This is a genomic window from Bacillus solitudinis (assembly GCF_002797395.1).
GTDB classification, from domain to species: Bacteria; Bacillota; Bacilli; order Bacillales; family Bacillaceae_D; genus Halalkalibacter_A; species Halalkalibacter_A solitudinis.
This window is the reverse complement of sequence record NZ_KZ454943.1, coordinates 2709542-2767212: the sequence shown is the minus strand read 5'-3', so window position 1 is coordinate 2767212 and position 57671 is coordinate 2709542. Positions and strand designations below refer to the sequence as shown.

Annotated in this window: 42 protein-coding genes (2 of these 42 running past the window's edge); 7 read left to right on the top strand and 35 right to left on the bottom strand. The window is 37.5% G+C overall.

Annotated features, from left to right (window positions below; all coding sequences use genetic code 11):
- Positions 1-1233: the 3' portion of an alanine/glycine:cation symporter family protein gene (locus tag CEF19_RS13385; RefSeq protein ID WP_100406505.1), read on the top strand. The gene continues 141 nt to the left of window position 1, outside the view; the window shows 1233 of its 1374 coding nt (coding positions 142-1374); its start codon lies beyond the left edge, outside the window; it ends in the stop codon at positions 1231-1233.
- 80 nt (positions 1234-1313) lie between these two features.
- Here CEF19_RS13385 and CEF19_RS13380 read toward each other — a convergent pair whose 3' ends face one another.
- The 3 genes from CEF19_RS13380 to nfsA form a co-directional block, all read right to left on the bottom strand.
- Positions 1314-1934, bottom strand: a complete 621-nt coding sequence (locus CEF19_RS13380; RefSeq protein ID WP_100406504.1) for a fumarylacetoacetate hydrolase family protein — start codon at positions 1932-1934, stop codon at positions 1314-1316.
- 43 nt (positions 1935-1977) lie between these two features.
- Positions 1978-3150 (bottom strand): pyridoxal phosphate-dependent aminotransferase, encoded by a 1173-nt coding sequence (locus tag CEF19_RS13375; RefSeq protein ID WP_100406503.1) that lies wholly within the window; start codon positions 3148-3150, stop codon positions 1978-1980.
- A 171-nt stretch (positions 3151-3321) separates the two neighbouring features.
- Positions 3322-4059, bottom strand: a complete 738-nt coding sequence (nfsA, locus tag CEF19_RS13370) for an oxygen-insensitive NADPH nitroreductase (protein ID WP_319830076.1) — start codon at positions 4057-4059, stop codon at positions 3322-3324.
- A 177-nt stretch (positions 4060-4236) separates the two neighbouring features.
- On the opposite strand from nfsA, the gene CEF19_RS13365 reads away from it, so the two are divergent.
- The gene (locus tag CEF19_RS13365; protein WP_100406502.1) at positions 4237-5421 is read left to right on the top strand and encodes a DUF418 domain-containing protein; all 1185 of its coding nucleotides are present in this window, start codon (positions 4237-4239) and stop codon (positions 5419-5421) included.
- A 69-nt stretch (positions 5422-5490) separates the two neighbouring features.
- Here CEF19_RS13365 and CEF19_RS13360 read toward each other — a convergent pair whose 3' ends face one another.
- Positions 5491-6417 carry an exopolyphosphatase gene (locus CEF19_RS13360; protein ID WP_227521985.1) on the bottom strand — a complete coding sequence of 309 codons (927 nt, stop codon included), beginning with the start codon at positions 6415-6417 and terminating at the stop codon, positions 5491-5493.
- A gap of 768 nt (positions 6418-7185) precedes the next feature.
- Between CEF19_RS13360 and CEF19_RS13355 the strand changes: the two genes are divergently transcribed.
- Positions 7186-8688, top strand: a complete 1503-nt coding sequence (locus tag CEF19_RS13355) for a NarK family nitrate/nitrite MFS transporter (protein ID WP_100406501.1) — start codon at positions 7186-7188, stop codon at positions 8686-8688.
- A gap of 20 nt (positions 8689-8708) precedes the next feature.
- Here CEF19_RS13355 and CEF19_RS13350 read toward each other — a convergent pair whose 3' ends face one another.
- The 18 genes from CEF19_RS13350 to CEF19_RS13265 all read right to left on the bottom strand — a co-directional run bounded on the left by CEF19_RS13350 (position 8709) and on the right by CEF19_RS13265 (position 37514).
- The gene (locus CEF19_RS13350; protein ID WP_100406500.1) at positions 8709-10964 is read right to left on the bottom strand and encodes an MASE3 domain-containing protein; all 2256 of its coding nucleotides are present in this window, start codon (positions 10962-10964) and stop codon (positions 8709-8711) included.
- A gap of 294 nt (positions 10965-11258) precedes the next feature.
- The gene (gene rocF, locus CEF19_RS13345; RefSeq protein WP_100406499.1) at positions 11259-12164 is read right to left on the bottom strand and encodes an arginase; all 906 of its coding nucleotides are present in this window, start codon (positions 12162-12164) and stop codon (positions 11259-11261) included.
- Positions 12165-12414: 250 nt separating this feature from the next.
- Positions 12415-14466 carry a glycoside hydrolase family 65 gene (locus tag CEF19_RS13340; protein ID WP_100406498.1) on the bottom strand — a complete coding sequence of 684 codons (2052 nt, stop codon included), beginning with the start codon at positions 14464-14466 and terminating at the stop codon, positions 12415-12417.
- Between the two features lie 26 nt (positions 14467-14492).
- The gene (locus CEF19_RS13335; RefSeq protein WP_100406497.1) at positions 14493-15881 is read right to left on the bottom strand and encodes a family 4 glycosyl hydrolase; all 1389 of its coding nucleotides are present in this window, start codon (positions 15879-15881) and stop codon (positions 14493-14495) included.
- A 37-nt stretch (positions 15882-15918) separates the two neighbouring features.
- Positions 15919-16812 (bottom strand): glycoside hydrolase family 43 protein, encoded by an 894-nt coding sequence (locus tag CEF19_RS13330; RefSeq protein ID WP_406565358.1) that lies wholly within the window; start codon positions 16810-16812, stop codon positions 15919-15921.
- Positions 16813-16845: 33 nt separating this feature from the next.
- A complete protein-coding gene (locus tag CEF19_RS13325) occupies positions 16846-18462 on the bottom strand; it encodes a response regulator (RefSeq protein ID WP_100406496.1) in 1617 nt (538 codons plus the stop codon).
- Between the two features lie 2 nt (positions 18463-18464).
- The gene (locus tag CEF19_RS13320; protein ID WP_100406495.1) at positions 18465-20288 is read right to left on the bottom strand and encodes a sensor histidine kinase; all 1824 of its coding nucleotides are present in this window, start codon (positions 20286-20288) and stop codon (positions 18465-18467) included.
- A 53-nt stretch (positions 20289-20341) separates the two neighbouring features.
- Positions 20342-21184, bottom strand: coding sequence for a carbohydrate ABC transporter permease (locus tag CEF19_RS13315; protein WP_100406494.1), 843 nt, complete (start codon positions 21182-21184; stop codon positions 20342-20344).
- On the bottom strand, positions 21185-22108 hold the full coding sequence (locus CEF19_RS13310) for a carbohydrate ABC transporter permease (RefSeq protein WP_227522097.1): 924 nt from the start codon (positions 22106-22108) through the stop codon (positions 21185-21187).
- Between the two features lie 109 nt (positions 22109-22217).
- On the bottom strand, positions 22218-23531 hold the full coding sequence (locus tag CEF19_RS13305) for an ABC transporter substrate-binding protein (protein ID WP_100406493.1): 1314 nt from the start codon (positions 23529-23531) through the stop codon (positions 22218-22220).
- Between the two features lie 362 nt (positions 23532-23893).
- On the bottom strand, positions 23894-24268 hold the full coding sequence (locus CEF19_RS13300; RefSeq protein WP_100406492.1) for a PH domain-containing protein: 375 nt from the start codon (positions 24266-24268) through the stop codon (positions 23894-23896).
- Positions 24269-24639: 371 nt separating this feature from the next.
- Positions 24640-26094 (bottom strand): family 43 glycosylhydrolase, encoded by a 1455-nt coding sequence (locus CEF19_RS13295; protein ID WP_100406491.1) that lies wholly within the window; start codon positions 26092-26094, stop codon positions 24640-24642.
- A gap of 176 nt (positions 26095-26270) precedes the next feature.
- The gene (locus tag CEF19_RS13290; RefSeq protein WP_100406490.1) at positions 26271-28694 is read right to left on the bottom strand and encodes a beta-glucosidase family protein; all 2424 of its coding nucleotides are present in this window, start codon (positions 28692-28694) and stop codon (positions 26271-26273) included.
- A gap of 578 nt (positions 28695-29272) precedes the next feature.
- On the bottom strand, positions 29273-30289 hold the full coding sequence (locus tag CEF19_RS13285; protein WP_100406489.1) for a glycosyltransferase family 2 protein: 1017 nt from the start codon (positions 30287-30289) through the stop codon (positions 29273-29275).
- 16 nt (positions 30290-30305) lie between these two features.
- Positions 30306-30938 (bottom strand): hypothetical protein, encoded by a 633-nt coding sequence (locus CEF19_RS13280; protein WP_100406488.1) that lies wholly within the window; start codon positions 30936-30938, stop codon positions 30306-30308.
- A gap of 30 nt (positions 30939-30968) precedes the next feature.
- On the bottom strand, positions 30969-33392 hold the full coding sequence (locus CEF19_RS13275; protein WP_100406487.1) for a beta-glucosidase: 2424 nt from the start codon (positions 33390-33392) through the stop codon (positions 30969-30971).
- Positions 33393-33501: 109 nt separating this feature from the next.
- Entirely contained in the window at positions 33502-36372 is a 2871-nt protein-coding gene (locus tag CEF19_RS13270) for a glycoside hydrolase family 3 N-terminal domain-containing protein (RefSeq protein ID WP_100406486.1), read from the bottom strand.
- A 260-nt stretch (positions 36373-36632) separates the two neighbouring features.
- Positions 36633-37514 (bottom strand): LysR family transcriptional regulator, encoded by an 882-nt coding sequence (locus CEF19_RS13265; protein WP_100406485.1) that lies wholly within the window; start codon positions 37512-37514, stop codon positions 36633-36635.
- 243 nt (positions 37515-37757) lie between these two features.
- On the opposite strand from CEF19_RS13265, the gene glf reads away from it, so the two are divergent.
- Positions 37758-38864, top strand: coding sequence for a UDP-galactopyranose mutase (gene glf, locus CEF19_RS13260; protein WP_100406484.1), 1107 nt, complete (start codon positions 37758-37760; stop codon positions 38862-38864).
- Positions 38865-39141: 277 nt separating this feature from the next.
- Here the strand turns inward: glf and yhbH are convergent, their stop codons facing one another.
- From yhbH to CEF19_RS13245, 3 genes are all read right to left on the bottom strand, one after another.
- Positions 39142-40317: a sporulation protein YhbH gene (gene yhbH, locus CEF19_RS13255; RefSeq protein ID WP_100406483.1), complete on the bottom strand. Its 1176-nt coding sequence runs from the start codon at positions 40315-40317 to the stop codon at positions 39142-39144.
- A 371-nt stretch (positions 40318-40688) separates the two neighbouring features.
- Complete coding sequence (gene lepB / locus CEF19_RS13250) at positions 40689-41231, bottom strand: signal peptidase I (RefSeq protein ID WP_157800961.1); 543 nt, start codon at positions 41229-41231, stop codon at positions 40689-40691.
- Positions 41232-41340: 109 nt separating this feature from the next.
- Positions 41341-43236, bottom strand: a complete 1896-nt coding sequence (locus CEF19_RS13245; protein WP_100406481.1) for a PrkA family serine protein kinase — start codon at positions 43234-43236, stop codon at positions 41341-41343.
- A gap of 189 nt (positions 43237-43425) precedes the next feature.
- On the opposite strand from CEF19_RS13245, the gene CEF19_RS13240 reads away from it, so the two are divergent.
- The gene (locus tag CEF19_RS13240; RefSeq protein WP_227521984.1) at positions 43426-45312 is read left to right on the top strand and encodes a transglycosylase domain-containing protein; all 1887 of its coding nucleotides are present in this window, start codon (positions 43426-43428) and stop codon (positions 45310-45312) included.
- 90 nt (positions 45313-45402) lie between these two features.
- On the opposite strand, the gene CEF19_RS13235 is transcribed toward CEF19_RS13240, so the two are convergent.
- From CEF19_RS13235 to queG, 6 genes are all read right to left on the bottom strand, one after another.
- The gene (locus CEF19_RS13235) at positions 45403-45963 is read right to left on the bottom strand and encodes a DUF5366 family protein (protein WP_319830075.1); all 561 of its coding nucleotides are present in this window, start codon (positions 45961-45963) and stop codon (positions 45403-45405) included.
- Between the two features lie 175 nt (positions 45964-46138).
- Entirely contained in the window at positions 46139-46459 is a 321-nt protein-coding gene (locus tag CEF19_RS13230; protein WP_100406478.1) for an antibiotic biosynthesis monooxygenase family protein, read from the bottom strand.
- A 321-nt stretch (positions 46460-46780) separates the two neighbouring features.
- Positions 46781-47254 carry a tRNA (uridine(34)/cytosine(34)/5-carboxymethylaminomethyluridine(34)-2'-O)-methyltransferase TrmL gene (trmL, locus tag CEF19_RS13225; RefSeq protein ID WP_100406477.1) on the bottom strand — a complete coding sequence of 158 codons (474 nt, stop codon included), beginning with the start codon at positions 47252-47254 and terminating at the stop codon, positions 46781-46783.
- A gap of 295 nt (positions 47255-47549) precedes the next feature.
- On the bottom strand, positions 47550-48461 hold the full coding sequence (locus CEF19_RS13220) for an amidase domain-containing protein (protein ID WP_100406476.1): 912 nt from the start codon (positions 48459-48461) through the stop codon (positions 47550-47552).
- Between the two features lie 169 nt (positions 48462-48630).
- On the bottom strand, positions 48631-49161 hold the full coding sequence (locus CEF19_RS13215; protein ID WP_100406475.1) for a methylated-DNA--[protein]-cysteine S-methyltransferase: 531 nt from the start codon (positions 49159-49161) through the stop codon (positions 48631-48633).
- Between the two features lie 70 nt (positions 49162-49231).
- The gene (queG, locus tag CEF19_RS13210) at positions 49232-50371 is read right to left on the bottom strand and encodes a tRNA epoxyqueuosine(34) reductase QueG (RefSeq protein WP_100406474.1); all 1140 of its coding nucleotides are present in this window, start codon (positions 50369-50371) and stop codon (positions 49232-49234) included.
- A 79-nt stretch (positions 50372-50450) separates the two neighbouring features.
- Here queG and CEF19_RS13205 point away from each other — a divergent pair, with 79 nt between their 5' ends.
- On the top strand, positions 50451-51122 hold the full coding sequence (locus CEF19_RS13205) for a B3/B4 domain-containing protein (protein WP_227521983.1): 672 nt from the start codon (positions 50451-50453) through the stop codon (positions 51120-51122).
- Positions 51123-51192: 70 nt separating this feature from the next.
- Positions 51193-52992, top strand: a complete 1800-nt coding sequence (locus CEF19_RS13200; protein WP_100406473.1) for a beta/alpha barrel domain-containing protein — start codon at positions 51193-51195, stop codon at positions 52990-52992.
- Between the two features lie 35 nt (positions 52993-53027).
- Here CEF19_RS13200 and CEF19_RS13195 read toward each other — a convergent pair whose 3' ends face one another.
- The 4 genes from CEF19_RS13195 to CEF19_RS13180 all read right to left on the bottom strand — a co-directional run.
- Complete coding sequence (locus tag CEF19_RS13195) at positions 53028-54431, bottom strand: NAD-dependent succinate-semialdehyde dehydrogenase (protein WP_157801080.1); 1404 nt, start codon at positions 54429-54431, stop codon at positions 53028-53030.
- 356 nt (positions 54432-54787) lie between these two features.
- Positions 54788-55222, bottom strand: coding sequence for a Dps family protein (locus tag CEF19_RS13190; RefSeq protein WP_100406471.1), 435 nt, complete (start codon positions 55220-55222; stop codon positions 54788-54790).
- A 103-nt stretch (positions 55223-55325) separates the two neighbouring features.
- The gene (locus CEF19_RS13185) at positions 55326-56873 is read right to left on the bottom strand and encodes a catalase (protein ID WP_227522096.1); all 1548 of its coding nucleotides are present in this window, start codon (positions 56871-56873) and stop codon (positions 55326-55328) included.
- 208 nt (positions 56874-57081) lie between these two features.
- A protein-coding gene (locus tag CEF19_RS13180; RefSeq protein ID WP_100406469.1) for a YesL family protein crosses the window boundary here: on the bottom strand, positions 57082-57671 show its 3' portion. It continues 43 nt past the right edge of the window; only the last 590 of its 633 coding nucleotides appear in the window; its start codon lies off the right edge, out of view; its stop codon occupies positions 57082-57084.

The following is a 57671-nucleotide window of genomic DNA, read 5'->3' as shown; positions in this document are numbered from 1 at the left end:
TATGCGTTAAAGCTTGCATTCAGTCGGACACAGGATAAAAAGTCTGAAGGTGATATATCCCATTTTCAATCATTAATGACAGCACTTGCCGCGACGGTTGGGACTGGAAATATCGCCGGGGTCGCGACAGCTGTTGTAATTGGTGGGCCAGGTGCTGTTTTTTGGATGTGGCTGTCCGCCCTATTTGGAATGGCTACTAAATATGCAGAAGCTATTTTAGCAGTTAAGTATCGTGAAAAAGGGGAAAATGGTGAGATGGCTGGCGGACCAATGTATTATCTTGAAAAAGGATTAGGTCAGAAATGGTTAGGAATCGCCTTTGCAGCTTTCGCAGCCATAGCTGCATTCGGAATCGGAAATACCGTTCAATCAAATTCAGTTGCAGATGTTATCGAAAGTAATTGGGGAATTAATCCTTGGGTTACCGGAGGATTATTAGCTCTATTTACAGGGATTGTTATTTTAGGAGGAATTCGTAGCATTGGACGTGCAGTAGCATTCATTGTTCCAGTCATGGCTTTATTTTATGTCATAGCAGGACTTATTTTAATTATTAGTAATATTTCTCTTGTCCCTAGTGCTGTTAGTCTTATTTTCTCTGATGCCTTTACAGGGCAAGCGGTAGCAGGTGGGGCACTCGGTGTCGTTATCCAATACGGCGTTGCTAGAGGTGTCTTTTCTAATGAGGCTGGTTTAGGATCAGCTCCAATAGCCGCAGCAGCTGCAAGAACAGACTATCCAGGGCGACAAGCTCTTGTATCTATGACTCAAGTATTTATTGATACCATTATTATTTGTTCGATTACGGGAATTGCTCTCGTGATGGGAAATCTTTATATCGGCGACCTCAAAGGGGCAGCTTTAACATCGGCAACATTTGAATTCTTCCTCGGGCCCATCGGTTCGATAATTGTCGCCCTTGGTATGATTTTCTTTGCTTACTCCACAATCTTAGGTTGGTCTTATTATGGGGAAAAATGTATCGGCTATTTATTTAAATCACCTTCAGCAATTTTCATTTACCGAATTGCTTATGTTTTAGCCGTTGTCCTTGGTGCAGGGGCAAGTTTAAACTTAGTCTGGGGATTAGCTGATATAATGAATGGTTTGATGGCCATTCCAAACTTAATAGGTTTACTCGGCCTTTCTGGTGTTGTTGTGGCTGAAACACATCGGTTCAAAAAACAAATGCGGGCAGAAAAAGCAACAAATTCTCCTTATCATAGTGAGTAACATTTAGAAATTCAGCTTCCTAATAAAAAGTAAGGGGATGTGGCATAAGGTCAAAGACTGCTTATGACACATCCCTTATTTTAATTTATAGAAACTTGAAATTGACCCTTTTCCTCTTCTCCCCAATACATCTTAAAAACATCACCGTCTGAAATTGGTCCTACCCCTTCTGGTGTACCTGTAAAGATGATATCTCCAGTCCCTAAACCAAAGACGTCTTCACACTCATCGATAATTGACTGAAAATCAAAAATCATGTCTTGAACATTTCCTTCTTGAATTACTCTTCCATTATTGACCAGGTAAAAATTTTCGCATTGTTCGACTCCTGAAAACTTCCAAAAATCAGTAATAATCGCAGAATTTTTAAATCCTTTAGCTCTAAGCCAAGGTTGCCCCTTTTTCTTTAAATCAGACTGAATATCTCGCAGTGTTAAGTCTACTCCTAATGCCATCTTTGAAACAACATCTTCAAGCTTGTCTCCCTTTTTCACCGGACGATCTATAAGTAAAACAATTTCAAGTTCATGGTGGATCTCCCCTTTTCCCTTTTGGAATGTTAAGGTATGACCGCTTGCACTAGCTAGAGCATGAGTAGGCTTTGAAAATAAAATAGGGGAATCTGGAATTTCATTCCCAAGCTCCGTCGCATGTTTGGCATAGTTTCTTCCAATGCAAAAAATATTGTTTATCCCACTCATATGTATCGACCTCTTTTCAACATATCGTTGTTATTATTTCTGCTCAAAAAAGATTAAGTTCTTTTATCCTTTTCATTGCTTCACGCAAGTCTTCCTCATTACTTAGCAACCCAATTCTTACATACCCTTCGCCATATGTCCCAAACCCAATACCCGGAGCTACGACAACTCTCGCTTGCTCGAGTAACCGCTCTGCAAATTGTTCCGAGCTATAACCTCCAGGAACCGGAAACCAAGCGAAGAATGACCCTTTTGGTGCTTGCACATTCCACCCAATTTCTTTGGCGGCGCTGACTAATGCATTCCTTCTACCTTCATACATTTTAATTAAATCCTGCACACAGGATTGATCCGCCTGCAATGCATGAGCTGCCGCCTCCTGTATACCACCAAATAAACTACAATAATAATGTTCCTGAATTAGTTCAATCGCTTCAATCACCCTCGGATTTCCGATAACAAAACCGACTCTCCACCCGGCCATATTATAAGTCTTGGAAAGAGTTAGCATTTCAACACCAACCTCCTTCGAACCCGGAATTTCTAAAAAACTCATCGGTCTTTCACCCTCATAGCCTATTGCTCCGTAAGCAAAATCATGAACGACACATATATCATGCTCTTTACCAATCGAAATAGCATTTTCAAATAATTCTGGTGTTGCAGTTGCTCCAGTTGGATTATTGGGGTAGTTTAAAAACATTAATTTAGCAGATCGTAGAACAGTCTCTTTAATTGAAGAAAAATCAGGATGAAAGTCATTTTCAATTATTAATGGCATCGGGTGTATCACCCCACCTGATAAAGCGATGCCAGACCAATAATCTGGATAGCCAGGGTCTGGAACAAGTGCAACATCACCTGGATTTAAAAAACATTGACTAATTTCTACAAGTCCTGTTTTTGTTCCAGACAATACAGCGACTTCTTTTGTTGGATCAATCTCTACATTAAATTCTCTCTTATAATAATCGGCAACGGCTTGTTTTAAAAAAGGAAAGCCATCAAATGGTGAATATTTATGATAGATTGGATTTTCAGATGCTTCTTTTAATTTTTCTACAATGTGAGTCGGAGTAGGCTGGTCTGGGTTTCCTTGACCTAAATTTATGACATCATTATGCTTCTTTTTTAACTCCACTACTTTATTTACTAAATTTGAAAAGAATTGCTTTGGCAAACGTTGTAATGCATCAGATTGTTTAAACGTATTCATTTGACTTTTCTCCTTAAGATAGAACTGTATCCATATTAAAAAGCCTCTTCTCATGTATAAAAAGAGGCTTTTTGTACAATCAATGACAAATTAAGTTAATTGAGTTCCTAGTTTTTCAAGCAACATTATGGTGAGATTTTATAGAAAAACAATTGTGTTGTCAAGGAAATTTCAATCTGATAAAAATCCTTGCTTTTTCAAAAAATCGCCAATATGCGCTCTTTTTGGTGTAGAAAAATGCTTTGCCATTTGCTTAGTCCAAGTATCCATACGTTTTCCTTCCGTACGCTTTAAATAGTATGCTTCCATTACTTCATCATAATCTTCTAATGCATCTACTGCTTCATCATACCTTTCATGATGAACGACACTTCCTATAGGTAAACGTGGTTTTTGTTCAGGATTTTGATTTGGTACACCAACACATAATCCCATCACAGGAAACACATATTTCGGTAAGTTCAGGAGGGAAGTAACCTCTTCCGGTTGATTTCTAATCCCACCAATCATAACGCCACCAAGTCCAAATGCTCTTGCGGCAATAAGCATATTTTGAGCCACTAATGCAGCATCAACAGCGCCAACTAACAATTGCTCTGCCCCCCCAGCTTCAAAAGGTTCATTATGCTTTTCACTCGCACATTTTAACCGCTGAAAATCTGCACAGATAACAAAGAAGACCGGACACTCTGCCACATATTGTTGATTTCCTACTAATTTAGCAAGCTTACGTTTCGTTTCCTCACCTTCAATAACGATAATGCTATACGCTTGAACATGGTGCGAAGAAGGCGCCCATCTCCCCACTTCAACAATTTCCTTAATGGATGCCTTGGATACTGGATCTTTTGTGAATTTCCTAATTGAACGATGACTCTTAATAAGGTCAATTACTTTAGATTGAATCATTCTAATCTCCTTTCTTTTTAATAAGTATTAAGTAATAGTTTACATGAGCCGCTCTCATTCTGTAAGAAATCCGCTCAGAATCGATTATGTTTTAAATAGAACTACATACAATCTGCATATTGTAGAACGGAATACAATAATTTACAATGACTATATAACGAGAGAAGGAGAAATCCAATGAAAAATCGACCTACATCAATTCAAGAATCGGATCGCATTTTCTCACTCGATATTATGAGAGGTTTTGCGCTTTTAGGAATATTACTAGCAAACAGTATGCATTTTCAGTTTGGACTTTTTCTGATTCCTAACTTGCACGACTATTATCCACTTGGGCTTCTTGACCGCGTGACTGAAGTTGTTATTATCATTTTTGCACAAGCAAGCTTTTATACGTTATTTTCCTTTCTTTTTGGGTATGGCATGGCTTTCTTAAAAGAACGTCTTCAACAGAAGTCACTTCGATTTACTCCGTTATATTGGAGACGAATGATTATTTTACTTGCTCTTGGGTACATCCACGGTCTTTTAATTTGGGATGGAGACATTTTATTTATGTATGCGTTAGCCTCTTTTCTTCTATTCTTTTTCTTGAAATTATCTGAAAAAGGGTTACTTATTTGGGCTCTTATCTTGCTACTGCTTATGGCTCTTTCTATCGCCTCTCCTGAAGATGATGGTTCAATGACAGCTTTTAATGAATCATTAACTTCGTACTCTATTAACGAAAAAGAAATTCTCACATCGGGCTCCTATCATGAAGTCGTTTCCTTCCGTCTTCATGCAGACCCCCTAGGAATGGGGTGGATAGGTGATATCGTTATTTTAGGAAGTGGTATAGTATCTGTACTTGGAATGTTTTTACTCGGAGCTTACGTCGCTCGAAAAAATTGGTTACTAGAAGCTCGAAAACACCATGTTTTGATGAAAAAAATATGGTGGGCCACCTTGCTTATAGGTTTTCCTAGTAAAATTGCTTATACCATTAATGATTCTGAGCAATTTGAAATGCTTCATTCTATGGTCGGAGGGCCACTTGTGGCAATGTTCTATGCGACCAGTATTGTTCTAGTCATCTCTAATGAAAAAAGAATACAATTACTAAAGCCTCTTGCTTATGTTGGACGACTTTCGTTAACAAACTACCTGCTTCAGTCTGTAGTATTCACTAGTCTCTTTTATGGATATGGATTGGGACTATTTGGTCAAATTGGCTATTTTGCAGGAGTCATCATTGTTTTTTTCTTTTTCTATCTACAAATTCTCTTTAGTAAATGGTGGATTACTCATTGTTATATAGGTCCGGTTGAATGGCTTTGGCGAGCTGGGACCTACTTATACCTCCCTAAGCTTAAACGATAAAAAAGCCTTTAAAAAGGGTGTTCAAAAGGTTTTTACCTTTTGAACACCCTTTTTTCCTACGTTTTAAAATTAACCATTCTCTATCAATTTATGGACTAGGGTAGCAATAACATCATCCGACCCTTCATAAGCAACCTGACACATTCCAGCCGCCTTTTGCCCACCACCACCGTACTCCCCCATTATCTGACCAACATGAATAGTGGACGTTTTATTAATAACGCTGTGACCACAAGCAATTGTACATACCTTATTATTAGATCCATCAACAATCGATATAGATATATTTTGTTCAGGGTAAAGCGCATACACAAGGAACTGGTTGCTTGGCAAGCTCTCTTCCACACCACGTAAATCAGTAACAATAACATTCTCATAGATTGTTGAATACTTCTTTAACATCGATTGAAACTCTTCATTTAATTCAAAATAACGCTTCACTCTTTCCTGTACATCAGGATCCTCAAGGATTTCAATAGCATTCTTTTCTGCACATAATTTAACAAGCTTCTCCATTAATTGGTAGGGGCTTATCGTGTAATTTTGAAAACTACTTATACCTGTTTGTGCACCTGCATCCATAATGAAAGATACTAAGACCCATCCTTTAGGATACAGGATATCTTTTTTAATGAAATTAGCAGCAGCGGCTTTATCAACACCACTCATAATATCATCAAGCTTCGTACCAAACTTTTTTTTACCACCAAAATAATCATAAACTATGCGAGTTGTACTATTTGCAGGACGCACGTCTCCTTTAAAAGTAAAATTTTCAGCCTTCACTCGTCTTAGCTCACTCGCATGATGGTCAAACCACATTCCGCAACCTTCAACATACGGAACATTCGTTAATATATCATTTGCAGTAATCTCAACTTTTCCATCTTGCACGTCTTTTGGATGGACAAACACCATTTCATCAATTAGATTTAATTGATTTAGTAGCATTGCAGTAACAAGACCATCAAAATTTGAACGAGTGACTAATCTCACAAGCTTCCCTCCTAAACTTTACCTTGACTACGAATATTCTATCATTCAAATCATTGAGATGACAACACTCTCATTCATTGAAAAAAGAGAACGCTTTAATGTGGTTCATTTATGGCGTTCTCTTACTAACAGATACCATATAATCCTTAACTTAAAAAGGTATGTGTTTTAAGCATTTAACCAGACAGTAAAGATGTTTTGTAATGTTCCTGAAATCCCTACCCCTTTTAACTACAAATATTATTTTAATTTATTGGTTCTAATTAACTTATTAACTTTCAAACTCTTATTCAATCAGGACGTGAGAAATTCTAACATTAGAAAGTCCCAAAATGACTATTTTAAAGATAAATTCATTTATACCCCGAGATTAGAGTTTAAAAGGGCCTTTAATAAACATTCCTCCGCACTTCCGTTTCTGTTTAAATGGTGAGAAATCGGCCCTATTCGGCAAACGCTTAGGATAAATAGTTTAGATTTAACTTTAAACGCTCAATTTTATTGGAAAACGTTTTCAATGTAAAATTATCTCTCAATTTTTAAGACAGAATGAAAAAGCCGTGTAAAAATAACAACATCAAAACATGTATTTCACAGGGAGGTTAATATGATATACGTTCTTATTGCTCAACAAAGTATCATCAAAAGGAAGGTGAATCCCAGGTTATCGAAACACTGTTAACCTATCTGACCAAAGTTCAGACAAGTCGAAATATTCATGTAAAAATAAAAAGAAAATCAAACATGTATTTAAGAGGAGGGTTTTAAATGACAGTTACTGATTTATTTAAATTTAAAAACGAACGGATTAAAATGTTACATTTTGCTTGGTTTGCATTTTTTGTTTCTTTCTTCGCATGGTACAGCATGGCCCCTCTAGCAACAACAATAATGGCGGATATGAATTGGTTAACACCTCAACACATCGCTGCATTAGGAATCTGTAATGTTGTTCTAACAATCCCTGCACGAATTATCATTGGTTCATTATTAGATAAATATGGACCAAGAGTTGTATATTCAGGTTTACTAATTTTAATGTCAATACCAGCAATTACCTTTGCTTTTGGTGATACATGGGCACAATTAATGGTATCACGCCTTATTCTTGGTAGCATCGGTGCCAGCTTCGTTGTCGGAATTAGAATGGTAGCCGAGTGGTTCCCTCCTAAGAGTGTAGGTTTTGCTGAGGGTATTTACGGGGGATGGGGTAACTTTGGTTCAGCTGCGGCTGCCATGTTATTACCATGGTTTGCACTAACTATCCTTGGTGGAGACAATGGTTGGAGGTATGCCCTAGCCTTTACGGGTGTTGTCTGTTTTGTTTACGGGATAATCTTCTATATTTTCGTAAGAGATACTCCAAAAGGAAAAGCTTTAATTAAGCCGAAAAGAGCCTCTGCTCTTGAAATTAGTAGTTGGGGTGACCTTATCCAATTAATCGCATGGACATTACCTCTAGGTGGTGCGCTTGCTGTTAGTGCTTGGAGACTTGAGGGACTTGGTTTCATTTCAGAAGAAGCACTATATATTATATGGACTGTTATTACACTTGTGGTTATTTATCAAGTTTTTAATATTTTAAAAGTTAATGTACCTCGCCTTAAAGCTGGGGTGCCAGAAGAAGACAAATATAAATTTAAAAACGTAGGAGCTTTAAATAGTACGTATTTTGCAAACTTTGGTGCAGAACTAGCCATCGTTTCAATGCTTCCAATGTTTTTCCAATTAACTTTCTCGTTAACACCAGCAACTGCTGGACTAATTGCTTCTTCTTTTGCCTTTGTTAACTTAGTTGCTCGCCCGCTGGGGGGGGTTCTCTCCGACAGAATGGGAAGTCGGCGTAAAGTTATGCTTGTCTATATGTTAGGAATTTCAATAGGCCTCATCTTAATGGGTTTAATGGATTCTAGTTGGCCTTTAGTCTTAGCCGTTGCTGTTACAGTATTAACGTCAATGTTTATCCAAGGGGCGGAGGGTGCGACCTTTGCAGTAATTCCAATGATTAAAAAACGTGTTACTGGACAAATTGCTGGGATGTCAGGTGCTTACGGTAACGTTGGTGCAACGATTTATCTTACATTGTTTACCTTTGTTTCACCGCAGCAATTTTTCTTTATCCTAGCATCAGGGGCGTTTGTTAGCTTTATCGTCTGTTATTTCACTCTTGAAGAGCCCAAAAACTCATTCAGTGAAGAATACTATCTTACCGATGCTGAGTTAAAACAACAAGCAGATGCCGATGAAGCATTGCAAAAGCAAGCCCTCTAAAAAAAGTATCAACTCAGTTCCTAATAACTGGGTTGATACTTTTTGTCTTCATCTATCGCTAAAGGTATGTTAAGGGTCATCGTCGTTCCTACATTTACTTTACTAGTTATTTCAAGTGTACCTTGATGCGCTTCTATAATTTTTTTACTCACCATTAGTCCAAGGCCGGTTCCTTTCTCTTTTAGGGTATAAAATGGCTCCCCTAATCGATCAATAATTTCTTCTGGAATGCCTATCCCTTCATCCGTAATAGCTATCGAAACTTCACTCCCTACTAATAAGACCCTTGTGATTATTACCCCTCCTTCAGGCATCGCTTCCATTGCATTTTTATAAAGATTAATGAACACCTGACGTAATTGATTTTTATCAATAAAAATATGTATTGGATACTCTGGTTTTTCAATATACATTTCAACATCCTTTAATAAGGCTTGCGGATGTAAGAAATTGCTCACTGTAGCTAGTACTTCTCCTAAATCTTCTTTTTGAAACTGTATTGCTTGAGGTTTAGCAACAACCATGAATTCATTTGTAATCATTTCTAAATGTTCAATCTCTTGAAGCATAATACTCAAGTAAGACTTATTTTTAATTTCAGCGGTTGTTTCTAGCAGCTGAAGAAATCCCTTTATGGTCGTTAACGGATTTCTAATTTCATGAGCAAAACCGGCCGCTAATTCACCAACAACTGAAAGCTTTTCCGATTTCCTGAGTAGTTCTTCTGTTTTAATTAATGTTGTAATGTCAATAAATGACCCGATAAGTTCAACGGTTTTTCCATTTTCGATTTTAGGATTGAGAGAGATAAGAATGGTAATATCAGAGAGTAAATCAGATTGAAACGTTAGCTGATTTCCCTGCCATGCTTGCTCATATTTTTCTTCAAGCTTAACTGCCTTTTCCATTGGGAACAATTCACCTGGAGTTTTCCCAACTACGTCAGTTGGAACAAAATAATACTTTCTAAGCATTTGACCATCCACAAGAGTATAGACAAAGCTTCCATTAACCTTTTTCACTTTAAATATTGCTCCCTGGTGTTGCTCAATGGCTTCCTGTAACTCCCTACGCACATTTTGAATGGCACTCTCAGCCTGCTTCTTCTCCGTCTCATCACGAATAATTGCTGCATAAAAGCGGTTATTCTTTTCACTATCTACTGCTTTTATCGGTGAGATAGTTACACTTACAGGAATTAACTTTCCGTCTTTACATTGCAACTGAGTATGATAATTGGTATATGAACGTCCAGGTTTCAATGCTTCTAGTTTTGTTTTAATATCCCCTGCTGTTTTCGGAATTATGGTCTCTAAATAAAGACTGTGATTCCGCTTAAAGCCAAACATCTTCCTAAAAGACGGATTACTTCTCAAAATTAGTTGACTTTCACGATCAAAAATCACAATGGCGTCAGGGGTATATTTAAAAAGCGACTCAAGTTCATTTTCAACATGTAGGAGCTTTTGTTCCGTTTCCTCTTTATCGGCAATGGATTTCTGTATATGCCAATAATAGAACGCTTTCATAATAAAGAAATACCCAATCACTTTAAATGCTTGCGCTGTAATGGCTATTTCATAAATAGTTCGAAATGTTAAAACCGTTAATGAACCATAAATCATAAAGCAACATGCTAATAATAAATCAAGGTAGATAATATTTTTCTTTTCACTATATCGATTAAAAAAATAAAGGAGAAACCCTAAATACATACACACACTAGTAATTTCAATTATATTCTTGAGGAAAGTTGGCTTTAATTCCTCCGTCACTAGAAAAGGAAGAGTATTACTAGATTGGACAATGAAAACTGATAGAATAATCGTCCAAATTACGGTAATAGCAACCCAAATATATTTCATAGACGGGGCTTGAACACTTTCTATTTTTTTCAAAAAATAAATTCCAATTGTAAGAACGAGCAATTCAGTCAAACAAACTAGAGCCCCTAGCCAAACAGTTGTTTGAAATCCCTCATCAAATGAGACCCCCTTGTAAGATAACGTATGAATAACCTCGAAAATCGCTACAGCTAAAAACCCATTCGTGATTAGAAACGGTACAGTTTCATTTGTATGCCGCAGTGTCAACCATCCATATACAAAAATGGCAAGTGCAATGGATATAGTAAATAAATCCAAAACCTTATGAATATATAAATAATCGGTAGATATATATTCCATAAAAGCGTTTTGAAAGAATAATGAATAAACGAATACCAAAAAACCAATGATTATCAGTATTAGTACTCTTCGTTCTATAAAAGTAATCAAGTAAATATCCACCTCTATGTATATTTGAGATACTCTAATCAATTTAAAAGTCTCTTAACTTTATTGTATAAGGAATTGATAGGAATTGATACAATTAATCGACTCTTCAGACAGTTAAAAAAAAGTCCATAAGAGATCACATACACCTTTTGAATTCTATTTTTATTTTGTCACATTACTATTTTAAGAAATTTAGAGCAATGGCTTACATACTACTCATCTTACTCTAATAAAACATTTACACTAAGGCTTTAAAACTTGTAGTAGCTTCGCTTAAAAAGTCCCCTTTTTAAACTATAATAACTTTTTTCCAAGTAGCGATGTGATTAACGCTACGGCAACATCTGCCGTCTGATTTTTATGGTCTAAGATTGGATTTACTTCAACAAACTCCGTAGAAGTAATAATTTCAGCTTCAGCGAGAATTTCAAGTGCAAGATGGCTCTCCCGATAAGTAATACCTCCAAGAACTGGCGTCCCTACCCCCGGAGCATCAATAGGGTCAATCCCATCTAGATCTAGACTTAAATGAACTCCATCCGTTCGCTCTGATAAATATTCAATGGTCTCTTGAATTACATATGTCATTCCAAGACGATCAATTTCATGCATGGTATACACTTTAATTCCCAATTCCTTAATTAGTTCACGCTCCCCCTCATCAATTGAACGTGCACCAATAATTACGATATGTTCCGGTTTGACTTTAGGAGAGTATCCACCTATATTTGTTAGTAACGGATGACCAATTCCTAAATTTATAGCAAGTGGCATTCCATGTATATTTCCAGAAGGGGAGGTTTCTGCCGTATTCAAATCAACATGAGCATCAAACCAAATAACACCAAGGTTGTTATACTTTTCACTTAATCCTGCAATAGAACCGATACTTATACTATGGTCTCCTCCAAGAATCAGCGGAAAACTATCTTCTTCCTGAATCTCCACCACCAATGCACGTAACTCCTCATTCGCATGAATGACTTCATGCAAATTTTCGAGGTTTTCTTCTTTGGCATCACGTTTTACGGAACGGTTAATTGAGATATTTCCATAATCTCGCAGTGTGAAACCTAAATCTTGTAGCTCTTCAATTAAACCACCATATCTCATCGCGCTGGGACCCATATCCACACCTCTGCGTTTTTGACCAAGATCCATCGGGACTCCGATAATAGAAAGTTTATCAGTTTTCTTCATTTTTCTAATCCCCTCTCCGGTTATGAGCAATTTCATAGATTACCACATTAAATGCAAACTTCGATGTACATAATTGTAATTATATGTTCCATTATACATTATGGATTAGAGATTAAAGAACCACCCTATTCATAACAGGGCGGCTTACCTTCTATACAATTTAAAACTTTATTTACTGCACCCCTTACTTACAGTCTATACTGTAGGTAAGAGGCTTTTATTTGTATATGTGACATAAATGAACTTTATACTATAGTATGGACTTGAGTCCTTCCCATTTCACGTTCCAATTCCCATCCTCCGGAAACAAAGGTGAATCTAGTTCTGAGTCGTGCCAACCAGAAGTCATCATAGCAACCGCTGTTAACAACCCACCGTTACCCGGTAAATAGGCTGAAAGACCAGGTCGTTGATAATTATGACCATTCGCTAAGTAAGTATTTTTCTTTGCATCCAAGAGTAAAAATTCAACAGCTAATTCACGTTCTTCTAACCGTGCTGCTGTCATTGCACACATGGGGAAATCCCAGCCCCAAGCGGAATCCCAATCCCACTCCCGCTTTACTTTCAATAGGGTTCGCTTCATAATCGCCTTATCAATTAATGTTCCTGGTAACATCCCTAATGCACCAACCATCGAGGGGTGATCGTGATTATAACGAGTATATGTATGAGGACATTGCTCATGTGCCAAATACACGCCATCCGCATGTGGAGGCTTTGCTAAAGCTTGTGAGACATTAAGCCATTTAGACGATATTGGCTCTTGAAGTCGTTCCGCCCATTTTATCGCAATGTCTAATCCAAATTTCCAATACTCTAATTCATAAGGAGGATTAATACTCTCCTCGGGTTTGTGATTTTCCTGAGCAGGGATTAGAGGAGGGCCAAGGACGTATTCCTCCCTAGCTTCATCCCAAACTGCAAAGGAAGCCATAAAATCCGCAGATGTATAAACAATTTCTTTATATCGTAAAAGAATCTCCTTAGTTGGGTTGGCCCGGTAGCTATACTCTGCTAGAGTCATCGGATGAGGTTGCTGCCAGATTAACACGGTAGCAATTGTCGAAGGACTTTGCTTCCCTTCTGGTCCCACCATTTTCGGCCACCGCGCACCCTCATAACCTTGAGAAGCCGCCAATTGCTTCGCTAATGGTAAAATTGTTCGATACCACTCTAGGCTCTTCTCTAAAATCTGAGTTCTCCCCCACAGTGGAAAGTGCGCCGCATGCCACCAATGCATTTCTAAATGAAATTTCCCAAACCAACTATTATACATTAATCCCGTTTCTTGTGGAGGAAGGGAGCCTCCACTATGTATCGCTGTTAAAAATTGAGATAGAACGACTCTTCTTTCCAGTTCATGCGCTCTAGGATCATGACTATCAGAAAAGTCAATCGCAGCTCCATTCAACCAAAAAGCTTCCCAGTGCTCCTTACTTTGATACACAATGTCTTCAAATTCACTTACTGAAGGTGAATTTGTAGCAAAGGATATGGAAAAAGTGAGTTCTGCAATGTCTCCAGACTCCAGAATATATTCATGCTCTGATATCTCCTTTAGAACCCCCTCACTCCATTCCCAAGCTACTTCATATCCATCTAAATCTAACTGACGTTTGAATCTAACACTATGATTTGATTGACTTAAAATAGTCGTACTATGACGTCCGCTATTCTCCCACTTTAACTGAGTGGCTTCTTCCCATTCATCAGAACAAACATCCGGATCAGGGAACTTGACCATAACTTGGAGTCTCCCTTTTCTTAATAGAGACGATTGTATACTTACCCCTAGTCGATCCGCGTCTGGATCGCAAACCGTTTTCACAAAAACAGATTCTCCTTGAACCTTAAATTCACTGTCCAAAGAACCTTCCCATAAATTTAAGATTTGGTTAATAGCTTCTAGGTCCCCGAGATGAGCAAGTTCTCCGTTTTCCTTATATAGAAGTAAAGATAACTGTCCCAGTTGGAGCCGGTGAGGATTTTGTCTTAGCCAATGATAAGCCTCTGGTTTCGTTCCTGGATAAATCGGATAATCTACTTTCCTTCCATAGGTTTCTAATGATTGAAAGTCAATATCAGCAAGTGTATATTGATTGGGTTGGTTTGTAGAGTGCCAACCCCAGTTTGATTGTGTACCTAAAGGAACCTCATAACTATCTGGAAACGTTTGCAAACCGGTGATATCCGCAGTAAAGGCAAACTCACCATTCCCCACACTTAAAGGCGACAATGGTTCCACCTTTGAAACTTTAGGACAGTGTCTTTTAATAAGGTTTTTCCGATCAATTTTCATAACTTTTACTCACCTCTATCACCAATTTATAACTCCCAGCCAGGTAAATACTCCTTTGTATTGACAAGCATTTGATTAAATAATTCACTTGAAGATTTAACATCAATCATAACTAGGGGATCATTTAAAAAAGCACTAAATGCTAACTTCTTATCTTTTTCAAGTGCAGCCTTTAAAATGGTTTCTTGATTATAACTGTGAGCTACGACCATCTTATTTATTGAAGGTGGCAGTGTTCCTGCTAAAACAGGCCTAACCGAGTCAGCACTAAAATAAGCATTCGTTTCTACTACTGCCCCTTCTTTAATTCCACCCATTTGGCCTCTGTTTGGCATATTAACATTAGTAATTAAGTCTTCAAGACCGAGTAGTGCTTTCATCATTCCAATAGATTCCTCACCTGTTGACTTTAATTCAACAGATTCTTCTCCACTAACAAGTTTTTTTGAAGTTTCTATTAACTTATCTCTGTTTTCGAGTCTCCATTCGACTGTTGTAAGACCAAACTTCCAAGACTTAACCGTTTCAGGATTTTTCAAGTACCAATGAAGAGGCATAAATTCTGCTAAATGACGGTCACCAGCTGCTGCAATTAACCCAAATTTAAGGAACAAGTCAAAATGAATGCGATGTGCTGATGCAAATGTGCTATTCATCCAATGTCCAGCACTTGATAACTCATATCCTTCCTTATAGTATTTATTTGCGAAATCATCATAAAGAGGCATTAAATCAGTGCCTTGATAAGTGGCTTTATCAATCCAAGTAAAATGATTAATTCCAAGTACGTTTACCTTTATTTCTGCACGGTGTACTTGTTTATCGCCTTGCAACTCCTCTACCATACGTGCTAATAGTTTTTGAGTCCCAAATACTTCATGACAGCAACCAATTGCTTTTATCTTTGGAAATACTTCATAGAGCGTTCTTACACAAAGTGTCATTGGATTTGTGAAATTAATGACCCATGCATCTGGACAGTACTCTTTAATCGCTTCAGCAAACTCAACATACATTGGAATGGTTCGCAACGCCCGAATGAGTCCACCAGGTCCGACGGTGTCGCCAACTGATTGATAAATGCCATATTGTTCAGGTAAATGAACATCTGATCGCATTTGATGGAATGTTCCTGGGAGAATTGAAATTATAACAAAATCTGCCCCTTCTAAAGCTTCAGCAAGAGTTTGCACCGCTTCATACGTCCATTTTCCCACAACGTCTTTTCGTTCAGATAATCGATTACCAATCTTCTCGTTACTTTGAGCAGCTTCTAGGTTAACATCATATAACTTCACATGGCCAGATAGCTGGGGTTCCATCGCTAAATCACTCATTAGTCCCCAAGCCCATCCTCTAGAGCCACCGCCAATATAAGCAATTTTTACATTTGATACACTTTCGTAAACGTTCATCTATGAAAACATCCTTTCATTATGCAAATCATACTTGTTATTCTTCAACTCTTAGGACACCATCTGCTTCGGTTATCTTTATAAATATAGGCCGTTCTAACGGTGTTTTGTTTGGTCTATGTAAAGTTAACATAAGTTGATTGCTGAATGTTCGAAACAACATTCCATGCCCCCCGTCATTTACATAAAGGGGAGCCTTCTGATGTTTCCATGGGCCAGTAATTTTTCCTGTGGTAGATTTTGAGATTCCTTGGGCATAGATATTATCAATAAAACTCGCCCACAACATAACTAATTCACCATTTGAAGCTTTAAACATAAACGTTCCGTCTGTTACAAAATTATCTTGGTTTGGAAATCTATCATGGTTGAAAGCAGTTGGCCATGCTGCATCAGATGCTTGAAATAATACAATAGGTTCATTAACAGTTTCTTTTAAATCAAGTGATAGCCGTTGCGCACAAATTTCACCATCTCCTACCTGGACCCATTCATGGCAAAAGACAATCCAAGGATCCCTGTTTTCATCAACATACAAAGTGCCATCTAGTGAATACCATTCTTTAGGTGTAACCGGTTCAATACTATGCATAACAAATGGGCCCGTTAACTTATCTGAAACTAAAATACCTGTTCCACGTTTTTGATTATCCTTTCTTAGAAACGTAGCAAACATATAATATTTCTCTTGATAACGATGTACCTCTGGTGCCCAAAAATTTTCATCAGAATAAAATTCATCGTTTGGACGAAAAACAGGAAAAGGTCCTTCCCATGTTTCTAAGTTTCCTCCAATGTAGACATCAAATCCCGTACCAGGGCCCCATATGTTTTTATCTGTACTACCAAACAGATAATACTTCCCTTCATTCTCATCCACATAAACAAATGGATCTCTAACTTGTATTTGCTCGTTTCTTAGCATTTCCATTTCCTTTCCTCTTACCTTTTATAATTGAATTCCTCAATGAAATTCGGAAGGACTCACTCCAGTTATTGACTTAAACACCTGACTGAAATAAGTAGGGTTTTGATAGCCTACCATTTCACTTATTTCATAAATCATGTATTTCTTCTCTCTTAACCTCTCTTTTGCTTTCTGAATTCTAAACTTATTTAAATAAGTCACAAAGCTTTCTCCAGTAACCTTTTTAAATAGTTGCGATAAGTAGTTACGGTTTATAAATAACGAATCAGCAATTTCTGCAAGCGTAATTTCTTGGTCATAATTCTCTTTCACGTAGTCTTTAACACTTAGAATCAACTTGTGACTTTTCTTTCCTGTTAATTCTTCTTTTGTTTGACCCACCCATTCATTAATTTGTTTACCCATCCATTCAATCAAAGCATTTATTGTTCGGTACGAATATACGTTCAATATCGTTTGGGACATATCGGTGATTTCGTGCGCTGATTGTCCTTTAGAATGTGAATTCATCATCATGGCATTCAGTGTGCTGACACAAATATTTTGAACAATAAATAGAGGCAGCGTTTTTTCAATTTGTAATGTCGCTACAAAACTGTCCCAAATGGATACTAGACCTTCATGTTCCTTTTGGAGGACCACCTCATGAATGTCTTTTAACAACTCAAACGGGTAATGATAAGACTCTACTTCCCCCTGCTCTTGAACCACTTCAAATGTATATACTTTATTAAATTCTTGATATTCAGCCGCTTCTAAAGCACGCTGACTCTCAAGGTACGAATCGATAATTTCATGAACACCTGTTTTCATACGACCTATCCCAACAATGATAGAAAGTTTCAAGAAAAATAATATTGTCTTCATCAATTTATTCGATAGTTCATAGCTTATCTTGTTTAAATTATTTGTTTTTTTATTTCCAAAAAAAATTAATACAAACGTTGAGTCTGAGTAATCAACGACATGAATATCAACTTGAGAAAACATCTCATGAGTATCAATCATTTCTAAAATAATATTTCCTGCACTAAATTTCATTAATTGCCATTCGCGTTCAAGGGCTTTTGTTAAATAAGTTGGCCGAATAACAGTAAGAGTACTAACAACAATATTCTGATCTTTAGACAGATTTAATAGTTCTAGCTTCTCACTCGGAATATCAGAAGATTTATATCTAGTAATTAGAAGTTCCCTAATGAGAGCGTCTTTTGTATAGCTTAGATATTCTTTTCTCTGGGACTCATAGTTTTCTAGTAGTAATTTATGTTTTTCTTGAATTTCAATTTCTTGTGTGATTTCTAACAAAACAGTTTCGATTTCCTGAATGGGGGAAGGCTTTAAAAAGAAATGCTTCACACCATAACGCATCGCTTCTCTGGCATTCTCAAAATGATCATAGCCACTATGAATGATAATACTGATTTTTGGAAATTCCTTATACAAGCTCTTTATTAATTCCAATCCATTCATTTTGGGCATATAAATATCTGTAATCAGAATATCTGGTGGACTTTTCCTTATTTTACTTAGTGCATCCACCCCATCACTTGCTGTATCAGTAACCGATAAATTTAACCTTTTCCATGGAATGTGATTGAAAAGTCCTTTTCTTATTTCAGGGTCATCATCAATAATTAATACAGACCTCATGATTATCTGCCCCTCCTCGTGCCATCAAACCATTCTTGTTGTTTTTCGATCCAAACATTCAATTCTTCATGCTCTTTAATAATTGGAAGTACGATTCGAGCAGAGGTTCCTCCCTCAGCGTGATTAAATAATTTTAATCCATACGGATACCCACAATACATCCAAATTCGCTCTTGTACGTTCTTTATTCCAATCCCTTTAGTCTTTTCTAAATTCCAATCCTCAGGTAATCCGCCACCAAAATCACTTATTGTAATTTCAAGCCAGTTATTGTTTGTTTCCTTCACGATTTTCGCAAAAATAATGATTCGCACTTTATCTTCAGTAGTAGTATAGCCATGCTTCATACTATTTTCGATAAATGGCTGCAATATAATTTTAGGGACATACAAATCTTTTAGAGAGGCGGGAATTTTTAATTCATAGGTAATATCCTCCTTTAACCTGGCGCGTTGGATTTCAATATAACTTTTTGCATGTTCTAGTTCATCTCTCAGCAAGATGAATTTTTCTCCGCCACTTAGACCAATACGAAGCATTTTACTTAACTGGTTCACCATAAGACTAATATCTTCTGCATTATGATCCATAGCTTTCCAACGAATCATGTCTAATGTGTTATATAGAAAATGAGGCATGATTTGACTTTGCAGAGCACGAAGTTCCGCTTCTCTTCTGAAACCGTTCTCTTTTTTTAGATTGTTTAATGTTTCATTAAGTTCTGTAGTCATACGATTAAAATTATTAGCTAAAATGTCGTATTCTTCAATATAATAAGGTCCGACCTTTTTATCAAAACGACCTTTTTCGACATACCTCATCCCAGTAATTAGCTTTGAAATCGGTACGGTAAAACGCTTCCCTACCCAATACACGATAGGGATGGATAATAATAGCCCACATAGACCCATAAAAAAAATATATAACCCAATCTTTCTGGTCTCTTCGTATAAGGGGTCAACAGGGATTAGTTGAACCAAACTCCATTGTTCATAATTGGGTTCTGATATTAGTACTAAGAACAGTTCATTTCCATGCTTTATCAACCCATGGTAGTTTGAATAATCATTGTATGTCTCAGTTAACATCTTATAAGGTTCTGACGAAATCGATGTTGTAAGTTCATCTAGTACACTAAACGATTCAGATGTATGGGTTTGAGCAATGACTCTTCTTCCGGTATTCAAAAGGATTAGTGGTTCATTCGTTTCTTTTAATAAATCTTTATCTGACATGTATTCAAAAAAGGTACGAGCCAGAACGTTTACTTTAATATAGCCAACAGTCTCCCCACGCTGGTTCATAATTCGATGCACATAACTAATCGTTTCTTGATTTGAAAATGATGATTGATGTTTAGGAACCCACCCATTATCCATTTTCCCGAAACTTTGATTGAACCATTCCTCTTTCTCAAGAATATCTTTAGGTTGAACGATTTTACCAGGAATCCTCGGGTAATTTTCATATCTGTCTGTAAAAATCTCAATTGAATCGATAAACGTTTTTAAGCTAGTCACACCATTAATAAGTTGTGTCAATTCACGTTGCTCTGCAATAGCATCATAAGTACTTGCAGGATCATCTGAAAACATTTGAATTACATTTTGATTGATTGCAATGTACATTCCTGCCTCACTTATACTTGTTATAAAACCAGATAACTTTTTTGCACTTTCATTTAGCAGTGTCAATCTCGTTTCACTTATTTCTTCCGAAGTAAAATTAAAAAAGTATTTGTAAGATACGTAGCTAAGTCCGGAAAGGAAAAGTCCATTGACCATAACAAAACTGATGACCATAATGGTGGTTAATTTTCTAAACATAATAGATGGCCTTTCTTTGAATATATTTGATGAAGGAAAACATTGTTAGAATTTTACCCTTTTAATCCTGTAGTAGCAATCCCCTCAACAATATACTTTTGAAAGATAAAGAAAACCGTTGCAATTGGCATTAAAGAAAGGACTGACATGGCAAACACTGATCCCCACGAGGAATCCCCCTGTGAATCCAGAAATAACCGTAATCCTAACGGTACCGTGAATTTATCAACAGTATTTAAATACAATATTTGACTAAAGAAGTCATCCCATGTCCAAATAAATGTAAAGATAGCCGTTGTAATTAAGACAGGAACAGCTAATGGCATAATAATTCGTGCATAAATTTGTACAATACCACAACCATCCATCGTTGCGCTTTCATCCAATTCTTTAGGAATGGCTCGGAAAAATTGAATCATTAAAAAGATAAAAAAAGCATCCGTCGCTAATAACTTCGGTACCGTTAAAGGTAAAATGGTATTAATCCAATTTAAATAATGAAAGATTGTATACTGAGGAACTAACGTGACATGTGCTGGGAGCATGATCGTCATGAGCATGCAAGCAAACCATAGTTTCTTTAATGGAAACTTCAGCCTCGCAAAGGCATAGGCAGCCATCGAACAAGTTACCAGATTGGCAACCACGCTAATGGTACTAATTAAAAATGAATTTTTAAAGAAGGAACCAAAAGTAATATCACGAACAACATTCCAACCTTTTGTATAGTTCTCAAATGTAATTTCACTAGGCCATAGACCTGGTGACGAAAAAATTAGATATTCGGGTTTGATTGAGCTTGAAATCATCCATAACACTGGGTACAGCATGAGAATTCCTAAGGAAATAATAAATAGGTGAGTAAAGATTCTTTTAAGTGGTGTTTGCTTGTTCATTTATAATTTCCCCCCATCTTCATAGTAGACCCAATATTTTGATGAAACGAATAATATCGCTGTCATGGTACCTAATACGATAACGAGTACCCAGGCCATTGCTGAAGCATAGCCCATTTCAAAATGCGAAAACCCTTTTTGATAAAGGTAGAGCGTGTAGAATAGAGTTGAATTAACTGGTCCTCCTGTCCCTTCACTAACGATGTATGAAGAGGTAAACACTTGAATTGATTTAATTAACTCAATAACCAAATTAAAGAAAATAACCGGAGTTAAAAGAGGTAATGTGATTTTAAAGAATTTTCTTGTATTGCTTGCACCATCAACAGAAGCAGCTTCATATAACTCGGTTGGTATTTGCTTTAATCCCGCTAAAAAAATAACCATTGAAGCACCAAACTGCCAAGTAGCTAAGATAATCAGTGTATTTAATGCGTAATCCGGATGGGATACCCAGCCTTTTCCAGCAATATTAAAAAAGACCAAAACTTGATTTACTAAGCCATCAATACCAAATAAATTTTTCCATAGTAGGGCGATGGCAACGCTTCCCCCTAATAATGAAGGTAAATAATAGACCGTTCGGTAAATTCCGATTCCTCTCATTCCTCTGTTTAACAGAATGGCAACGAGGAGGGCTGCTATTAGTTGTGTAGGTACTGCGATTAAAACAAATGTTAATGTAACCTTAACAGCATCCCAAAAACGATGGTCCTGAAACATTTGCTGATAGTTTAATAAACCAATCCATTTAGGTGGGTTCATTAAATCAAAACGGGTAAATGATAAATATAGTGAACTAATCATTGGCCCTAACACTAAGCCGAAAAATCCAAATAACCAGGGTAGTAAAAATATATAGGCAATGATACTATTCTTTCTAGCTCTTTTATTCTTAGTTTGGTTAGGTTTTACATTGATAATCGAGCTTTCTTTTTCCGTATAGTTTTCCACGTCCACCCCTCCTACTGTTATCTAAGAAAAAGTGACCCGCTTAATGGCTATCGCGAGTCACTTCCTTTCATTGAAATAATTACTCAGAGTACTTTTCAATATTATCTAATAACTCTTTGAAATATGCTTCTGACGCATCCTCTACGGTTGCTTGGTCAAATGAAATACGTTCGCTTGTTTCTGTAAAGAGTTGCGTATTTTCATTGTATCCTGGTAGATTAGGAATATAGGGAGCATCTGATGTATTACTGACCCAATCAATATAAGCAAAAATCGCTTGGTCCACTTCATCACCAGAATCGATTAAAGATGCTCGTACGTCTGAATTGACTGGCGCACCTCTATCATTACCTAAAATAGCCGTAGCTTCTAAATCATTAACAAAAAAGTTTAAGAATTTTGCTACTTCTTCGGGATGTGATGTATTTGCCGAACCTGCTAAAAATTGACTTGGTCTTAACCCAACTCCATTCTTTCCTGTTTCACTGTCGTAGGGGTTAATATACAATACAAATTCGTCTTCAGTTGCATTTAAATATGCACCAAGTTGATTACTTGCTATAGCTTCCATAGCAACTTTCCGTTGGACAATCAAGGATTGTTCAGGGGTTTGTGTAGCAGAAACTTGAACTTCAGCGATTGCAGCACCGCCACTTTCTCTTAAATCCTTCCAAAGTTGAAACCAGTTTTTCACATCTTCAGCTTCGAATCCCACTTCTCCGTTCAAATAGGTGTATTTATCTTTCTGTGCTAAAAATGTTCCAAATCCATCCTCTTGAAAATCTGCTGTGCCGTAAGTCCCCTCTAAATTAGCAGAAAGCTGATTAGCAGTTTCTTTAAACTCTTCCCATGTCCATTCCTCGCTAGGTAAAGCTACATTTGCTTGTTCAAATAATGTTTTATTAAGTAGGACACCTCTTGCATTTGTTCCAAGTGTGACACCAAAAAATTCACCATCAAATGTAGCGGCATCAACCATACTCTGGTCATGCTTACTAAGCTCTAACTCATTTCCTACATAGTCATCTAGTGGCAAAACGACTCCTTTGTTAACAAAATCATTTAGATTGCCTCCATACTGAACAATGTCAGGCGCATTTCCAGCAGCAATTTGTGTTGATAATTTATCAAAATATCCATCAAAACCTGAATACTCTGTTACGATTTTAACGTTCGGATTCTTTTCTTCATATAATTCAACAACCTTCAGAGTACGGTCATGTCTTTCTTGACCTCCCCACCAAGCCATACGTAATTCAATTGTTTCCTCGCTCTCACCTTGTGATTCTTGTGGTTTTTCAGAAGAAGAACCCGTTTCCTCCGATTGCGAACTACATCCAACAAACAACAGCATGAACGAAACGATAAATGCGAATAGTGTAAATTTTCTCAATATAATATCCCCTCTCTAACAAGTTACTCTTATTTTATTATGTAAGCACTTTCATTAAAATAAAGAAAAGTAAGGTTAATTATAAAAAATGTTAGATTTCTATGAAAAAGCAACACTTTTTATAGTACATCTAAGAAGTTAATGCATAAATCCACAAGTTATTAAGATCCTTAAATTCGTTCCATAAAAATAGAGAGTGTTTGAAGTCATCCTCTTCAAACACCCTCATACTCTAATTAACTCTCGGTCATTTATTTACTGCCTTTACTCGAGCACTACCAGACTGAATGTTCCATCTTCGAAAAATGCTTGTAGCTATTGGTTCCTAATCAAGTTTATTAATACATTCACCTGTTTTAATACTATAGTACATATTCGGCTAATACACTTTGAAGTTCATATATATTTAAACTTTTATTAAATTGTTTTTGGATAGGTGTTGAACTACCCGAAATCCAAATTTTTAACTCTGCATCTAAATCAAAGTTACCCGCAGTTTCGATGCTAAAATGAGTAATATTTTTATAGGGAATTGAATGGAGTTCTATTTTCTTCCCTGTCAAACCTTGCTTATCAACAAGTAACAATCTTTTGTTTGTAAAAATAAACATATCTCTAATTAACTTATAAGCCTTATCCACAGTTTCTCCACTCGTTAATACTTTTTCAAATTCTTTTTTTACCTCATTAATATTAATTTCTGAAGCATTTCCCATAAAACCATCTAAAAAGCCCATATTTCATTCCTCCAATTCTTTTAAATCTAATTACTAATATTTCTATTATACCTACTAATATTCCATCTGTATCCATATTGAGCAATAAAAAAACGCTCACAGACTAGAACTGCAAGCGGATGTTCAATACTTAAGCCAGTGACCCCTGCTTCTTCAAAATCTTCATCGCATGATACACGTCGCCTTTTCCTTGGCATCTTAAATGGATAAAATCAATACAAATCCCTGATAATAAACCTACTAATAGGCAACTGTGATTCAATATTTCACCTCTGCCGCACACTCGAGAAAAGGTGCTTGATTCTCATTACCATAACGTATTACCCGACTGAGAGGCTGGCACTTGGCTTATTATTGCTTATCCACAAATATTATTTTAAAATAAACGACTTAAAATCTATCTTACCAGACCCTCTATAAGTGAAATATAATGCTTGTTTGCCATTTTGGATAGTCACTCGCGTTTGAAAATAGGTATAACCTTTGGTTTTCGTAATTGGGATTCTTGCAATGGGTTCGGAATTGAGTTCGGTTGACACCAGCATTTCACCAATACCTGTGGCGTTAACTTGTACAGCCATTCCCTTTACATCCTTGATCATAAAATATTTATAACCAGCAACAGCTCCATCTTTCATGTTGGCTATATATTGTGTCGGATTATGTTCTCTGTCCTTACCCGTTTGTGTAAAATAGGGATGGTTCTTAAATCTTATATTCCCGAGATATGTCCCATATCTTCCTGCCCCTTTTTCTGACATGAGGTGGCATGCAATTCGTGCCTCATACTCTCCATTTCCAGATAGAGGACCATTGTTCAACCCGCAACTCGTCATTTCCACCTGTGCGATCGTACCATCTTCTTTTATTTCAATCGGTTCCGCAAGTGCTTGTCTAGAGAAATGATGTCTGTTCGTTTGTCTGTGGTAGAACACATACCATTGCTCTTTAATACAAACAATACTGCCATGGTTATTCCCTATATAATTATAAGCCTTATTATCCTCTGAAAAACCATTAATAAATAAATCGCCATTGCTAATTATCGTTCCGCCATACTCGAATCCCCCAACAGGACTTTTGCTCGTTGCATAACATAATTCATGTCCATTTATCGAGGAATAGATAAAGTAATACGTATTTTCTATTTTTCTCATAGAGCAGGCTTCAAAGAATTCATGTCCTTCAAAACCAGTTCCTTCCGATTCACCTACTTTAGGAAAAACCAGTTTTGGCTCCCCTTTCACTGTCTTCATATCAGGTTCTAACTCGATGACGTAGCCCCCTCTAAAGGTTCTCCTTTTAAAGTCAGTAAGAATGCTAGGAACCCCTTTCTTTGGTGCAAACCCTGAATACAAGTAGACCTTTCCATCATCGTCACCAAAGACACCTGGATCAAACAAATACGGATCCCCTTTTTTATTCCATAAAAGTTCTCCATTTGGTAGACTGATATAACCATAAAACTCAAATGCTCCATTCGGCTTATCACAAACAGCAATAGCCATTATACTTCGGAAGCCAAGTGTATAATATAAATAATACCTTCCATCTACTCCTTTTGTGACATCCGGAGCAAACATTTGATAAAGCCCTATTCGATTTTTAGGATCCTGTACCTTTCTATAGATAACCCCTTCGTATGTCCAATCCGTTAAATCACCAATTGGAGCAGACCAACAAACATAATCATTCATACAAAATAGCTTTCCGTTAAACCTATCATGAGAACCGTAGACATATAATCGATCTCCAAATACATAAGGTTCACCATCCGGAATATACTCGTAACTTGGTAAAAATGGATTAAAAGCTTGTTTTTTCATCGATTTATGGCCCCTATTCTTTCCCTTTATCACGATCATTCTATATGTTTTATTCTACAGCAATTCTCGGACTTAACCATCAACTAACCGTTCGGAGGATAAACTAATTGTTTACTGGATAAAAAAACAAGCCGTTTTGATGCTTCATCATCAAAATGGCTTGAGTCAATGCCCAACTATGAGTGGAACTTTGCCAACTTTACTTTCTTCTTTCTTTCCTTAAACACATGACTTAACCCTTTAAAGAAATGTCCATTTACCATCATTAATATCCCATCTAACATTGGCATATTCACAATTCCGCCTGTTAATCTCGCAATTCCTCTAAACGGCATATGATAGATGGACATCATAATAAGGTTTGCCGTACTTCTTCTGCCTACCTTCCACAGAAACCAATGGACAAAAACAACGGAGTAATACATCAGTCGCCCAAATAACCCCTTAGCATATTGACACTGTTCAATCGTGTCAGTGTACCCAAGTGGCTTACTTCGATCCCAAGTCGCTACTGGTACTTTTCTTTCAATTAAAGCCTCAAATTCATCTTGGGTCACATTGTTTGCTTTTGCCGAATAATAGGAAGGCAACAATTCTTTATTATACGGGAGTGGAGCCCCTGTTCCTTCAACAAAAATCGTCTCCTTCAAACGAATATCAGCGATCGATGCACCAATCATGATTTCATATTCTGCTTCTTCAATTTCCCATTGATTGGTTTTTACATTAAAATAGCGAAAAGTCTTATCATCAAACGGGATAGCCACTGTTTTTGTTTCGCCTGCATTTATAAATATCTTATCAAACCCTTTTAATTCCTTCTTAGCACGGAAGATAGCGTCAGATTTACAACCAACGTACAACTGAGCAATCTCCATGCCTGCAACATGTCCAGTATTAGTCAATTTAAATGTTACTCCATCTTTATCAACACGTATATTAGAATATTCAAAAGTGGTGTAGCTAAGTCCATAACCAAACGGGAAGAGGACATCTACATCCGCCGAATCATAATAACGATAGCCTATATATATCGCCTCTCTATATTCCACGCTTGCTTCGTTACCAGGAAAGTTACAGTAGGAAGGTGTATCCTCATAGCGGAGCAGATACGTCTCAGACAATTTACCTGAAGGATTCACATCACCCGAGAGAACTCTAAGAATAGCCCGCGCCCCCGCTTGTCCACCTAGGTATCCATGCAGTAAGCCTTTCACTTTATCGATCCATGGCATTTCGACTGCAGAACCACAGGAAAGGATAGCAACGATGTTTTGGTTCACTTCATATAAAGCATTTAACAAAGCAATCTGGTTAGGGGGTATCTTCATACTTTGTCTGTCCAAACCTTCAGCCTCTGTTACTTCATCTAAACCAATGTAAAGAAATACAACGTCTGCTTTTTCAGCAAGTGAACACGCCCTAGTGATTAGTTCTTTATTTTTCTTTCCATATCGGTCAAAGCCCTGCTCATATCCAATACTAACAATACCTGATTCCTCAAAACAATCCATTGTATGGTCAAGTATTGTAGGATTTACAATGGAAGAACCCGCCCCTTGATACCGTGCATCCTTCGCAAAATCACCAATAACGGCGACCTTTTTACCGAATTTAAGAGGTAATAAATTGTCCTCATTCTTGAGAAGGGCAATCGATTCTTCCGCTACTTTTTGAGCTACTCTATGATGTTTCTCGATATCAAATTCCTTTTTTCCCGGTCTTTCAAATACTTCACTAGTTGAAAAAATTAAATCAAGTAGTCTATCTACACTTTCATCAAGTAGTTCTTCTTTAATTTTTCCTGATTTTACCGCTTCAATAATTTCTTGATCCGTTTGACCTGCTGTGGTTGGCATTTCAAGTTCATTTCCTGCGATCAAACCTGCTATTCGATCATTACTTCCTCCCCAGTCGGTAACAACAACCCCACTGTAATTCCACTCATTTCGAAGAATATCTTTCATTAAATGCTGGTTCTCATTCGTATAAACACCATTTAATCTATTGTAGGAAGACATAATCGTTTTTGTTTTTCCTTCCTTAACTGCTATTTCAAAAGCGGTTAAGTAGATTTCTCTCAGCGTTCTCTCATCAACTATCGTATCAATAGACATTCGTCTTTCTTCCTGATTGTTCACTGCAAAATGCTTTACACAAGCAGATACCCCATGAGATTGAATTCCTTTGATATAACTAGCAGCCATTTTCCCTGCATGGTAAGGATCTTCACTAAAATACTCGAAATTCCGTCCACATAATGGGTTTCTTTTCATATTAATTCCTGGTCCAAGTAAAACATTTACTCTTTGGGAAATGGCCTCTTCACCAAGATAATCTCCAACCTTTTCACCTAATTCAGTATTCCAGCTATTGGCTACTGTAGACGCTGTTGGATAACATGTCGCTGGTATACCGGCATTTAATCCTAATTGGTCCGCTGCTACCTCTTGCCTTCTAATTCCGTGCGGGCCATCAGCAAGAAACATACTATTAATTCCAAGACGCTTTATATCCTTTGTTTGCCAAAAATCTTTTCCTGACATCAAAGATGCTTTTTCTTCTAACGTCATTTGTGCAATTAATTCTTGAAATTTCATTTCAATTCCTCATTTAAATTTCAGCGGCACTCCACAAGAGAGATACTTCCGAAAGCCTTTTTTATTTTGCTATTTACTTCACCATAGAGCTATTTTACAATAGATTCTATCTATTTTCTAATACTTATAATTCATTTGGTCTTTTCTAATCCACCCATATATTAACAGAATTAAACACCTAATATCCATAATAAAAACAGAAAACCTCAAATTAGCTCCCCGGATTAGTGAATTCAATTCAATTGAAACATGCAACATTGAACAAAACCTGCAGAGCAGGCTTTTGTTTAAGTAAGCTTTCTAACCTTCTCTGATTCACTAGAAATTTTATACTTTCTGATTTTGTATAAAAACAATGAGAACATCATTATGATATTCTCATTGTTTTTATATTAGATTTTTAAGTCCGTTGTTTAAGATCGTGTTCAAAATGCACCCCAAAAACATGACAATGGCTCCACGCGCTGCTCGTCGCACGATGAGAAACTCATCGTGCGACTTTAAAAGCATGCAGAGGCTCGGCTCATTGCTGAGAGGTTGTTCAAAAAGGGAAAAACCACGCTTTTTGAACAACCTCCTTAATTAAATCCAACTAATTTTTGAGAGATTTTATATGCCCCAACAGAAACCTTTCGCCCTGCACTCCCTGGAAGGTTAATTAAATTACCCATAATCCCGTACTTCAAACTACGATATAGTCGGGTATCTTTGTCTTTAATATACTTCCATAACTCAGTTTTCTTCTGAAGGTTTTCCGCCGTTCCAGAACGGATTAATAGGATCGATGATACAACAGTGACAATCTCCAAATGTCGTAACATGTAGTGTCTTAGATTCTCGTTTTGAATCGAATCGATATCTACACAGTCAATCATTAGCTTATTCACTTTGATCTGTTGATCGATACGTTTAATCATGATATTTTCTTGAACCGATTGATCTTCTCTTCCAATGAAATACCTATATAAATCAACATTAACATAGTATATTCTCTTTACATGTTCCACTGGTGCATAGACATACAAGTTGTCGACATAGAACGTGTACTTTGGAAGCTCTAAGCCACAATCCTTCAACAATTGTGTCCGGTAAATAACAGAGTGCATCAAGATATACTGTCCTTTACGAAATTGCTTAATGTCATCCCAACCAAAAATAACATCTTGTGGAAGGACATTGTCATATTTCATGATTTTTTTGTATTTCGCACCCTCTTTTTCATAAACAAAATTGCTTATAACCATATCGACCATATTATCGTCCGTACTTAATTCTCTTAATGTTGTTAAAACCTTCAAATATGCCCTAATATCAACCCAATCATCACTATCTACAACCTTAAAATACAGTCCGGATGCATGTCGTATTCCAGCATTAACAGCTTCGCCATGTCCACCATTTTCTTGATGAATGGCCTTAACCATGTTAGGGTACTTAGATGCATACTCATCAGCAATTGCTGCTGTGTGATCAACTGAGCCGTCATTCACTATCAGTATTTCTACATCGTCTCCACCAGGCAATAGGGATTCTATACAATAACTCATATAATCTTGTGAATTATAACAAGGTATAACTACTGATAATAATTTCATACATACACTACCTTTTCTAGTCCTGCTTTTCAGGCTCTTGTTTAAAAATTATTTTGAATATTGGGAAGAATACCCAGAAAGCAATAGCACTATTGATAATCATCGTAATGACATCTGCTACAGTCTCACCAAATGAATCCATTCCCCACGTATTCATAAACAAATCATAAATCGGAGCTTTATAGAAGCCTTGAGCTACAGCAGCACCTATCGTTATTAAGATATAAGCTATAAAATACCAGAAAGCAGCCTTCCAAATGTTGCTGTTCGATTTAAATGTAATACTTCTTTGAGCAAAAAAGTTAATAATCTGGGCAATCGCGATCGTAATCTGTACGGCAAGGAAGTAAGCTAATCCTCCTCCACCGCCTGCTGACAATGCACCTGCTGCATAATCGAAAACATAATAAGGACTGCCATCGAAGTTTTGCCCAAACTGCAAGATACGGAAACTCGTGTCTACTAATGAGGTTTGCGCAAATATACTTTTAAATAATGGCATTAACACAATTTGTAGCACAGTTATACCATTACTCAATAAAAAGAATACTAGAAATTGTGAAATATTAGGATGCTTCTCTTTATAGTTTGCCCAGAACCTAAGAGGTCCTGAAACTGGCTTTTTTTCTGTTACTTTTTCTATACCCATTTTACCTCTCCTTTGTCACTCACAGCTATGTTAATTATTGTCTTTAGCAATCTTCAACATTTTACTTCTTTCTCTTACTACGTGACGCAATCCTTTGAAGAAATGTCCATTTACAATCACTAAAATCCCATCGAGCATAGGCATATTGATCACGCCACCCGTCATTCTAGCCACTCCTCTAAATGGCATATGATACACGGACATCATAATGAGGTTCGCTAATTCTCTTTTTCCAATTTTTCTTAGGAACCAATGGGCAAAAGATATAGAACGAAAAGCAAATCTTGCAAATCCCCCCTTTGCATACTGGCACTGTGCAATTGTATCGTTATAACCTAGTGGCTTCGTTCTGTCCCAAGTAGAAACGGGCACTTCACGCCCAAGAAGAGCTTCAAATTCAGCTTCACTTACGCTATTAGCTTTACTAGAATAATAGGTAGGTAGCTTCTCTTTGTCATAAGGAAGTGGTGCATTTGTACCTTCAACAAAAATGGAATCCTTTAGTCGCATGTCCACACTTGATGCGCCAATGATAATGTCATAGGTTGCTTCCTCAATTTCCCACTGATTTGATTTTACGTTAAAATAACGGAATGTCTTATCATCAAAAGGAATCATTACTGTTTTCGTTTCTCCAGGATTCAAAAATACTTTAGTAAATCCTTTTAATTCCTTCATCGGTCTGAAAATCGCGTCAGATTGACAAGCTACATACATCTGTGCAATTTCCATACCAGCGACATCGCCTCTATTCGATAATCGGAACGTGACACCGGCCTTACTAACTTGAATATCTGAGTACTCAAATACGGTATAACTTAATCCAAATCCAAATGGAAAACGAACATCGATGCCCGCTTTATCATAATAACGGTACCCAATATACACGCTTTCTCTATATTCAACACTTACTTCTTTACCAGGGAAATGGTAATAAGCCGGTGTATCCTCATATCGGATCGGGTATGTTTCTGCTAATTTTCCAGATGGGTTTACTTCTCCAGTCAAAACTCGAAGAATGGCCTTAGCTCCTGCCTGACCGCTTAAATACCCGTGTAATAACCCTTTTACTTTATCGATCCATGGCATTTCGATTGCTGCTCCGCTAGAAAGTACCGCCACAATATTCGGGTTCACTTCATACAAAGCATGTAATAATTCAATCTGATTAGCCGGTAATTTCATGTTTTGTCTATCAAGTCCTTCAGCTTCAGTCGCTTCGTCTAGACCAATATACAAAAGAACAACATCAGCTTCTTTCGCTAGTGCACATGCTTGATCTATTTTTTTCCTACTTTTTCTTCCATAACGTTCAAATCCTGGTTCGTATCCTATGCTAACTAATCCAGATCCATCTAAACTTTCTAACGTATTATCTAAAATAGTAGGATTAACGATGGATGAACCCGCACCTTGGTATCTTGGATTTTCGGCAAAATCCCCAATTATAGCAACCTTAATCCCTTTATTTAACGGTAGTACGTTTCCTTCATTTTTAAGGAGTACGATCGATTCTTCCGCTACTTCTAGTGCAACTTTATGGTGCTCATCTAGTTCAAATTCTGTATGCTGCGGCTTGCTATATACTTCTTCTGTTGAAATGATTAAATCAAGTAAACGATTAACACATTCATCTAATACATCTTCTTTAATTTTTCCACTCTTGATTGCTTGAATAATTTCTTGATTTGTTTCTCCAGCTGTCGTTGGCATTTCTAACTCGTTGCCCGCTTGTAATCCTGCAACACGGTCATTACTTCCGCCCCAGTCCGTGACAACAACTCCATCAAACTTCCACTCATCACGAAGAATTTCTCTCATTAATTGAATGTTTTCATTTGTGTAGGTGCCATTTAGCATATTATAGGACGACATCACTGTCTTTGTTTTACCTTCTTTAACGGCAATTTCAAAAGCCGTTAAGTAAATTTCTCTTAACGCTCTTTCATCCACAATTGTGTCAATAGACATTCGTCTTTCCTCTTGGTTATTTACAGCAAAGTGTTTGACACATGCTGAAATTCCATGAGACTGAATCCCTCTTATATAACCAGCCGCTAGTTTCCCTGCATGATATGGGTCTTCACTAAAATATTCAAAATTTCTTCCACACAAAGGATCCCTTTTCATGTTAATACCAGGACCAAGTAAGACATTTACTTTCTGTGCAACGGCCTCTTCTCCAAGATACTGTCCAATTTTCTCTCCGAGTTCTACATTCCAGCTATTCGCTACTGTTGCTGCGGGTGGAAAACAAGTTGCCGGAATACTTTCATTCAGACCTAGATGGTCAGCTGCCTCCGCTTGTTTTCTGATCCCATGCGGTCCATCTGCAAGAAAGATACTGTTAATTCCTAGTCTATCAATTTCTTGCGTTGTCCAGAAATCTTTTCCTGACATTAAGGATGCTTTTTCTTCTAGTGTCATTTTTTCTATTATGTCTTTGTATTTCATGTCGATGCCTCATTTGCAATTTCAGCGGCACTCCTAACAGGAGTACCGCTAAAATATAATTTTGTTCATTAAGTTTACAAGACTTACAATCTTAGATTCTTGATGCTACCTATGCTACTCGTTCTTCCTCTCTTTTCCTGCTATTACGGAATGTAAAGAAGAAACCTAGAATGATACCTAAACCTACAAGAATATCAATAATAATTGTGTTGACAATCCATTTTGGTGTATCTGTGCTCATTCCATCATCGATTGCACTCGTGTTTGCTACCGTGTACAGTACGTTTTTAGCAGCATCTCTCATCGCCCATAATGTATCATTACTTGCTGTATTCACTTCCGGCGCGCCAAATGGTGCAACACCTGTAAGAAGGATATCGTTACCAGCACGTACCGCTAGTTCAGCATTCATGTATGGGTACGAATCTTGGATAAAGAAGTCTGTGTTAACCAAACCGTTAAAGCCCCACTCGTTACGTAACACTTCTTTAAGAAGACTCTCATCAGCACCAGCCCATACGTTTCCAATACTGTTAAATGAAGACATCATTCCTAATGCTCCACCTTCTTTTACTGCAATCTCAAACGGTTTCAAGTAAATTTCACGAATCGTTTGTTCATCGCCCCATGTTAAAACACCATACGTACGATTAACTTCTTGGTCATTCAATGCAAAGTGTTTCATAACAACGAATCCACCTTTACCTTGATACGCCTCGATAGTTGCAGCTGCCATCTTACCAGAAAGCAATGGATCTTCAGAGTAATACTCAAAGTTTCTTCCAGCAAACGCCGTACGGTGTATGTTCGCTGCCGGAGCATACCAACCAGTCACACCATAAGATTGTGCTTCAGCACCAATGGCTTCACCCATTGCAGTAGCAAGATCTATGTTCCAAGTTGAAGCAAGCATCACTGTCGCAGGAAATGGAATACCTGAGAATGGCGTACTTGAAATGAAATTACTAATACCTGATGGACCATCGTAATCCCTAGTAACTGGTTTCTGAACGGATGCAATTTCAGCCGTTTTATATCCACCGTGTTTAAAGACATCTACTAATTCGGCTACCGTTAATTGATCAAGCAACGGTTCCCAGCTTTCGTCATCATAAGGTACACCTACAAAATCTTCTAACACTAAACCATTTTTCGCACCAGTAATCGGTGCAGTTTCATGTGTATCAGCTGGCACATCATAACGCTTACTATTTACCATATCAACAAATGCCGTATCGACTAATGTACCTTGTACTTCGCTCGTACTGCCATCTTCATTCATAACTGTAAATGTTTCATGTTGATTAATTATATCTAGATTTGCAAAGCCTTCAGCTCTAGAAAGATAGGTGTCAATGCTTCCTTCACCTGCCACTTCTTCATCAAACTGGTTAACAGCAATTTGCTCATCAGAAGAACGCCCAGTTTCGTCATAAACAACTTCCGAAAGTGTTTGTGATGCTACATCAGCGATTTTTTCGTGAGAGTTTCTCATCAACATCAGGTTATATTCGCCTGCTTCAAGTACATATGCACCATTGGCACTGAATAATTTGTTGTGGTCGTATGCTGCCATTTCTTCTACTGGAAATGATACCGTAACAACCTCTGATTCACCTGGCCCGATTTCACCTGTTTTTCCGAATGCTGCAAGGTTAACAGATGCTTTTTCGATTTTTCCCGTGTACGGTGCAGAGTAATAAAGTTGTACAATTTCTTTACCTGCGACAGCCCCTGTATTTGTAACCTCTACATCAACAGAAATGTCTGTTTCATTCCATGTTACACTGTCAGCTACTACTTCTTGGTCAAATGTTGTGTAGCTTAACCCGTGACCAAATGGATAGAGAATTTTTTCATCATAATCAATACTGCCTTCCGCGGCAGCCGTTTCATAATAACGATACCCAACGTAGATTCCTTCTGTTAAGTCTACATATTTCAAGGGAACGCCTTTAGCATCTGTTGCTGTTGAGAAACTTCCATCAGCATTTTCTAGAACGTAATCAAAGTCACCAAAATTGGTTGCTGCAGGTGCCTCCTGAAGGTCCTTAGCAAAGATATCTACTGTTTTACCAGAAGGATTCAAATCACCAGCAAGTACTTGACCTAGAGAACCAAATCCACTTTGCCCTGGTCCTGCGATATTTACAACACCTTTGATTTGGTCATAATCATTAACCCAATCAAGTTCAAATGTGTTTGCACTGTTAACAACGACAATGATATTCTCAAAGTTTTCGGTTACAGCTTCTAACATACCTAGTTCTCTGTTCGTAAGTTCAAGATAATGTTTATTTGGATCTTGGTCATCTTCAAAACCAAATTTTTGTCCCGTCGGTGAATGTGGGCTACCTTCTGGGTCATACGTATCTGGTCCAAACAAACTTTGTGGAAGATCCGCACCTTCCCCACCAGAACGGGCGATAAAGAGAACCGCTGTGTCAGAGAATTCTTTCGCTTGAGTTAATAACTCTTCTGTGTAGAATTCTTCCGGCTTAGGCTCTGGAACTGTCCAGTCTTGACCTTCAATACCGAGTACCGGTCTTGTCAAACCTGTTTCTGTATAAGCATTATATAATTCCTCGTTGATCTCAATTCCTACTGCCTCAAAACCCGCTTTAGGTGTAATGGCAGTTGATGCGTCTGTACCACCGGAACCAGTACCACCATAAATCGGTGCAGTAAAGCTCCAACCAAACACGTTAACTTTTGTTCCTTCATGAAGCGGTAAAGCGTTTTCCTCGTTTTGCAAAAGAATAATACCTTCATCAGCAATACCTTCTGCAACTTCTGTTGCATATTCACGAGCTTCAACCGATTCACTACTCGTTATGTCAATTTTAGTAAAATATGACGTTATGACTTCGGAATAATAAGCTAATGCGACGTTCGTACCGATAGCAATCACTAACAAAACACTTAAAATCGAACTCCACAAAATACGAAATTTTTTCTTACTCATTTTTTTTCTAGCCATGTTTCTTCTAACCCCCAGTTAAATCAATAGTTTAAGAAAATAGTACATTTTTGTTGCAAACGAGTTATAAAACTCCCCTCCTTCATCAAGTAAAGCGCTAACAATCTGGAAAGAAAAATTGAAAACGGTTTATGATTACACATTAAACTTACTTCACATTTGTCGATTGCACTATAAACCAAAAGTTTAGGGGTAGTAACTTTTAGTTTGCCGCCACGAAAAAAGTCGATTCAACGGGCTTTTTAGCACATCAAATCGACTTACTTATTCTCTGTTTTATCTTTAATATAGCTTTTAAATAATAAAATAGCCTTCGATTGAATACCCCTTTTTCGGGAAACTAAGTAGATATTTTGTGGGATTTTCTCTGCTAATCTAATGACCTTTAAATTATTTTTTTTCAAGGTAGCTTCAACGAAATCAACTGATATGGCTACAAACCCATTCAATTCGCATAATCTGTGAGCTGATAAAATACTGCCAAATTCATGTACCACATTTGGTGTAAAGCCTTTATCTAAACACATGTCAACAAAACTGTGGTCCTTCCCCTTGCCAACAGATTTGACAACTAAAGGCTCTTCCTTAAGATGATCAATCGAAATTTCGTCTCTATCGGCCAAACGATGATTTTCCGAGACAACAGCTACAGCTTCTCCTAGAACAATTAATTCATGTTCACAGTTTTCAATATCTTCATAATCCGTTACTAATCCAATATCTACTTCCTCTTGAAATATTTGATTAAGATAAGAATCATCTGGTAATTCCCTAATCTTAATTTGGATATCAGGATAATCCTTAGAAAAATCATACAAAAGTTCAATGGGTATCACAGCTGTTGATGAATATGTGACTACAACATCTAACGTTCCTTTACTACCGCTAATAATACTAATTTCTTTTTTTAGATCTTCCATCAGATAAACGATATGCTGAGCTCTTGCATACAGCAATTCTCCTGCCTCTGTTGCCACCATTCCTCTAGGACCACGATCAAATAACTCAGTCTCTAATTCCAATTCAAGTTGTTTAATCGTCTTGCTAAGACCTTGGGGGGTAATAAATAGTTCTTTAGCCGCAGAGTTGATACTATTCATCTGATACACCTTATTAAAAAGTTGCAGTGCCTCTATATTCATAATTTCACCTTTTTTGTATTCGCTCTACATTGTAAATCAGTTTTAAAGCTTAGTATAGCACTTTATTAAGTCAAATTGCAATTAACTCTATCGCTTGATAGTACTAATAACTCATAACATTAATGACTTTTTCCTAATCTTTATTTATTTGATTTCCTTTGTTATAATCCTTCCATCCCTATTTATCTTTGTTGAAATTAGGGAAATTTATTTTAGATAATACAGCAATTAAGGAGAGTTTACATGTACGATTATCTAATAGTAGGAGCTGGTTTATTTGGATCAGTATTTGCCTATGAAGCAAACAAAAGAGGAAAAAAGTGTTTAGTTGTTGATAAAAGAGATCATATTGGAGGGAATGTTTATACAGAACAGATTGAAGGTATTAACGTTCATAAATATGGCGCCCATATTTTTCACACTAACGATCAAAAAATCTGGGAATACGTCAATGGATTTGCTGAGTTTAATCGATATACCAACTCGCCAATTGCAAACTATAAAGGAGAAATATATAACCTCCCTTTTAATATGAACACATTTAATAAATTGTGGGGTGTTGTCACTCCTGATGAAGCCAAAGCGAAAATCGAACACCAAAAAAAAGAAGCCGGTGTTACAGAACCTAAAAATCTTGAGGAACAAGCCATCTCCCTAATAGGAACAGATATTTTCGAAAAATTAATTAAGGGGTACACCGAAAAACAATGGGGGAGACCTGCTAAAGAATTACCTGCTTTTATAATTAAAAGGCTACCCGTTCGATTTACCTATGATAATAATTACTTTAATGACCGCTACCAGGGAATTCCAATTGGCGGTTATACGAGTATCATTGAAAAAATGTTAGAAGGTATTGATATAAAGCTAAATGTTGATTTTTTTGAACTACGTAGGGAATTAGAAGGGTTAGCAAACAAAGTTGTTTATACAGGTATGATTGACCAATATTTCAGTTATACATTCGGTGTACTTGATTATAGAAGCCTGCGCTTTGAAACAAAGGTATTGGCTGAAACAGATAATTACCAAGGGAATGCAGTGGTCAACTATACAGACAAAGATACTCCATACACACGAATTATCGAGCATAAACATTTTGAATTTGGTACGCAAGATAAGACCATTATTACAGAAGAATACCCTAGCGAGTGGAAGCCAGGTGATGAACCCTATTATCCAATTAATGATAGTAAGAATAATGAAATTTATAGAAAATACAAAGCTTTAGCTGATAATGAAAAAAATGTGATTTTTGGCGGTAGACTAGCTAATTATAAGTATTTTGACATGCATCAGGTCATCGGATCTGCTCTAGCTACAGTTGATAAAGAATTTCCAAATAAATAAACACTCTGTTTTGTAATCGGAACATTGAGTAAACGTTTTAAATTCACCGCATCTATTGCTGGTCCTTTATAACTCTAGCTCAAATTAGACCAGCTGGCCCCTTGATCGAAGGAGCTTCCGAACCAGTGTCGCGTCCTGAAAAGTAAATAAATCATACATGAATCCCCATCCAGCTCATAGGTGGGGATCATTTGACGCTTACGTTGTTACAACGCACACAAAAAAAGCAGTACCGTGAAAAATAGTACTGCTTCTTTAACGTAAGCGGCCACTTTGGCTACACAATTATACTTTCTTCCTCTTTCTTAAAAAACGTCTTCATCGCATGATACACATCGCCCTTTTCCTTAAGGATGTAATGACGGAAACGGGGATCGGTAATATTTTTATATGCGGACATAAGTGTGGAGTGGCGGCTGTACTGATTCACTTCCCCATACCCAAACATGCTTGAGACTTCCATCAGTTTCTCGACTAGTTTCAAGCAACGCGCGTTATCGGATGTGAGATTATCACCATCAGAAAAATGAAAGGGATATATATTGTAGCGTTTCGGATCATAGTTTTTCTCAATCATTTCGAGAGCTTTTCGGTAAGCTGATGAACAAATTGTTCCCCCACTTTCCCCTTTGGAGAAAAAGTCTTCCTCAGAAACGACTTTCGCTTCCGTATGATGCGCAATAAATTCTATATCGACCGTTTCGTATTTACTGCGGAGAAAACGGGTCATCCAGAAAAAGAAGCTCCTTGCCATATACTTTTCCCAGCGCCCCATAGATCCACTTGTATCCATCATCGCTAGCACGACTGCCTTTGATTCAGGACGAACGACCTCGTTCCATGTTTTAAACCTAAGGTCATCATTATATATGGGGATGAGTCCCGGTCTTCCTTCTAAAGCATTTCGTTTAATCGCTGATAAAATCGTCCGACGCTTGTCAATGTTTCCCATTAACCCTTTTTTACGAATGTCGTTAAAGGCAATGTCCTCGATAACAATTTCATCTTGCTCCTTCTTTTGTAGATTAGGTAACTCTAGTTCACGAAACAGCATTTCTTGAAGCTCCAAGATTGAAATTTCAGCCTCTGTATAATCATTACCCGCCTGGTCCCCAGCTCCTTGCCCCTTTCCAGGTCCTTGTTGTTGCTGACGCTGTGCATTAGGATCACGTGCAACGACATCTCCTACTTTACTATCTCCCTTTCCTTGACCCACATGCTTATTTTTATCATAATTATATCTAATTTTATATTCATCTAGGGACCTAATTGGAATTTTAATAACATCCCGGCCATTGGACATGACAATATTCTCTTCACTAACAAGGTCTGGGAGATTCTTTTTTATCGCTTCTTGTACTTTTTCTTGGTGACGACGTTGATCTTGGAAACCCTTGCGGTGGAGGGTCCAATTCTCATGCGACACGACAAAATTTTGTTTGTTTTTTTCCACTGTTATCCCTCCCTATTTTTTTGAACATTCTTCCTATACATACCTTCGCTAACATACTTCGCTTAGAAGCAATGAAGTGAAGCTATTGCTCTCTGCTTTTAAACACAGCACAAACTTTTTATCATTAAAAAAATAAATGTGCGATTCACATTTTGACTAGATAGTGCATAAAATGGTTTCGAGTCATTTGTTTTATAAAAAAATAGAAGTGTCAAATGAGATAGCTTACTCTATCTTATGCAAACAGGAAGAAGAGTTGCTAATAAATTCTGACAAATTGGTTCCTTTTCGTCGGACAAGCTTTCTTCCAATTCCTCTCTGACCTTAGAAAAGTAGAAAAAAACGTACATTTCAATAGGAAATGTACGTTCTTAGTGGACTAGCCCTACCTCTTTAATAGGCCAAAATCTTAAGTCAACCTTACCAACAATTTGCTCATTACTTATAAATCCGATTCTGCGGCTATCAAGGCTATTGGCGCGATTATCTCCCATAACAAAAACATGATTTGGCGGAACCACTTCCGGACAAATAAAATTCTTCGTATAAAAACCTTGTTCATATCTAGCTCGGCGCTCTTCAAGAAACGGTTCTTCAATAGGTTCATTATTAATATAAAGAACATCATCTTCATAACGAATTAAGTCTCCCGGTAGCCCAATGACTCGTTTAATATAATCATCTTCCTCTGTCGCATGAAAAACAATCATATCAAATCTATCTGGAGCGGAAATCCCATACCCAACTTTATTTACGATAAAACGTTCCCCATCTTGTGCATTTGGCATCATTGATTCACCTTGTACTTCATAACTAGCAAAAATAAACGTTCGAATAATAATCGCTAATACGAGGGCAATAATGATTGCTTTTAACCATTCTAACCATTCATTTTTCTTTGTTTCCACTGGCATGTCCCCCATACTAAATCTTTTCTATAATCTAACATTTATTTTAACCGGCGACAAGAATGCGATAAAAAAAAGACAGTCCCTAATTCAGGCGACTGTCCCCTTCTTCACATTAACGGTTTAGTAGGCTGCCGACATAGCGAAGCAATTCGTTTGCCGAGGTTGAATTGTAGCCATGCTCATCTATTAATCGAGCGATAACCTCATTTACTTTTTTCAATTGTGACTCATCTGGTGTTTTCACAGAGGTTGTTATTTTGACTATATCTTTCAAATCCGCAAAGAGCTTCTTTTGAATAGCTTCACGCAAACGCTCGTGAGAATTGTAATCAAATTTCTTTCCTTTGCGTGCATAGGCAGATATACGTATGAGGATTTCTTCTCGAAAAGCCTTTTTTGCATTTTCTGAAATACCAATTTGTTCCTCAATTGATCGCATCAATTTTTCATCTGGTGTCATTTCTTCACCAGTTAAAGGATCACGAAGCTTATTTTTATTACAATAGGCTTCAACATTATCAAGATAGTTATCCATCAATGTTTTTGCTGATTCATCATAAGAGTAGACAAACGCTTTTTGAACTTCTTTTTTTGCTATTGTGTCGTATTCTTTACGAGCAACTCCAATGAAATCCATATACCGCTCTTTATCATCCTGAGAAATAGAAGCATGCTCATTTAGCCCTTCTTTAATCGAACGAAGTACGTCCAGAGCATTTATCGATGTTAATTGCTTCCTTATAATCGCTGAAGATATCCGGTTGATGACATACCGAGGATCAATGCCTTTCATGCCTTCATCCGGGTATTCTGTTTTCAGCTCTTCCAAATCCTGAGCATTAAAACCTTCTACACTTTCTCCATCGTATAAGCGCATTTTTTTAACTAAATCAATTCCCTGCTTTTTTGGATCCTCTAGTCTAGTTAAAATCGTAAAGATGGCAGCCACTTTTAAAGCATGTGGTGCCACATGGACATCTGATAGATCACTATCTTGAATCATTTTCTTGTAAATACGTTCTTCTTCACTAACCTTTAAATTATAAGGAATTTTCATGACAATAATCCGTGAGTGAAGGGCTTCATTCTTTTTATTAGAAATAAACGTTTTATACTCGGATTCATTTGTATGAGCAACAATAAGTTCATCCGCACTAATGAGCGCAAAGCGTCCTGCTTTAAAATTCCCTTCTTGCGTTAGCGATAATAAATGCCATAAGAACTTTTCATCACATTTAAGCATTTCTTGAAATTCCATCATTCCTCGATTTGCTTTGTTCAATTCCCCGTCAAACCGATAAGCCCTCGGGTCTGATTCCGATCCGTACTCTGCAATAGTGGAGAAATCAATGCTCCCAGTTAAGTCAGCGATGTCTTGTGATTTAGGATCAGAAGGACTAAAGGTTCCGATTCCTGTACGCTTATCCTCTGAGAAGAATATTCGTTCAACAACCACCTCTTCAATATGACCGCCATATTCTTCTTCAAGTCTCATCATATTTAGTGGGGAAAGATTTCCTTCAATTTTAATTCCATATTCCTCGTAAAAATCTCTTCTTAAATGCTGAGGAATTAAGTGTAGTGGATCCTCATGCATAGGGCAGCCTTTAATAGCATAAATTGCCCCTGCGTCCGTACGAGAATATTGTTCTAATCCCCGCTTTAGCATCGTAACAAGCGTCGATTTCCCTCCACTTACCGGTCCCATTAATAACAAGATACGCTTGCGCACATCCAACCTCTTTGCTGAGGAGTGAAAATATTCTTCTACTAACTTTTCAATTGATTCTTCTAATCCATAAATTTGTTCACTGAAAAAAGAATATTTTTTCGTACCGTTTTCTTCCTCAACTCCTGCATCGTTTATCATATTATACACCCGAGAGTGAGCCGTCTGCGCGACATGTGGCTTCTCCTTCAGTAAATCTAAGTAGTCCTGAAATGTACCTTCCCACTTTAAACTCTCTTCTTCGTCTCTAAATTGTTCAATCTTTTTTAAAATATCCATGTGGCGTGCCTCCATTCTCGTGATCAAGCGCGAGATTAGTTAAACATATGCATAAGCTAGCCTGAACATGCACCTCATTTTTTGATTTCCACTAATTGCCCTATAAAACATGCTTTCTTATTCTTATTAATAATGAACGAAAACCATGACAGAACATTTCAAACTCCTTTAAAAGTGGTACAATAAAGCTTGAACGTAGGAATAGAAAGAGTTGATGAAATGGTAAAAGCTAGTACAGGCTGGCTCATAATTATCTTATTATTTATTGGTTTTTCTGTTTTACTGCTAGAGGTAACGGCCGAGGTTCATGATGTACAAAGCCTTTCACAGGTTTTAGATGGTCAAGTCGAATTGGATGAGATTGCTCTATCTACGAATAGTTCAATATTCGATCAGAATGGAAAACTCATTTCTACGATTTTTCGCGATACAAACCGCATTTACTTACCTTATGATGACATCCCTAAATTGGTCATAGATGCCTTTATTTCAACTGAAGATAAACGCTTTTATGAACACAAGGGCTATGATAGTATTGGAATTGCTCGAGCGCTCTTTTCAAATGCTCAACATGGTAATATTGAAGAAGGGGCCAGTACGATGACTCAGCAACTCGTACGGAATCTCTTCTTAGGACATGCACAAACATATAACCGAAAAATGAGTGAGCTATTGTATGCTCATGAAATTGAAAAACGATATAGTAAAGAAGAAATTATTGAACTTTATTTAAATACTATTTTTTTTCAAAACCGCATTTATGGTTTTGAGGCTGCTAGCCAATTTTATTTCAGCAAAAGTAGTAAGGATTTAACTTTAGCTGAGGTCGCTTTCTTAAGCGCGATTCCAAATAACCCGTCACATTATGATCCGTTAAAATACCCTGAGAAAACCAAACTCCGACAAGAATGGATTTTGGATAAAATGCTTGAGGCATCGTCCATTACTTCTGAGCAGCATCAGGATGCCTTATTGCAACAAATTAATCTAAATGTTCAAAAACGAACTGATCAATTTCCTGACTATGTGACATATGTTCATTACGAATTAATTGAACTCATTTCGCAGGCTGAAGGGTTTTCTTTACAACTCTCACAAGCTGGGTCAGAGGAAGCATCTCAAGCCATACGTGATAAACTTAACCAACGTGTGCAAGATTTGCTTGAACAAGGAATTCAAATTGAAACAGCCTTAAATCCAGCATTACAAACGAATGCAGTTGCTGCATTTGATCGACATTTACAAGGCGATATCCAAGGTTCTGGGGTAGTCATTGATCACCAAAGTGCGGAAATCGTCGCCATTACAGGCGGTAGAAACTATAATAAATTTGATTTTCATCGGGGCTTTCAAAGCTTCCGTCAACCTGGATCAACAATTAAGCCTTTACTTGTTTACGCACCGTATTTTGAAGAGATGGAAATCCCACTTCATAGTACGATAAATGCTAATCACTTTTGCAATGGAACGTATTGTCCTAAAAATTTCGGAGGTGGTCAGTATGGAACAGTTTCGCTTTCTACTGCCTTTAAGAATTCGTACAATACTCCGGCTGTCCGTATTCTAGAGCGGGTTGGTGTTGAAACAGCCTTTTCATATCTTGAAAAGTTTCCGTTTAGTAGAATTTCAGCGAAAGATTATAATTTACCGGCAGCGCTTGGAGGTTTTACACACGGAATGTCACCACTCGAGCTCACTCGTGCGTTTACCACTTTCGCTTATCAAGGAAACTTTATTCCATCCTATGCCATTCGTAAGGTAAAAGCACAAGATGGGACACTCCTATATACATGGGATACGAAAGCAGTTCCTATTTGGTCGCAAGGAACCAATGACAAGATGCGTCAGCTTCTCTCTGACGTTGTGACAAGTGGGACGGGTCAAAAAGCACAAATTAACACTTCATATTCAGGTGGAAAAACAGGGACGACCAATGATTATAACGATATCTGGTTTGTAGGTTTAACTGACCGATATACAGCAGGCGTTTGGGTTGGAAAGGATACTCCAGCAAGTTTATCCACTATATACTCTCAAAGTCCACATTTGCTAATTTGGAAAGATATTCTTAAATAATGACATTAAAAATAGCCTAAACGTTAAGTGGCCACTGAAAAAGGTATCATACCTTTTTCAGTGACCTCAAACGTCAACGGACTTCTTTTTTTATAATGGAAGACTTGCGATTAAACTATTATAGAGCTTCACGACAGCAAAGATAATAGCTAGAATAAACGTACACCAAAAAATCGTATGAAAGAAAACTAGACCAATTAAACCCTGAAGCAGTAGGGACTCGCTTACTTTATAAACAAAGTAAGTAAAATAAACGATACTTGCTAAGATAAAAATCATACAGAGAATAATTATTTCTTGAGATAAAAGTATGGAAAGTACGCTTGCTATCAAATAAATCCACGAACCTGACCTTACTTTATTTAATTCATTCCCTTCTACATCTTTAGAAAAGAACAGCATCGAAAGCTCGACGGTCGTGTCAGCAATTAACTTTAACGCCGAAAAAATCATAAAGTAGAAGAGCATCAATAGAAATAGTAATGTGAGTTTAATGCCATTTTCTGAAAAGAATTCACGCATTCCTTCATATAAGCCAACATTTACTAGCTGTTCTAGTAAGAAAACTTGTGAGTATAGCGCAAAAGCCAAGCTAAATAGTAATATCGCTATAAGCGGAAAATGGCTGGTAATATACCGATTCGACATCATAAAGTGCTCCTGTCTTGGATTAAATAATCCACAATCTTTATGATTTTACAGAGGTTCTCCGAAATTAGCAAGTAAATAATTTGTTCAATCCTACCTAATCAAACACATATTGAAAAAGAAGGAATCACAATAAGTAGGTGATTCCTTCTTTTCTTTACTATGCCAAGTTAAAACCTTACTGGTCTGTTGGTTTTGAATGATGAAGTACAGTATAGGCATTTAGTTCGCTAGATGTAGTTGGACCTTTTTCCTTAGATTCACGTTTTTCTTGATGGGCTCGCTTAAATGCGTCACTATGTAACCAATTTTCATAATCCTCTTTCGTTTTCCATCTAGTGAAAACAACTTGTTTACCTTCTTCGTTTTCGTTATTTAAAAACATAAATTCTAAACAACCTGGTACCTTTTTCATATTATCAGCGGCACTGCCAAATCTTCCCCCAAGATGCTCCTTCGCTTGCTTAGGAACGTGCAATTCATTCATTACTACGTACATATGACTTCCTCCTCTACTTTGTTCTAATTAAAGTATAACGTAATTCTAAAGTGAATCATAATTGCTGAATCGTTCAACTAAAAGAAAATGACATGAGCTTGTCACCAAAATTTCTTTGCTTTTGATTTCAATCTGTTTGTTTTTGATTTATAATAAACAGTAAGATTGTAGTGTCACAAGGAGGCTCTTCTAAATGGGTACAATTATTATCCTTGGGGTTTGTGTAACATTCCTTGCTTCTATCTTTACAGCAGGCTATGACGACAATCCTCACAAGAACTAATAAAAAAACGACCTTTCTCTAAGAGAAGGGTCGTTTTTTTAACTTAAACCTTTGAATCCTTGCTGGCGAATCGCCTCATAGATAATAATCGCTGCTGTGTTTGAAACATTTAAGGACCGAACCTTATCCGTTTGTGGAATTCTAAAACAGCGTTCGACATGTTGACTAATTAAATCCTCCGGTAGCCCAGTTGTTTCACGACCGAATACAAAGAAATGATCCTTTTTTTCATCACTATAGTCAAACTCACTATAATTTTTTGTTCCTACTGTTTCAATAAAATAAAATTCCCCGTCTGGAAACGTGTGAAACAGCTCGTCCACAGAATCATAATAATTTATTTTTACGTTTGGCCAATAATCACACCCTGCTCGTTTCAACATCTTATCATCTGTTGAAAATCCTAATGGGCGAATTAGATGAAGCGATGTATCCGTACCTGCACAAGTTCTTGCAATGTTCCCCGTATTTGCTGGAATTTCCGGTTGATATAGAACAATATGTAATCCCACTTTTTTGCACCTCTATTTCTTATCAGTAAAACTATTTTTCATTATAGCATCTTTTATGGTTATTTCGAAAACAACAGGACTAAGCAAAAATAGATTTCAAATAAAAGTTACGCTTCTTCTACCTTTCTTTGTCTATTAAGATGAGCTTGCCGGCTTTGATACGTCGACAAGCTCTAAGGAAGACATCCGTTAATTTATACTGTGAGTAAGTCTTTTACCATCTGTACCTTCTACTAGAACATTTTCCTGTAATACCTGTACATAAAATAAGGATGTTTCTATAAATAAGTTAAGCCTATTTATTAACAATATGGAAGAATTTATATTTAATATTCGGTGTCCACGCTGTAGAATCTTCGTATTTCCAATAACGCATTCTGCTATTCGTTGTTTGTGCATTTACCAATGGCTCTCCATTTTCATCCTTTGCTACTACGATGGTCGTATGCTGCCATCTACCATCTCCATTAAAGTCATAACAAATGACATCCCCTGGCTGAAGCTCAGTCACATTCGATCGTTCCTCTCCTCTTAATCCCTGCTGTGACCCACTTAAGTACCATCTCATTGAATGAGCCACAGACCAGCTAAAGCTCCAATTATTTGTCTGATACCACCACCCTTTTGAACGATTCGGATAACCATTCATCGTACCCCCACCCGCCCGGAGGCATTGAGAGATGAAATTCGTACAATTATCTGTAAAACGTTTGTAGTTGGGATTGTAATCATTCCACCACCGTTCAGCATAACGGACAGCTTCTCGTGGATTATAACTGGAGCGTGAAAGATTTTCTCTCTTTTGATTAGACTCTGACTCTATCCACAGATTCGTCTTTACCACCTCTTCTTTAACAGCTTCTGCATTTGTTAACTCTACATCATCCTTTAGTTCTCCGCCATAAAAGGTTGCGCGTCGATGTTGAATTTGCTCTTCAAGGTACAGCTTCTCTTGCAAACGAATCAATTGTTCATAGTGAATAACATAGTCAATTTTCGTTGTCTTTTCAAATTTCTGAGAACGAATAACTTCTCCATTCACTTTAGACTTAACAATTTCAGCCCCTCTCTTTCCTAGTGAAGATCGCTTTCTGTCAAGGCATTCGCGCTCATTCTCTCTACAGTAATAAACGTTTCGTTCTCCAATAAATGCTTCATTCCGTTGTTTAACAAGCTCATGAATTTGTTTAATTGACTTAGTAGACACGCTTTTCCTCCCTTCCTACCGTCTAAGGATCATATGATTGAGTGCTTGACAAAAATGATAACAACCCAAATAATGCTAAAACTCAACCTTTTCTTTTAAACGTCACCCTGTCGCAATTCACCAACTTCTAATCATAGGAAAAACCTCCAGTAGAACTAGAGGTTTTTGTTTACGATATCTTTTCAATTGCCCCTTCTAAACATAGAAGAAGTTCTTTTTTGTCGACTCCACCACCGTAACCGACCATCGCTCCATTGCTTCCTATAACACGATGACAAGGAACGATAATTGGAAGAGGATTTTGGTTATTGGCCCCTCCAATAGCTCTAACTGCCTTAGGTGCACCAATCTCTTGAGCAATTTGTTTATAAGAGCGTGTTTCACCATAGCCTATATCCCGGAGCGCGTTCCAGACTTTTTTCTGAAATGCTGTTCCATATAAGTCCATTGGCAAATCAAAAGCAACACGGTGGCCATTAAAATAATCTGTAAGTTGGTCTTTAACTAGGCTTACTGTTTGATCGCAACGTACTAGTTCCCCTTTCATTCCTTGTTTCTTCAACCTTGCTTTTAACGTAACCGTACATTTATCCAATGAGCCAAAATGAATATGACATACACCACGATCCGTGGCAACGATTGTAAGAGTACCAAGAGGACTATCCATTTCATCAACAAAAAAGGTCACTTGCGCTGTCATGTAAACCCTTCCTTCCAATTGTCCAGTCTTTTTCATCTTCTTACATTACAATACGAACTTTACCAGTTGTCTATTCTTTATTTTCAAGCATTTTTAATCCTGATTCTATCTCTTGGAGAACCTCATCATCCTTTTCCCCTTCTTTGGCAGCTATCAGAAAAGATTCCTCTAATTCACTTCCAATTTTACCTATTGCCCATGCTGCTGTTCCCCGAATAACAGGACGTGGATCTTCTTTCAACACCTTAACTAAATGGGGTAATGCATTCTTATCTTTGAAGTGAGCAAGTGCAATAATCGCATTTCGTTGAATCGGCTTTTTACCACGCCAGGAACCTGAAATATGACCAAACTTTTTTTTGAAATCACGATTACTTATCGTTAAGAGCGGAATAAGCTTTGGTTTAGCGATTTCTGGGTCAGGTTCCATATCAGGATGAATATGGAAGTCTTTTCCTTTGTTTTCCGGGCATACCTGTTGACATGTATCACAGCCATATAAGCGATTTCCTAACTTATTCCGATACCGTTCTGGTAAGAACCCTTTTGTTTGTGTTAAAAAAGCAATACATTTTTGGGAATCTAACTGCCCTCCTTGTATAAGGGCATCAGTTGGACACGCATCCACACATTTATTACACGTTCCGCATTGTTCTGTTATCGGTTCGTCCGGCTCAAATGAGAGAGTCGTAATGATTTCCCCTAAATAAACATAACTCCCGAATTCCGGGGTTATGATTGCACAATTTTTTCCGCTCCAACCTATTCCAGCTCTTTCAGCAACGGCCCGGTCAGATAATTGACCCGTATCGACCATTGAAACTGTTTTTGCCTCAGGTGCACGCTCCCTAACAAACTGCTCAAGCAAATGAAGCTTTTCACGTAAGACATCATGGTAATCCTTTCCCCATGATGCTCGGCAAAAGATTCCCCTTCTATCTTCTTTTGTACTTTTGGGCGGTTTTTTCATTTTTGAGGGATACGCTAATGCAATCGAAATAATCGACCTTGCTTCCTCTAGGTTTTTTTTCGGGAAAACACGCTTTTTTATATCAGGTTCCTCAAACCCTGATTGATAGCCTAAATCTTGTTGCAATAATAATCGATCTTTCAACTGCAAAAAGGGATCTGCAGAAGCGAAACCAATTTTATCTACCCCGATAGTCTTACTATATGCAATGAGTTCCTTTTTAAATTGGGCGAGTATCATGGCCCATCACCTTTCTTCTAATTTTTCTTTCAAATATGCTAAACTAAATTAATATCTATTGTAAGGAGAGTGAAGCTCTTTGGCTGACTTCCATATTGGTAAAAATATTTCATCACTTGTCCCAACTCTAAAAATTGGACTAATTACTTATCATCATATCGTGATTGGCGATTCACCACAAATGTTAAAAGGCCGATTACAGTTTTTTCAAGAAACATTAAAAGTAGAGTTAGAAAGCAAAGACATAACTGATTATAAAGGAATTACTGAATGGAGGGAAACGTTTAAAAAATTGAATATTTCCCCATCAAAATATCGACCTTCAGCTGAAGCCCTTTATCGTAGAATAAAAAAGGGAGAACCACTTCCACTCGTCCACTCAGCAGTTGATTTGAATACATTTTTTTCCCTTCAATATGAAATTCCAATGGGGATTTATGACTTAGATTCACTGAGTGGTGATATCACTCTTCGGTTAGGAGAGGAAAACGAAACGTATGATGGAGTAAACGGTCGTATTAATACGCTTACGGGTAAAATAGTAACGGCTGATTCATCAGGTCCATTTGGTTCACCTATTGTTGACTCCACTCGTTCATGTGTTCATCCTACTACAACTAGTGCCCTTCATGTTCTTTATCTTCGACCTTCAATGTCCGAAGCGGAAGCAAATCAGCTTGTTGCAGCTGTGGCGAAGATGTTCACACAAATTCATGGTGGAGATGCATCTTATTCAGTTTATACAGAATAAGGAGTTTTTAGGTAGTTCCAATTCCTTACTACTTTAACGTAAGACTAGTTCTATAACAAGAGGTGAACCCATGCCAGATTGGTCTTATCATGTTGTATTTAAGCCACTTTTATCAAAACTGTCACCATATCATTCCCGAGAATTTATTCATCGTAGAATGAATCATATCGCATCTATTCCGTTCGGAAAAGAGCTAATCAACTTTCTTGGTAGAGAAGAATCTTCTCCACTATTAAAAAAGGAAATTCAATTAATAACCTATCGAAACTCAATTGGACTCTCGGGAAAAATTGATCCCTTATTATCAGGAACAAAAGCTTTCTCGAACCTAGGATTTGGTTTTTTAGAGATTGGTCCTGTCACGAAACAACCAGAAGTAGGAGTTAAACCTAGTAGAGCAGACGGGAAGATAACGTTTCCTAGCAAGATGGAATCAATTGGACTAGAAGCGACCCTTCAAAAGCTTAAGTTATTAGAATGTAATCAGCCTCTTATCATTCGCCTTAGAGGAGAAAAGAATGAAATTGTGGAAATGATCCATTCTCTCTCTTCATATAGTGACTTGTTTATTATCGAATATGACATGATAGATAAACTAGAGGCATTTGATTTCCAAAAAACAAAACCAATATACTTAGCTATTCCTACAAATAAGGTTGATGAATATTTACTGGGTACCATCCCTTCTTTTATTTCAGGATTAGTTTTAGATGAATCTGCGTCTACTAACATTGAAACTCATCTTCACGCACTTGAGTTGATTCAAAAACAAAACCTCTCTCTTCCCATTATTAGCGTAGGAGAAATCGTCGAACCAATAGACGCACTTAAATTATTTGAAGCTGGTGCTAATTTAGTCATGCTATCAGGTGGCTATGTTCACACTGGGCCAGGTCTTGTTAAACGAATTAAAGAAGCACAGCTAAGTTCAAGTCACTTAGCCTCAACTCCGCCTGCATATGGTTGGTTTTCTTATTGGTTGTTTGGGTTTCTTATGTTAATTGGTGGGCTCATTGCTTTAAGTGTAAGTATGACAACAATTATTCTTCCCTATGATGAGCTTTTTTTGCAAATGGATCGCGCCTCATTGGCCCTGTTTAATGAGCGAATACTTTATTTTATGGCTCATGACCGAGTAACATTAGCCGGAACCATGATTTCAGGTGCTATACTCTATATGTATTTAGCAAGGTATGGTATTCGCTCACAATTACTCTGGGCCAAAAACGCCATAGATATAGCAGCAATCATTGGCTTTCTTGGCATTCTGCTATTTATTGGTTTTGGTTATTTTGACTGGTTACACCTTATTTTTTGGCTTATTTTGGCTCCATTTTATCTTCACGGCTTTCTAAAAACACGCCACTTAAAAGGTACCCCAAAGTCAGCCAATCGCAATAATCACATGGTGTGGAAACAGGCATTATATGGACAGTTCGCTTTTGTCCTCTTGGGATTCTCATTTATTTTGGGTGGTATCATCATCTCATACATCGGCATAACCCATGTTTTTGTGGCAACCGATCTTTTCTATTTGTGTATGCCCCCCGAAACACTAGACACTTTTAATCAGCAGCTCATTCCTGTGATCGCTCATGACCGTGCTGGTTTCGGTAGTGCTTTACTCAGTGTTGGCTTACTCGTTTTAATGATATCTTTATGGGGATTTCACCAAGGTCAAAAGTGGGTTTGGTGGGCTTACTTATTCGGAGGAATTCCAGCCTTTATCTCAGGACTAGCCATCCACTACGCCATCGGATATACCAGCTACATCCATCTACTCCCCGCTTATTTTGCTTTAGTTTTGTATTTGGTTGGCTTATTATTATCCTACCGCTTTCTCCATCTAATGAAAGAACCAGTGAGTTAACTCACTGGTTCTTAAACGTTGAAACATGAAACCTCTTAAAAAGCGACTGATATATATTTGACTTCTAAAAACTCATCCAAGCCATAATGCCCACCTTCTCTACCAATCCCACTTTCCTTCCAGCCGCCGAACGGAGCTTGAGGAACAGAAGGTAGACCATCATTAATGCCCACGATACCATATTCTAGTTTTTCACTTATACGTATGGCTCGACCAATATCGCGGGTAATGACATAGGCAGCTAATCCGTATGGTGTATTATTTGCTCGTTGAATAACTTCTTCTTCCGTGTCGAAGGTGGAGACTGGCGCCACCGGTCCAAAGGTTTCTTCTTTCATACATAGCATATCTTCCGTTACATTTTCAATAATCGTCGGCTCAAAGAATTGTCCCTCTCGTACCTTACCACCTGTGCGCACTTTGGCGCCTTGTGCTGTAGCATCTTCGATATGAGTTCTAACCTTCTTTACAGCAGACTCATCAATTAGAGGTCCAATTTCGATGCCTTCCTCCAGTCCATTCCCTACTTTTAATTGCCTAACCGCTTCCTCAAATTTCTGCAAGAAGTCTTCTTTAATTTCTGTTGCCACATAAATTCGATTTGCACAGACACAGGTTTGCCCAGCATTTCTAAACTTGGAACCAATCACTTGAGTAACCGCAACATCTAAATCCGCATCATCCATAATAATAAAAGGAGCGTGCCCTCCTAATTCAAGAGAGATTTTTTTTACTGTTTGTGCCGCGCCGCTCATCAGTAGCTTCCCTACTTCTGTTGACCCTGTAAATGTCAGTTTACGGACTCTTTCATCCTTTTGCCATACATCAGCAATTGTTTTTGCATCTCCTGTAACTACGTTTAACACACCTTGTGGCATTCCTGCTTCTACCGCTAATTCAGCTAACTTTAAAGCAGTTAGCGGCGTTTGTTCAGCAGGTTTAATGACGGCAGTACAACCAACTGCCAAAGCGGGTGCCACCTTTCTCGTAATCATTGCCGCAGGGAAATTCCATGGTGTTATTGCAGCAATGACACCCACTGGTTGCTTTTGAACAAAAAGACGTTTATTAGGAACGGAAGCAGGAATCGTCTCCCCGTATACACGTTTTCCTTCCTCTGCATACCATTGAATAAACGAATTTGCATAAGCTACCTCACCTAAAGCCTCATTAAACGGCTTACCCTGCTCCTTCGTCATAATCGTCGCAATCTCGTTCTGATGCTCTTGAATCAGCTTAAACCAATCCATGAGCACTGTACTTCTTTCTCCTGCCGTTTTCGACGACCAACTCACGAAGGCTTCTTGTGCAGCGTCCACAGCGCCCTTCGCTTCATCACTCTGGCCATTTGGGATCGTGCCTACTAGCTCACCTGTTGCTGGATTTACAACATCAATAGAAGGCAAATCACTCCCTACCCATTTACCATTAATAAGCATATTCATCTTCGTTCCCCTTTCATAATCCTTCTCATCTTTATTAATTCTTGTTTATTATTTAATTCCCTTTTAAAAGTCAAAGTTAAACATAAGAAAGGCTGCGCAGCAGCCTTTCTTATGCAATGTGTGGAGCCACTGCCAGGTTTTAAGTCCTCTACAAATGCTTTTCTTGTAGAGGACGCGCAGTGTGCGGAGCCATTGCTCTTCTTTGTATCACTCAATTAGGTTCCTTGAATCACTTCAAACTATTTATCACTTTTTTACTTCTAAGAAAGGCTGCGCAGCACCTTTCTTAGAAGTAAAAAAAGGACACGAGCATCATAATCACTCGTGTCACCGCCCTTATGTCACCGCCCTTACCCTAGATATGCATTTAACATCCAAACATGCTGCTCTAACGAAGTTTTAATTTGAATAAACATATCAGCAGTTGATTCATCATCTGCCTTTGTAGCTAATTCGATTAATGTAGATGATTCATTGATAATTTGTTCAAAGTCCTTTGCAATCGTAGCGACCATATCTCGAGGTTCCTCCGTATTGCTAGCTTCCTTAATCGTTGCAACCTCTAAATACTCTTTAAGTGTTGCAACCGGCTTTTCCTTAATAGTTAAAATTCGCTCTGCAATCTCATCAATATATGTTGCAGCTTGTGTATAATACTCCTCAAATTTTGCGTGTAATGTAAAAAAATCCGGACCTGTTACATACCAATGGTAATTGTGTAGCTTCGTATTAATAACATTCCAATTTGCTAATTGAGTATTTAACGTTTGTTTTAAATTCGTCAAGTCTTCACGCTCCTTTTAAAATCTATACTTAGTATACCTCTAATTATAATAATTATCAAGTAGTATTTAATATAAACTGTTAATTTAGAGCAAACCCTTTATCTCAATAAGGATCGGAAGGATGGCTCATTTGTTCAGCTTGATTTACAGCTTCATCAGCATCATTTCCGCCGATTGAATTTCGAGACGACATCTTGTCCCGCGCCTTCTCTAAGCCATCTTTCAGTCTCGTTCCATAATCTTTATCACATTGGATCAAATGATTTACCATTTGATTTTGGATTTCTTGAACACATGGTTTTAAAGTAGTAACAAGATTCTTAATTAGTTCGTCCTTCTCCCACTCTGAAAATCGTCTATACGTTTTTCCAGCTTGTCCATAATCATTACGGCGATCGATCGTTTCTCTTACAAGGTTTCCTTCAATTCTCGGTGTATGCTCGATCCCATCGTTTTTGGATTCTTTTAACCCACCTAATACAGAGGGTTCATAATTCACATGGGGATTCTGACTCTTGCCTTTATCAACACGATACTCCATTTGTCCACCACGTTGATTTGTTGCCACATGTTTTTTTGGAGAATTAATTGGTAATTGCAAATAATTTGTGCCAACTCGGTGACGTTGCGTATCAGAATAAGAGAAGGTTCTTCCTTGAAGAAGTTTATCATCAGAAAAATCTAATCCATCAACTATAACACCTGTTCCAAATGCAACCTGCTCTACTTCAGCAAAATAATCTTCAGGATTTTTATTAAGTACCATCTTGCCTACTGGTACCCATGGAAAATCTTCTTTATACCATAACTTTGTAGGGTCTAATGGATCAAAATCTAGCTCCGGGTGCTCATCATCACTTAGTATCTGTACGAATAGCTCCCACTCTGGAAAGTCACCTTTTTCGATAGCTTCATACAAATCCTGAGTTGCATGGTTAAAATTTTTCGCTTGGACCTGCTCCGCTTCATCCTGTTTCAAATTGCGGATTCCTTGTTTTGGTTCCCAGTGGTATTTTACTAGGACACCCGTTCCTTCTTTATTCACCCATTTATATGTATTAACACCAGAACCCTGCATCTGACGATAGTTTGCTGGGATACCCCATGGTGAAAATAAAAAGGTAATCATATGCATGGCTTCTGGCGTTTGGGAGATAAAATCAAATATTCGTTCTCCATCTTGAACATTCGTTAGTGGGTCAGGCTTAAACGCATGGACCAAATCCGGAAACTTTAAAGGGTCACGGATGAAGAAGATTTTCAGGTTATTACCAACCAAGTCCCAGTTTCCATCCTCTGTATAAAACTTTACTGCAAAACCTCGAGGATCACGTAATGTTTCGGGGGAATGACCGCCATGAACAACACTTGAAAAACGTACAAAGACAGGTGTTTTTTTACCCTTTTCTTGGAATAAATTAGCTCTTGTATATTTAGAAATTGGCTCATCTCCTGCAGTACCATACGCCTCAAAATAACCATGCGCCCCAGCACCGCGTGCATGAACGACCCGCTCAGGAATTCGTTCGCGGTCAAAGTGACTAATCTTTTCTAAATAATCATAATTTTCAAGGGTTATTGGGCCACGATTCCCCACTGTACGAACATTATGGTTGTTTGTGACAGGGTGACCTTGTCGGTTCGTTAACATCTCTTCTTCAGTGGCTGCCTTGGGGCGTATGTACAAGTCTTTTTCGTTTTTGCTCAAATCACTCACTCCTACCATTTTATACATAATATCCCTTTCTATAATATTTTCACCACTTTAAACTTCTTTATTCAGCGAATAGGGAAAAAGGTATTACAAAAGGTGAAAAACCTTTTTGTAATACCCCTTAAGCATTGCCTATAGCTAATTGCTAACTTTGTTGAAGCATTTCTTCTTTTTTCTTAACTCTGTTAAAGACTCTTTGTGCAATCCACATGAGAGTGTAACTTAAAAAACTTGCTGCAAAGAATGGAATTAACCCTGGGACATACATAAGTAAAGTTTGAATAAGCAGTACCCCAACTACCATTAAAATCGTAAATTGAGGATAAGCCAAACCTAGCAGAAGTGCTGTTTTCAACAAAACAGGAATTTTTAATTCAAATGTACAATACGTTGGAAAGAGATAAAGAACCATTACAATATAAAGTACGCTTACAAAAAGAAGCACATAACGAATCACCATCATAACCGTACCAGGCACTTGCGCAAACATGAAATTAATATAAAGAATGATTCCTAATAAAATAACAAACAAACCAATAATATTTGATTTAAGAAACTCAGATTTATAGTGAATCCAAAATGTTTGGAAAACGGGGATATCGTGATGACCTGTCACCCATTTTCTCATTATCGAAAACATTGCTACCGTAGCAGGCATAAATCCTAAGACAATAAGCCCCATAAGGGTAAATACAATCCATAGTATATTAATGTACGCAAAACGCGCAACCCACA

Bases quoted from the DNA above. Each gene is read 5' to 3' on its own strand.
- queG (WP_100406474.1), bottom strand. From the start codon at position 50,371: ATGATACTCGCCCAATTTAAAAAGGAACTCATTGCATATAGTAAGACT.
- CEF19_RS13230 (WP_100406478.1), bottom strand. From the start codon at position 46,459: ATGTACGTAGTAATGAATGAATTGCACGTTCCTAAGCAAGCGAAGGAG.
- CEF19_RS13320 (WP_100406495.1), bottom strand. From the start codon at position 20,288: ATGTTTAGAAAATTAACCACCATTATGGTCATCAGTTTTGTTATGGTC.
- CEF19_RS13235 (WP_319830075.1), bottom strand. From the start codon at position 45,963: ATGATGTCGAATCGGTATATTACCAGCCATTTTCCGCTTATAGCGATA.
- nfsA (WP_319830076.1), bottom strand. From the start codon at position 4,059: ATGATTCAATCTAAAGTAATTGACCTTATTAAGAGTCATCGTTCAATT.
- CEF19_RS13270 (WP_100406486.1), bottom strand. From the start codon at position 36,372: ATGGCTAGAAAAAAAATGAGTAAGAAAAAATTTCGTATTTTGTGGAGT.
- CEF19_RS13340 (WP_100406498.1), bottom strand. From the start codon at position 14,466: ATGAAAATTGATCGGAAAAACCTTATTAAAAGACACTGTCCTAAAGTT.
- glf (WP_100406484.1), top strand. From the start codon at position 37,758: ATGTACGATTATCTAATAGTAGGAGCTGGTTTATTTGGATCAGTATTT.
- CEF19_RS13380 (WP_100406504.1), bottom strand. From the start codon at position 1,934: ATGAGTGGGATAAACAATATTTTTTGCATTGGAAGAAACTATGCCAAA.
- CEF19_RS13280 (WP_100406488.1), bottom strand. From the start codon at position 30,938: ATGGGTATAGAAAAAGTAACAGAAAAAAAGCCAGTTTCAGGACCTCTT.
- CEF19_RS13215 (WP_100406475.1), bottom strand. From the start codon at position 49,161: ATGACAGCGCAAGTGACCTTTTTTGTTGATGAAATGGATAGTCCTCTT.
- rocF (WP_100406499.1), bottom strand. From the start codon at position 12,164: ATGAAGAAAACTGATAAACTTTCTATTATCGGAGTCCCGATGGATCTT.
- CEF19_RS13325 (WP_100406496.1), bottom strand. From the start codon at position 18,462: ATGAGGTCTGTATTAATTATTGATGATGACCCTGAAATAAGAAAAGGA.
- CEF19_RS13315 (WP_100406494.1), bottom strand. From the start codon at position 21,184: ATGAACAAGCAAACACCACTTAAAAGAATCTTTACTCACCTATTTATT.
- CEF19_RS13285 (WP_100406489.1), bottom strand. From the start codon at position 30,289: ATGAAATTATTATCAGTAGTTATACCTTGTTATAATTCACAAGATTAT.
- CEF19_RS13300 (WP_100406492.1), bottom strand. From the start codon at position 24,268: ATGGGCTTTTTAGATGGTTTTATGGGAAATGCTTCAGAAATTAATATT.
- CEF19_RS13365 (WP_100406502.1), top strand. From the start codon at position 4,237: ATGAAAAATCGACCTACATCAATTCAAGAATCGGATCGCATTTTCTCA.
- CEF19_RS13355 (WP_100406501.1), top strand. From the start codon at position 7,186: ATGACAGTTACTGATTTATTTAAATTTAAAAACGAACGGATTAAAATG.
- CEF19_RS13330 (WP_406565358.1), bottom strand. From the start codon at position 16,812: ATGGAAATGCTAAGAAACGAGCAAATACAAGTTAGAGATCCATTTGTT.
- lepB (WP_157800961.1), bottom strand. From the start codon at position 41,231: ATGCCAGTGGAAACAAAGAAAAATGAATGGTTAGAATGGTTAAAAGCA.
- CEF19_RS13335 (WP_100406497.1), bottom strand. From the start codon at position 15,881: ATGAACGTTTACGAAAGTGTATCAAATGTAAAAATTGCTTATATTGGC.
- CEF19_RS13375 (WP_100406503.1), bottom strand. From the start codon at position 3,150: ATGAATACGTTTAAACAATCTGATGCATTACAACGTTTGCCAAAGCAA.
- CEF19_RS13195 (WP_157801080.1), bottom strand. From the start codon at position 54,431: ATGCTTATTAATGGTAAATGGGTAGGGAGTGATTTGCCTTCTATTGAT.
- CEF19_RS13185 (WP_227522096.1), bottom strand. From the start codon at position 56,873: ATGTTAACGAACCGACAAGGTCACCCTGTCACAAACAACCATAATGTT.
- CEF19_RS13265 (WP_100406485.1), bottom strand. From the start codon at position 37,514: ATGAATATAGAGGCACTGCAACTTTTTAATAAGGTGTATCAGATGAAT.
- CEF19_RS13295 (WP_100406491.1), bottom strand. From the start codon at position 26,094: ATGAAAAAACAAGCTTTTAATCCATTTTTACCAAGTTACGAGTATATT.
- CEF19_RS13275 (WP_100406487.1), bottom strand. From the start codon at position 33,392: ATGAAATACAAAGACATAATAGAAAAAATGACACTAGAAGAAAAAGCA.
- CEF19_RS13245 (WP_100406481.1), bottom strand. From the start codon at position 43,236: ATGGATATTTTAAAAAAGATTGAACAATTTAGAGACGAAGAAGAGAGT.
- CEF19_RS13200 (WP_100406473.1), top strand. From the start codon at position 51,193: ATGCCAGATTGGTCTTATCATGTTGTATTTAAGCCACTTTTATCAAAA.
- CEF19_RS13290 (WP_100406490.1), bottom strand. From the start codon at position 28,694: ATGAAATTTCAAGAATTAATTGCACAAATGACGTTAGAAGAAAAAGCA.